A 56,835-nucleotide genomic window follows, 5' to 3' on the forward strand; every position below is an offset into this window, starting at 1 on the left:
ACCACCGTGCGCTCGGGCCAGCGCGCGGGCGATCGGCAGGCCCAGCCCGGCGCCGCCGTGATCGCGGGCGCGCCCCGCGTCCAGGCGCACCAACCGCTCGAAGATGCGGAAGCGCTCGTCGTCGGCAATACCCGGACCGGTGTCGGTGACCGTCACCTTCGCCGCCGCGGAGTCGCTGCTCACATCGATCGTCACCGTCCCGTCGGCCGGTGTGTGCCGGCGGGCGTTGTCCAGCAGATTGGACAGAATCTGCGCAACCCGCGTCGGATCCGCCTGGACCGTCAGCTGGTCCAGTCCGGTGCGCACGATCGACAACTGCGGCGCCAGCATGGCGGCCCGGTGTGCCTCCGCGTCAACGATGGCGGCCAGGTCGGTGTCTTGGACGTCCAGCGCCAGCCCCGCGTCAATGCGGCTCAGATCCAGCATGTCGGTCACCAGCCGGCCCGCGCGGCGGGCATCGGATTGCAACAGGCTGGCCCGACGGTACTGGGCGCTCGACTCCGAATCGCTCTCGTGGGCGGCGAGCTGTTCAGCGGCCGCTTGCATCCCCGCAATCGGCGTGCGTAATTCGTGAGCGGCGTCCACCAGGAACTGCCGGGTCGCGGCCTCCGCGCGCTGCGCGGCAGCCGCCGCCTGTTGTGCCCGTAGTTCGGAGTCCTCCAGCGCGTCCAGCATAGAGTCGAAAGCGCTTGCCGCGCGCCCTAATTCGGTGTCTGTGCGGGATGGGCGCAGGCGCCGGCCCCGGTCACCCGTGGCGATGTCCCTGGCCAGAGTGGTCAACCGGTCCAGCGGCCGCAGCGCCGTCTTGCTCACGGCGATCAGCAACAGCGCTGCCACCACGAGCGTCACCAGACCCGCACCGATCATCAGTTGCCGGAGTTGCCGAGTCACTTGGGTGGTTTGGGTCGTGTCCGCAACCAGAATCAGCCGGGCACCGTCGGGCAGCGGGTGCACCACTACGGTCGCGCTGCCGTCGGGGGGCGGACCGGGCGGGGGCGGAGGCAACGGTGGGGGCCCAGTCGGTGGACCAGAAGGCGGGATCGGCATCGGCCCGGGCGGGTGACCGGGCGGCGGCGGAAAACCGGGAGGCGGAACCACGGACCCCGCTTTGATGTCGGGGCTGATGCCGGGATCGCCGTAAGTGGCGCCATCGGCCAGCACCACCAACGCGCGCACGGTGCCGCCGTTCAGCTCAGCGGCCAGCAGATCGGGCGGGGTGTTGGCTGCGACCAGAGCGTCGGCCCGGGACGTGGCGGCCAATAGCCGGTCGTGCAGACTGCGGCGCGCCTGCATTCCCAGGCTCACGTCGATCGTCACCCCGAGCACCGCCAGCAGGACCGCCAGCAATGCCAGCACCAGCAGCAACACCCGGCGCTGCAGGGACGGGGTGGGGGTGCCCGGTTCGCTCGTCATGAGCGGTGCGGCTGCAATCGGTACCCGATTCCGCGCACCGTCTGCACGATGCGCGGGCCGTGCGCCTCGAGTTTGCGCCGCAGGCTGCTGACGTGCACCTGTACTAAATTGGCGTCGTACGCGTCGTAACCCCACACGGCCCTGAGGATCTGGTTGGCGCTGACAATCCGGCCGCGCTGTTCGAGCAGGAACTCCAGCAACCGCAGTTCGGTGGCGGTCAGGTCCAACTGGTGGCCGTCGCGCGCCGCGACCCCGGCGTCTACGTCCAGGATCACGTCGCCGAACTGAACTACCGTGGGCAGCCGTCCCCGCCGCCGCAGCACAGCGCCCACTCGTGACACGAGTTCGGCGAGTTCGAACGGCTTGACGACGTAGTCGTCGGCGCCGCCGTCGAGGCCGCGCAACCGGTCCGGCAATGCGTCTCGCGCGGTGATTAACACGATCCCGACATCGCCGTACTCCCGGACCACGTCGATGAGCTCGAATCCGTCCCGGCCCGGCAACATGACGTCGAGCACCACCAGGTCAGGCCGCAAGCCGGCCAACGCCTGCTCCAATCCCTCACCATCGCAACGGGTGTCGGTGTGGTAGCCGACATCAGCCAACGCCTCGCTGACCATCTCGCGGATGGTTTCGGAGTCTTCGACCACCAGCACACGCGGCGTGCCAACACTGAACTGGTCCGTCGCCGAACGACTGTCCGTCATGCCCCCATTCTTAATCTCGACCGCGACCGCCCCGCACATTTGCCGCCGCATTTCGCTGCGGCGGCGCACAATCCCCGTATGGCTTCCGATGGCACCAGCCTCCCAGCGCCAGCGCGGCGCTATCCCTTCGGCGCGCTGATCGGCGCGGGACTGGCGGGCGTGGCACTCGGCGCGGCAGCCGCATTCGCGGTGACCGGCCTGGTCTTCACCGTCCGCGTCGAACTGCCGCCGCCGCCGTATCCGCAGTTCTCGACGACGCCGCCGACACCTCCTCCGGCGCTATCCAGTGTCGGTCCGACCTCTACGCCGGCGAGTCTGCTCCCGAGCCGGCCGCCGCTGCCTCCCGGTCTGCCCTGAATTTCTTCAGGTCCACTTCAATTTCGGCTCCTACCGTCGCGACTGCAACAGTTCACACGACGTGAGGAGTCGCATGACCTCCGACGACACCGCTACCACTGATCCCTCGATTGCCACACCCCCGACCCCACCCACCGCGACGCCGCCCGTCGCACCGGTGATAGCGCCGCAACCCCGCCATTCCACGCGCGTGGTGGTAGGCGCCGGCATCCTCGGCGGACTTGTCGGCGCCGTCTTCACAGCTGGCGCGGCGTTTCTGATCATGGCGTTCGGGTTCGGGCCCACACCACCACCGCCCGCTCCGGGATTCGGCCCGCCTGGCGTATCGCACTTCGGGTTCCCGCCGCCGGGCGGACCCGGCGGCCCGATGGCTGGTCCGAAAGGCCCCTTGGGCATCGCACCGCCGCCGATGGGTCCAGGAGGCCCCGGATTGCGGGCGCCATTCCCGGGTGGTCCGCTGCCCATGGGACCAGGCGGTGTCCCGGGACAGCAGCCGCCGCAGCCGGGCCAGCCACCGACGCCACCGTCGGGGAACCCGAGCGCGTCGCCCACTCCCCCGCGGTAGTCAGTTGTCGCGAGGGTGGCATGACACCACCCTCGCGACATCGGCATGTCATGGGTGGCACTCTCAAATCAGGGAGGACACACATGACATCTGACACGTTCGCTCGCGCCGGCGCCCGCTTGCTGCGCTCGCGCCATGTGGTGCGGGCCCCGATCTGGATCTACAGGATCCGGGCCGGCGCCCTCTTCGGGTCTCGCACGTTGATGCTCGAGCACATCGGCCGCAAGTCGGGCCGGCTCCGATACGTGGTGCTGGAGATTGTCGACCGTCCCATGCCCGGCAGCTACGTCGTCCCGTCCGGATTCGGCCGAAAAGCCCAGTGGTTTCGCAACATTGAAGCCCACCCGCGGGTGCGGGTTTACGTCGGCAGCCGCGCGCCCGCCGCGGCGACCGCACGCATCCTGGGCCAGGAAGAGGTCGACCGGGTGCTGGCCACATACCGGACCGGCCACCCCCGGGCGTGGGCGACGTTCAGGAAGATCCTCGAAGAGACCCTCGTCGCGCCGATCACCGACACCGGCGCCCCAATTCCGATGGTCGAGCTGTCGTTGGACTAACGGTCCTCCGGCCCCTTGGCCGTCATCGCCGCGAACAGCGCCAGAAACAGCGCCGCCGGAGCCGCATTGGCCACCTTGTCACGTACCCGGATGTGGGCACCAACGGCCAGCACGAAGTACACCGTCAACATCGCGGTGGTCAGCCTGGCCAGTCCCGGGAACCGATTTACCGACGCCAGCCCCACCGCCGCCGCGGCCTTGACCACCGGCAGGACCGGTCGCACATTGTCGGGAACTTCGACGGTATCCAACACCTTTCGGATGGGGGGTACCTGGACGGCGCATGCGACCGCGTCGACGGCATGGAATGTCGCCAGCGCCGCGTAGGTCTTCGGTGAAGTCAAAGTGCTCATCCGGCAATCCTTCTCATCCGGCAATCCTATTGATGCAATTCCGGCGGCGCGCCCAGGCGCTCCACCGGCTTGTTCGCTATCGCCTCGGCCTTGGCCACGGCCTGCGCGACCGTGGGGTCGGTTTCGGTGGAGAACCAGTCCGCGACATCGGCGTCGTCAGTGTCGGCAGCGTGTCGGGGCGGTTCGTCGACCGGGGACGGTTCGAAGCGGAACACCCCGTCCTCGCCGGGCTTGCCGAGCATGCGGGTGAATCCCTGCAGCGCGGCGTTGAAATCGCTGGGCACCACCCACACCTTGTTGGCGTCACCGCGTGCCATCTCCGGCAGCGTCTGCAGGTACTGATAGGCCAGCATCTCCGGGGTCGGCCGCCCCGCCTTGATCGCGGCGAACGTCTTCTCGATGGCCTTGGCCTGACCCTGTGCCCGCAGATACGCGGCGGCACGCTCACCCTGGGCGCGCAGCACCCGCGACTGGCGATCCGCCTCGGCGGACAGGATCGCGGCCTGCTTGGCACCCTCGGCGGCCAGGATCTGCGAAGCCTTCTGACCCTCCGCCTGCATGATCGCTGCTTGGCGGGTGCCCTCGGCGGTCAGGATCATCGCGCGCTTCTCGCGGTCGGCCTTCATCTGCTTTTCCATTGACGCCTGGATCGAGGGCGGCGGGTCGATGCTGCGCAACTCGACCCGGGCCACCCGCAGGCCCCACCGGCCGGTCGCCTCGTCAAGCACGCCACGTAGCTGGGCGTTGATCTGGTCACGCGATGTCAGGGTCTGTTCGAGGGTCATGCCACCCACCACATTGCGCAGCGTGGTGGTGGTCAGCTGCTCCACCCCCACGATGTAGTTGCTGATCTCGTAGACCGCTGCCTGCGGCACGGTGACCTGGAAGTAGACGACGGTGTCGATGTTCAGCGTCAGGTTGTCCTCGGTGATGACTGGTTGCGGCGGGAACGACACCACCCGTTCGCGCAGATCCACCCGCGCCCGGATGCGGTCGATGAACGGCACCAGCAACGTCAGCTGACCGCTGACCGTGCGGCTGTAGCGGCCCAGGCGCTCGATCACCGCGGCCTCGGCCTGCGGTATCAACGCGACCGACTTGGCCACGACGATGATCGCGAATATCACCAGAACGGCCAGGAAGACCAGGCCGGCAACGGCACCTTCCACCGGGATTCCTTTCTCGAAACCAGCTACGCGTTCTTGAAGACCACCGCGGTGGCCCCGTCGATGTGCACGACGGTGACCGACTGGCCGGGCTCATATACGTCGCACTCGTTGAGTGGGCGCGCGGTCCAGACCTGCCCGTCCAGCTTCACCTGGCCGGCATCGTGGGCTACCCGGTCGAGCACCAGGGCGCTCTTGCCCTCCAAGGCCTTGACGCCCAACACCGGTCCCTTCGACGGGGTGAGCCGGCGCCGCAAGGCCGGGCGAACCAGCGCCAGCAACAGCACTGAGACGATCAGAAACACCAGTCCGTCCGCCCAGACCGGCCAATCGACCAGCCAGCTGACACCCGATGCCGCCAGTGCGCCGCCGCCGAGCATCAGCAGAAACATGTCCCCGGTCAGGGCCTCCGCACCGACGAGCACCAACGCGGCGATGAGCCAGATCAGCGCGACGGGCATGGGCTCAGAATACGCGCGTGATCCACCTGGACGGCGGCGAACAACTACACTGCGAGATCATGTGGTGCCCGAGTGTTTCGCTGTCGATGTGGGCCAACGCCTGGCTCGCAGGCAAGGCCGCGCCCGACGATGTCTTGGACGCGTTATCACTATGGGCGCCAAAGCAATCGGTGGCCGCGTATGATGCAGTCGCGGCCGGCCACACGGGGCTGCCGTGGCCGGACGTGAATGACGCCGGAACGGTATCTCTGCTGCAGACATTACGGGGGGCGATCGGCCGTTCCCCGTCGTCCCTGCGCGGCACCATCAACGTGGTGCTACCGGTACCTGGAGACGTACGCGGACTCTTTGCCGGCACCCAGTTCGCACAGGACGCGCTGGCCGCCGGAGAAGCGGTGATCATCAGCAATCCGACCGCGCCGCAGACCGCGATCGGGCTCGTCCCCGATTTCACCTATAGCGATACCGACGACAGCGATTACGGCCAGCCTGAACTGTGCGCGCTCACCTGGATGGTGTACTCGTTGCCCGGCGCTCCGGCATTCGATTACCACGATCTGGGCGGCGCCGAATACGAGCTGCGGTCGGCGGTTCGCTCAGCCGCGGATGCTCTGGGTGCAATGGGACTGGGATCGGCGGGTGGCGTGGACAATCCGCGCGAACTCGTCGAGCAGTTGCTGGAATCGCTGCGGCAACATCGAGTTCCCGATCATGCCCCGACGCGCGCACTGCGGGTACTGGAGAACGCGGCCCACGTCGATGCGATCATCGCTGTCAGTGCAGGCCTGAGCCGGCTGCCTGACTCGATGACCGGCGCGCCGGAACTCATTGGTACGCAGTCGTCTTCGGAAGGCCAGATCGCGACCGACGCACTACGGCCGTTGACCGCTGTGGTGCGCTCGGCGCGCATGGCCGCCGTCGACGCCATCCTGCATTCTGCGTGGGCGGACTAGCCGGCCGCGCAGTGCGGCGGACGGCACGGAGTGCCGTCGACACTGGCCAGACATCCCGGCACTGGGCCCGGGCCGGCGACCCGCGCGGGCTTGCGACCCTGGCGCAGCTCGTCGATCAAATCGATTGCCAGCCCGGCGAATCGAGGGTCGGCGTTGGGTGTGCCGACCCTCGCGAATGCGATGCCCAGTTCGTCGGCCTGCAGCCGCAACTCGTGATCGAGATCCCACACCACCTCGATATGGTCGGCGACAAAGCCGATGGGACAGACGATCACGGCCGTGTTACCCGCTTCGGCCAGCGACGTGAGGTGGTCGCCCACATCAGGCTCCAGCCAGGGCACCTGCGGCGGGCCGGAGCGCGACTGCCACACCAGGTCATGATCGGCGTACCCGGCAGCTGAAGCGACAAGCCTTGCGGCATAGCCGACCTGGCGGCTGTACAGGTTAGGTCCGCACCGCTGGTCAGCGGCGGTGGGGATGGAATGCGCGGTGAAGACCAGTCGAGCGTCCTTCGGCACGGTCTGCGCGGCCGTCGCGACCGCCTCGGCGAACATGTCGATGAACAGCGGGTGGTCGAAGTACGTCCTGAGCTTCACCAGCTCCGGTGCACCCGGGCCGGCCGCCAGCCTGGCCCGGGCGATGTCCTCGACGTACTGGGTACAGCTGGAATAGCCACTCCACGCCGAGGTGGTGAAAGTCGCTGCGCGACGGACACCGTTGTCGCGCATGTCTGCAACGGTGTCCTCGAGGTAGGGCGCCCAATTGCGGTTGCCGAAGTACACCGGCAGGTCTTGCTGCTTGCGCAGTTCGGTGATCAACGCCCGATTGATGCCATTGATCGGCGACACACCGCCAAAGTGCAGGTAGTGCTGCGCGACGTCATCCAGGCGCTCGGCAGGCACGTTCCTTCCACGGGTGACATTCTCCAGAAATGGACGAACCTGCTCGGGCCCTTCCGGCCCGCCGAACGACAGCAGCAGAATCGCGTCGAATTGCATTGCCACCTAGAGTAATTGGGTGTGTGCGCCACCGTCGGCGTAGATGATGTCGCCCGTTGTGGCCGGCAGCCACTCAGACAACAGCGCGCACACTGTCTTGGCGACGGGGGTGGGGTCCTTCATGTTCCAGCCGATCGGAGCACGCTGGTCCCAGCCTTCCTCGAGCAGCTGGATCTGGGCGCCCGCCTCGTCGCCGAGCGCACCACCGACGATCGCCGCCATGGCCAGTGTCCGGATCGGGCCCGCAGCAACCAGATTCGAGCGCACACCGTATTTTCCGGCCTCGCGCGCGACGAACCGGTTGACCGACTCCAGCGCGCTCTTGGCGACCGTCATCCAGTTGTAGGCCGGCATCGCGCGGCTGGGGTCGAAGTCCATGCCGACGATGCCACCGCCGGGGTTCATGATCGGCAGCAACGCCTTTGCCAGCGAGGCGTATGAGTATGCCGAGATGTGGATGCCCTTGGCGACGTCCTCGTAGGGCGCGTCGAAGAACGGGTTGATACCCATTCCGCTCTGGGGCATGAACCCGATCGAGTGCACCACGCCGTCGAGCTTGTTGCCCTCCCCGATGACCTCGGTCACCCGGGTGGCCAGGCTGTCCAGATGCTCCTCGTTCTGCACGTCCAGCTCGATCAACGGAGCCTTCTCCGGCAGCCGGTCCACGATGCGCTGGATCAGCCGAAGCCGGTCGAACCCGGTCAGCACCAGCGAAGCACCCTGCTCCTGAGCGACTTTGGCGATGTGGAACGCGATCGACGAATCGGTGATGATCCCGGAGACCAGGATCCGTTTGCCTTCGAGCAGTCCTGTCATACCCTGTCCGTCCTTGTGTTGATGTAGATCAGTGGCCCATACCCATGCCGCCGTCGACCGGAATGACCGCGCCGGAGATGTAACTCGCGTCCTCGGACGCCAGGAAGCTGACCACCCCGGCAACCTCGGCGGCGGTGCCGACCCGCTTGGCCGGGATGAATTGTAAAGCCCCCTCCTGGATCCTTTCGTCCAGCGCGCGGGTCATATCGGTGTCGATGTAGCCCGGGGCCACCACGTTGGCCGTCACGTTGACCTTCGACAACTCGCGGGCGATGGATCGCGCCATGCCGATCACGCCGGCCTTGGACGCGGCGTAGTTGGCCTGGTTGCCGATGCCCCAGCTGCCGGACACCGATCCGATAAAGATCATCCGGCCGAACTTCTTGCGCTGCATGCTGCGTGCCGCCCGCTGCGCCACCCGGAACGCGCCGGTCAGGTTGGCGTCGATGACCTTCTCGAACCTCTCCTCGGTCATTCTGATCAGGAAAGCGTCGGCAGACACCCCGGCGTTGGACACCAGCACCTCGACCGGACCCTGGTGCTCTTCGACCTCTTTGAAGGCGCGATCGACGGCGTCGCTGTCGGTGACGTCACACTCGACGGAGAACAGCCCTTCGGGCGCGCCGGATCCGCGATGCGTCACGGCCACCTTGTGGCCGTCGGCGGCCAGTCGTTGGGCGATCGCCAGGCCGATCCCCCGGTTTCCACCGGTGACCAGGACTGAACGGGACACGAAAGAGGGTTTGCCGCCGTCGGTGGCAGCCTCGCCGGAGGTATCGGTGGCTGTCTCAGTCACCCCGTCAACCTAGCGCCTTGCCGCGATCGCGCCGAAATTGGGCCGTCAGCTCGCGTTGCGCACGACCATGTCCACCGCCGCCTCGATGACCTCGTCTTCGGGCACGGCGCCGAACATCACCGAGGGGCACGCCACCACGCCCGAGAGCATGGATATGGCCGCTTCCAGTTCCGCCCCCTCGAAGGCCGCCTGCAGAATGGTGCGGATGGTGCGTTGGCCCTCGGTGTTGATCTGGTGCCGTAGCTGTCTCATCATGTCGTCGGTCGCCCACTGGGCCATCGCGGACAGGACGTGGTCGAGTCGGTGGTCAAGCACGGCCTGGCGGAACGCCGTGAGTTCGCCGATCAGGTCGGCGCGCAGGTCGCCGGTGGGCTGGTGGTGTCTGACTTCACCCAGAGCCTGCAGCGCTGTGGCGGCAAGGTCGAACCTGGTCGGCCAATGCTTGTACAGGGTGGTCTTGGAATAACCTGACCTCTCGGCGACGTGGGCATGGGTCAGAGCGTCAGAGCCCTCGCTGACCAGCACGTCGAAGGCCGTTCGCGCGACATCGGCCCGAGTCCGGAGGATCCGGGCATCTTCGTTGGTCTGCTCCGCTTGGCGGCCGCGACCAGCAGGCATCGACACATCCTTCCCCGCTGCGTCCGTCGACGGCAAGTCACAGGTGTCCCGAATCTACTGTGCGAAACGCCCGACCTAAAGTTTTCCACTCGCACACTAGTGTATAGATTGTTCACTATTGTACGATCCGACTGTTAACAGCCCACCAAGTTCGAAGGTTCAACGATGATCCCGAAAGAACTGACCCACTCTCAATTCGACACCGTTTACAACTTCCTCTCCTTCTCGATCGCGGCCCAGCTGTTCACTGCGATCTTCCTGCTCGCCACCCAGGGACGGGTCCTGGCGCGCTACCGGCAGGCGGTAGTGATCTCTGCGATCGTGTGCGGAATCGCGGCCTACCACTACTTTCGCATCTTCGACTCGTTCAAGGCGGCCTTCGTCACCACCGCGCAGGGCGGACATGGCACCTACGTGCAAGCCACCGGGGTGTCGTTCAACGAGGCCTACCGATACGTCGACTGGTTCCTGACCGTGCCGCTGCTGTTGACGGAACTCGTCGTGGTACTGGCACTGGCCCGCAAGCTGCAGAATTCGCTCTTATACCGGCTCATCCCGTCGTCAGCTCTGATGATCGGGCTGGGTTATCCCGGAGAGATTAGCGACAGCAACGCCGTGCGCAATGCGTTCGGCCTGCTGTCCACAATCCCCTTCCTCTACATCCTCTACGTGTTGTTCGTCGAGCTGACCCGCTCGCTGGACCGTCAGCCTGCCGCCGTGCGGAGCACGGTCAGCGGCATTCGCTTTCTGCTGCTGGCCACGTGGGGCGTCTACCCCATCGCCTACATCATTCCGCTCTACGCCGCCGGGTCCGGAGCGTCCGCGTGGGTGATCAAGCAGGGGGGCTACTCCGTCGCCGACATCTTGGCGAAGTGCCTCTACGGTCTGTTGGTCTACAAGATCGCACGCCTGAAGTCCCAAGCCGACGATCCCGGCTTCGCACTTGAAGAGGGTGCCCACGGTGACGGGTCTGCAGTCGCGCAGGTCAACGGCAGCCGGTCGACCACGGCGGGCGCCTCTCACGGTCGGAGCGGCTCCTCCGCCGCGACGGGCTGACGCGACCGCGGCCGCGATAACCGCTCAGTAGGCGGTTCGCGTGTTTCCCCATCGGGAGCGCACTCCCCGGGTCTCCACTCCCGGGGAGTGCGCTCCGATACCGTCGCGGCTGGTCCCCGTCGATCCGCGCCAGATCGCCGCGACGTGGTCCAGGCGTTTGCTTCTGGGCGTCGCACTCCTATCGAGCGGGTGGATCATCGGACTGCCCGCCATCCCCGATTCGCTCACCGTGCAGATTGCCGCGATCGGCTTCGCGCTCGGAGTCCCGCATGGCGCGGCCGACCACGTGATCGCCACGCGGCTGGCCGGCAATTCACCAATGGTGCTCGTGGCGGCCGTCTACGCATGCGTAGTAGCCGCTGCGTTTGCGTTGCTGACGTGGGTCGACCCGATCGCGCTAATCGCGGCGATTACCCTCAGCGTCCTGCATTTCGGCCTTGGCGAGCTCGACGCGGTCCACCACCTTGCCGGCTGGCGACCGTCGGCGCCCACCGCCGTCGCCATCCTCGTTGCCGGCTGCGGTGCAATGATTCTGCCGATGGCCCGTTGCGGCGATCAGCTCGCAGCGGTGGCGACGAGTGTGTCACCAGCCCTTGCATCCGTCATCGGCTGCGAGCCGCTCCGAGCAGGCTTACTGGCCGCGTGGGCAGTGGCAGCGGTGGTCGCGATTATCGGCTCGCTGAGAGCACGTCACTACGCGGTAGCCAGGGACATTCTCCTCGTGGGCGCCGTGGGACTGCTGGTGCCGCCGGTGATGGCGTTCGCAGTCTGGTTCGGCGGCTGGCACGCGCTGCGCCACTGCGCTCGCCTCCTGACCGAAGAGCCTAGGTGCGCCGAGCTGGTGACGGCGGGCCGTCCTGGGACGGCGGCCCTTCGGTTGATCCGCCTCGCAGCCCTACCCAGCATCGCGGCATGGATCGCTCTGGCCGCGCTCGTCTGGTTCGCCACGGCCACCCCCGATTCGACCGTGGTGGCTGCCGACACACTGCGTTTCCTGTTGGCCCTCACCGTCCCACACGCGCTGGTGGTACTGGCGTTAGATCGAGCCGCAGCCCGCACCAGGTAGCAGGCACCCAGCTGTGATCATGGACGCGCTGACCACAAATGTATTGCTGATCCACTATTGGACAATTAGTCTAGTAACTATCCGTAGTTCTTAATTCGCGACCGCACGGACTCGGATCTTCCCCACCCAGGCTCGACCACCGCGACGGATTGGCACATCACATGAGTCCCCGAATCGACGCAGCGGCAAAATTGGCCCGCCAGGCCGACGAGATCGACACCCGCTACCACCCGTCGGCCGCGCTGCGGCGTCAGCTGAACAAAGTCTTTCCGACTCACTGGTCGTTCCTGCTCGGCGAGATCGCGCTCTACAGCTTCGTCGTGCTGCTGCTGACCGGCGTGTACCTCACGTTGTTCTTCGACCCGTCGATGTCGGAAGTCACCTACAACGGGGCCTATCAGCCGCTGCGCGGCGTCGAAATGTCCCGGGCCTACGAGACTGCGTTGAACATCTCGTTCGAAGTGCGGGGCGGGTTGTTCGTGCGCCAGATCCACCACTGGGCCGCTTTGATGTTCGCCGCCTCGATCATGGTGCACATGGCCCGGGTCTTTTTCACCGGTGCATTCCGACGCCCGCGTGAAGCCAACTGGGTGATCGGGTCGCTGCTATTGATCCTGGCCATGTTCGAGGGTTTCTTCGGCTACTCGCTGCCCGACGACCTGCTCTCGGGTACCGGCCTGCGGGCGGCACTGTCGTCAATCACGTTGGGAATACCTGTGATCGGCACCTGGCTGCACTGGGGACTGTTCGGCGGGGACTTCCCCGGCAATATCCTCATTCCACGCCTGTACGCCATCCACATCCTGGTGTTTCCCGGGATCATGCTGGCACTGATCGGCGTGCACCTGGCGTTGGTGTGGTTCCAGAAGCACACCCAGTTCCCCGGACCCCGCCGCACCGAGCACAATGTGGTCGGCGTGCGGGTGATGCCGGTGTTCGCGATCAAATCCGGCGCGTTCTTCGCCGCGATCGTCGGCGTGCTGGGCTTGATGGGTGGCCTGCTGCAGATCAATCCCATCTGGAACCTGGGTCCCTACAAGCCTTCTCAGGTTGCCGCGGGGTCGCAGCCGGACTTCTACATGATGTGGACCGACGGCCTGGTTCGGCTGTGGCCGGCTTGGGAGATCTACATCGGGCACTACACGATCCCTGCCGCGGTCGCAGTGGCAGTGCTGATGGGTGTCATGCTGGGCGCGCTGGTGGCCTACCCGTTCCTAGAGAAGCGGTTCACCGGCGATAGGGCGCACCACAATCTACTGCAGCGCCCCCGCGATGTACCGGTAAGAACGTCGATCGGAGCGATGGCGATCGCGTTCTACATCGTGCTGACTTTCTCGTCGTTCAACGACATCATCGCCTACAAGTTCCACATCTCGCTGAACGCGATGACGTGGATCGGGCGCATCGGGATGGTGGTCCTACCACCGATCGTCTACTTCATCACCTACCGCTGGTGCATCAGCCTGCAGCGCAGCGACCGCGCGGTGCTCGAACACGGCATCGAGACCGGCATCATCAAGCGGCTGCCCCACGGTGCCTACATCGAGGTGCACCAACCCCTCGGTGCGGTCGACGATCACGGCCACCCGCTCCCGCTGGAATACCAGGGCGCGCCAGTTCCCAAGCGGCTGAACAAACTCGGTATGGGCGGACGACCTGGCCAGGGCAGCTTCCTGTTCGCCGATCCGCCGGCCGAGGCGGCGGCACTGCGCGTGGCCGGCCACGCCACCGAACAGCGGGCGCTAACCGCGCTACGCGAACGGCACAACGGCGCTGGAACCAACGGCGCCGGAACCAACGGCGAACATCCCAACGGCCAAAAGGAGATCGGGTCGGCAAGCGACCGTTGACCCGTCGCTCGCCGGTTCCTCTGGCGACATCGGGTGCCACTCCCAAGCCCGGAGCTGCGCCACCCACGGCCGGCGTGTGAATCTGGTGTCCTTCCTCAGTGAGGGTCTACGTCGCACGCTGTTCATCTTCTCGTTGTGCGGACCCTGTAATTCGTGAGGTTCGCCAACCTCCGTGCTGAGGAGTCGCCATGTGTGCAGCCACATCGAACGGAGACACCGGTCGCGTATCCAGCCCGCCCGGGGTGATTCATTTGTCCGAGCTGCTCGGCCGGCCCGTGATCTCGAAATCGGGTGACACGGTGGGTCGCGTCGATGATGTCGTAGTGCGCTTGCGGGGCACCGACGTGTACCCGCCGGTCAGCGGACTGGTCATCGGTATCGGTGGGCGCCGCGTCTACGTACCGTGGGAACAGATCACCGAGTGGGCCGTCGATCGCATCGCGCTGTCGAAGAACAAAGTGGACCTGCGGGCCTTCGAGCGCCGCCCCGGCGAGGTGTTGCTTCGCGCCGATCTGCTCGATCACCGGCTCATCGATGTGCCGGCTGCGGAGTTGGTCCATGCCTACGACGTGGAACTGGAAAAGACCAGGGCGGGTTGGGTGCTGGCCCGGGTCGACACCCGCCGTCCCGCCCGCCTGTTCGGGCTGATCAAAGCCGGCAGCGGACACGCCAGCCGGGATTGGAAGGCGTTCGAACCACTGATCGGACACCCCTACGGCAGCCAGGAGCCACTCAGCGAAGGCCGGGTCGGCAAGCTCAGACCGGCACAGATCGCCGACCTTTTGGAAGACGCCGACAGGCATGAAGGTGGGGAGATCCTCGATCGCATCCACAGCGATCCCGAGCTGGAAGCCGACGTCTTCGAGGAACTCGAACCGGAGATGGCCAACAAATTCCTCAACGACATGAGCGACGCTGACGTCGCCGGAGTTCTCGCCCGGATGCGCGCCGATGACGCGGCCGACGCCATCGCCGACTTGCGGCAGCCACGGCGGCGCCGGGTGCTCGATCTGTTGCCAACCGGCCAACGCACCAAAGTGATCACGCTGATGGGGTTCAACCCGGCCACCGCCGGCGGGTTGATGAGCGTCGACGTGGCCTCCTGCACAACGGATTGCACTGCAGGCCAAGCACTGTCGGTCCTTGCCGGCGCCCGCACGATGCAACCTGAGGCGTTGCTGAAGCTGCATGCCGTCACCGAGACCGGCGAACTGGTCGGGGTGGTGTCGGTGATCCGGCTACTGCAGTCAGAACCGGACGCACCAGTCACGGAATTGCTCGACCTCGACCCGGTACGGGTCACGCCGGACGCGGACGTGACGGACATCGCGCTGCTGATGGCCGACTACAACCTGGTCGCCATCCCCGTCGTCGACGAACACGACCGGGTTCTCGGCGTGGTCACCTACGACGACATCTTGGAGGCGATCATCCCGGAAGACTGGCGGCGGCGCGAACCGGATCCACGCCCGATCCGCGACGTCCTGCCCGACGACGCGGAGTTGAGCAACCGGAGAGGATCCGCACGTGACTGAGCGCGGCAGCGGTCACGGCACCGACATTCAACCGGCCGTCCCGGCGCGGGAGCGCGGTTCCGCGGCCGCGCCTATCGTTCCCAGCGGTTCGGCAGTTCTCGACAGTGCTCATCTGGGCGATATCGAGGGCGCCTTCGGCCGCATCCGGCTCGGTGACACCGATCATGGGCGCACGCTCAAGACCCGGTTGCTCACGCTGTTGGCGATCGTTGGTCCCGGAATAATCGTGATGGTCGGCGATAACGACGCCGGGGGCGTCGCCACCTACACACAGGCCGGTCAGAACTACGGCTACAGCATGCTATGGGTGCTGCTGCTGCTCATTCCGGTGCTCATCGTCAACCAGGAGATGGTGGTCCGACTCGGCGCCGTCACCGGAGTGGGACACGCGCGGTTGATCAATGAACGCTTCGGCCGCGGCTGGGGCTGGTTTTCGGTCGGTGATCTTTTCCTGCTGAACTTTCTCACCATCGTGACCGAGTTCATCGGAGTTACCCTGGCCGCGAACTACTTCGGCATCTCGAAGTACGTCGTGGTGCCGACGGCAGCGGCCGCGCTGGTGGTGATCATGGCCTCGGGAAGTTTCCGCCGCTGGGAGCGTGCGATGTTCGTGTTCATCGCGATCACCCTTTTGCAAATCCCCATGCTGCTGATGTCACATCCGCAGTGGGAAGCGGCGGTTCGAGGTTTCGTGATCCCCGGCATCAAGGGCGGGCTCAGCTCCGATTCGGTGCTGCTGATCATCGCGATCGTCGGAACGACCGTCGCACCGTGGCAATTGTTCTTCCAACAATCCAACGTCGTCGACAAACGCATCACCCCGCGCTTCATCAGCTATGAACGTGTCGACACCACGCTGGGAGCGTTCGTGGTCGTGGTCGGTGCAGCCGCATTGGTGATGACGGCGGACTGGGCGGCACGCTCGACCGATGAGCCGGGAAGTTTCCTCGACGCGGGTGCGGTCGCAGATCTACTCGGCCGGCACGGCAGCATACTCGGGCCGATCTTTGCGATCGTGCTGCTCGACGCATCGATCGTCGGCGCGGCCGCGGTCACGTTGTCCACCAGTTACGCCTTCGGTGACGTGTTCGGTCTCAAACACTCGCTGCACCGCGGATTCCGGGAGGCCAAAGCGTTCTACCTGTCATACACCGTTATGGTCGCCGCAGCTGCGGCAATCGTGCTGATCCCGGGCGCGCCCCTTGGTTTGATCACCACCGCCGTGCAAGCGCTGGCGGGCCTGCTGCTACCCAGCGCCAGCGTCTTCCTGTTGTTGCTGTGCAACGACCGCGAAGTACTCGGCCCGTGGGTAAACCAACGCTGGCTGAACATCGTGGCGGGCTTCATCGTCTCGGTATTACTGCTGTTGTCGGGAATCCTGATGGCTACCACCCTGTTCCCGCATCTGGACGTGGTGACGGTTTCCGAATATCTGGCGGGTGCGATCGTATTCGGCATCGTCGCCGCAGTGAGTGCCCTCAAATGGCTCGATCGGCGCCACCGCGCGCCGGCGCTCCTGCCCGCCGCCGGGGCAAACGTGGACAAGATGCACTGGCGCATGCCCCCGCTGACGCTACTGGAACCGGTGACGTGGTCGTCGGGCACCAAGCTCGGCATGCTGGCCCTACGCGGCTATCTCGTTGTCGGGGCCGTCTTGCTGGTGGTCAAAGCTATCCAACTCAGCAGCAGATGACTGCGGTCCGCTCAGGTTGGCAGGCGACGATTGATCAGTAGCGCGGCTCCGGCGGCGACCGCCAACACCAGCGCCCCGAGACGCAGCCAGCCCGTGCTCGCGTCGCCCTTGATGGTTTCGTAGCCGATCTGCTGCTGCAGCGACGAGTACACCGCTTTGAGCTCAGCCAAAGTGGCAGCGTTGTAGGAGTTTCCACCCGAGAGTTGAGCGACCTTCTTCATCGTCTCGTCGTCCACGGGCACCGGCTGACGCTGATCGTTGATCTCGACGAAGCCGTACGGGGTGCCGAAGGAGATGGTCGAGATCGGAACGCCCTGGTCCTTGGCAGTACGAGCGGCCGTATAAGCACCCTTGGGGTTGTCCGGGTTGGTCGGCATGGTCTCTTTGCCGTCGGAGAACAACACGATGCGCGCCGGCGGAGGTGTGTCGCCGCCGCCGATGACCGCGCCGACGGTGGCGATGGCCTGCAGAGCGGTGAATATGGCCTCACCGGTGGCGGTGCGGTCGGCGAACTGCAGCTTGTCCAGCGCGGCCTTGGTCGCCTCCCGGTTGGTGGTCGGCTGAACCAGTACCGTCGCGGTACCCGCGTAGGCGATCAGGCCCAGGTTGATCCCAGGAGTCAGTTCGCCGGCGAACTGTTTGGCCGCCTCCTGCGCGGCGGCCATCCGGTTGGGCTCGACGTCCGTGGCACGCATGGACTGTGAGACGTCGATCACCAGCATCACCACCGCGCGGTTGCGCGGAATTCGGACGTCGTTGGTCGGCCCCGCCATCGCGATGGTGAACAGCACCAGCGACACCGTCAGCAAAATTGCCGGAACGTGCCGCCACTTCGAAGGCCGTTTGGGGGCAACGCTTTCCAGCAACTCCATATTCGCGAATCGCAGCATGCGCCGCTGCCGCGCCAGCTGCAGCACGACGTAAAGGGCTATCAGCCCGGCCACCACCAACAGGAACAGGAAGAACCAGGAGTGTTCGAAGCCGGACAGCGACATCGGCCCCAGCAACGGCAACGTCATAGCAGACCCGTCATGTTGTAGAAATCCGTCACCGGCGTCCCGCCATCGCACCGCGCCGACGGGAAGAGATGAAGCGGACGATGTCGGCGATCCAGTCGCGGTCGGTGCGCAGCGTCATCAGCGGCGCACCGCAGCCGCGAATCGTTCGGGCCACGTCCTCACGATGTTTCGCCGCAGCCCGGGCGAAATCGGACTGCAACTGCGCGTCAATGGTGAATTCGCGGACCGCTCCGGATTCGGCGTCCTGCAGCACTACGTCGCCGATGTCGGGTAGCTCGACATCACGGGGATCGAGAACCTCGACGGCGAGCACCTCATGACGCGCCGCGATCGCCCGCAGCGGACGCATCCAGTTGATAGGTCCGAGAAAGTCGCTGATGATCACCGCCATCCCGCGACGCCGTTCGGGCCGGCGCAGCGCGTCGATGGCGGCGGACAGGTCGCCGCGTACGCCAACCGGCGCCTTGGGCGTGGTCGCCACGGCGCGCAGCAAGGTGTGCACGTGCTCTCGGCCCGAGCGGGCCGGAACGCGAATCATGTTCTCTCCGTTGGAAATCAGCGCGCCCAGCCGGTTACCGCCGCCGACGTTGAGGTAGGCGATGGCCGCTGCGGCCGCCACCGCCAGGTCTCGCTTCTCGCAGACTGAGGTGCCGAAGTCCAGGCTGGCCGACATATCGACCACCAGCCAGGTTTCCAGCTCTCGGTCCGCGATCATCTGCCGGACGTGCGGGTGTGTGGTACGCGCCGTCACCGCCCAGTCCATCCGGCGCACGTCATCACCGGGCTGGTAGATCCGCGACTCCCCCGGTTCACTGCCCGGGCCCGGGATCAGACCGAGGTGATCCCCGTGCAGGATGCCGTCGAGCTTGCGGCTGATAGTCAGCTCGAGGGTGCGCAACGCCGCCGACAATTTCGGGTCGTCGATGGTGCCGCGCATCATCGAGGGCGGATGACGCACCCCTTTTTTATCGGTCACCGACCGCCCGCCGCGGCGCCCTGCATCACCGGTGCGACCGAATGTCCTTGCTGCGGAACAGCATTCACTTGCGGCAGTGCGACGGTCTGCAGCACGCGGTTGATCACGGTCTCGGCGGTGATCTCGTCGGCCAGCGCGTCGTAGGTGAGCACCAGCCGGTGGCGCAGCACATCAGGAATGACGTCGATGATGTCCTGCGGGATCACGTAGTCGCGCCCGCGTACCAGGCCCAGCGCGCGCGCCGCGGCGATGATGCCCAGCGAGGCCCGTGGCGACGCGCCGAACGCGATCCACGTCTTGACGTCGTTCATGCCCAGTTGCTCGGGGTGCCGGGTGGCCGTCACGATGCGGACGACATAGTCGACCAGCGCGTGGTGGACGAAGCTGTTGGCCGCGACCCCCTGCAGACGCAGCAGATCACCGGTGTTGAGGATCTGTTTGGGCTGAGGAGGCGTGACACCCATCCGGTAAATGATCTCCCGCTCCTCCTCGGGCGACGGGTAGCCGACGTTGATCTTGAACAGGAAGCGGTCACGCTGCGCTTCGGGCAGCGGGTAGACACCTTCTTGTTCGATCGGGTTCTGGGTCGCCATCACCAGGAACGGATTGGGCAGCGGGAAGGTCTTGCCGCCGATCGAGACGTGGCGTTCGGCCATCACTTCGAGCAACGCCGACTGGACCTTGGCCGGTGCCCGGTTGATCTCGTCGGCGAGCAGGAAGTTGACTACTACCGGGCCGAGTTCGGTATCGAACTCCTCCTTGCCCTGACGGTAGATGCGGGTACCGACGATGTCGGTGGGCACCAGGTCGGGCGTGAATTGGATGCGGGCGAATGTCCCGCCCACCACGCGCGCGAAGGTCTCGACCGCCAGGGTCTTGGCGACACCGGGAACACCCTCCAGCAGCACGTGGCCCTTGGCGAGCAGGCCGACCAGCATCCGCTCCACCAGCTGGTCCTGGCCCACGATGATTCGCTTGACCTCGAAGATGGCCCGCTCCAGGGTGTGGACCTCAGCGGCCAGACCGTCAGCACCGACACTGCCGCCGCCGTGCGCCTCCTGGGTAGGTGGGCCCGCATGCGCACCCTGGCCCGGGTAAACGCCACCTGCCGTTGTCATCAATAACCCTCCAGAGCTCATTTGGACACGACTGCCGTCACGACCACTGCCGCGGGGCAGCCACGTGCCCGCGTTCAACTATTCCAGGCGTCTGGAATTCCGTCGACGTCACCGGTTCGCTATTAGGCGACTCTCAGGGTCGCCCAACCGGCTCAGTACTCGATGATCCTAGTCAGGTACGGCGTCATGCCCGGCTTGCGGACCGGACTGATGGTGACTTTGCCCGCGAGGCTGGAGGCTTCCAGCATCTGACCGTTACCGAGGTACATGGTGACGTGCTGGCCGCCGTTCGGGCCGTAGAAGATCAGGTCGCCACGCCTGGCCTCGTTCTGCGGAATGTGCCGACCGGCGTTGTACTGGTCGCCGGAGAACCTCGGGATCAACACGCCAACGCCGGCGAAGGCATACCGCATCAAGCCTGAGCAGTCGAAGCCGACGGTGCCCGCACCCGAGTCCACGCCCTTGCTCGGGCCGTCCAGCGAGCCACCTCCCCAGGAGTAGGGCACTCCCATCTGCGACCCGGCCCGCCGGATCACGTGTTCGATGGCCTCCCTGCCGTTGGCGCGGGGGATCCGGCTGCCGCTGGTGTTGTTGGCGGCCGGAGCGGTGGAACCGCCGAGGTTGATGCCCAGACCGCTGAGAAACTGCTGGCCCAGATTGAGGGTGGTTTGCGTGGCTTGGGCCGTGGCCTGCAGGGAGGCGTTGGCGACGGCCAGCGGGTCACCGGGGGCGCCCGCGCTGACCGCGGCCGGCAGCGTGGGATCCCACTCCCCCGGATCGGCCGAGGCCGGCGCCGGGGCGGCCACCGCGATCAACAGCCCGGTCACCAGCGCGGTGATCCAGGCTATGGAGAATCGAAATCGCTTGTGGCGCATGAAACCTCGTTAATACTCGATGTAGCGGACCACGAAGGGCGTCATACCGCTGGTACGGACGGGAGCGGTTCGCACCTTCAAACCGATGTCGGGCGCCTCGAGCATCTGGCCGTCGCCGAGGTAGATAGTCACGTGCTGACTTCCGCCCGGGCCGTAGAAAATGACGTCGCCGCGACGCATCTGCGAGGTCGGGATCTTGCGGCCCAGGTTGTACTGCGACCCCGAATAGTGCGGCAATTTGATGCCGACGCCGGCAAACGAATACAGGACCAGTCCGGAACAGTCGAAACCGGTGATGCCCGCACCGGAGTCGATCCCTTTGCTGGGACCCGCGGCGTTGCCACCGCCCCAGGAGTAGGGCACCCCGATCTGGGACATGCCGCGACGGATGACGTACTCAGAGGCCTGGCGCCCGTACACCCGGGGAATCCGGCCCGACGACGACGCCGTGGGCGCGTTGGTGATTCCGGTGTCATTCGGCTTGAGAATGCCCAGCTGCTGCAGGAAGTTTCGGCCCATCTGTGCGGTGACCTGGGCCGAAGTAGCCGAATACCCCAGCACCTGATTCACCACCGCGATCGGGTCACCGGGGATGTTCGCGCTGGGGACCTGCGGCAGCGTGGGGTCCCAGCCGTCCCAGCGACGCCCGCCACCCGGCCCGTTGGCCGTGTCCCACATACCGGTGGGAGGTGCGCCCTGGCCGCCGGCCTGGGTCCACGCGACGAGTTGGGCAGCCTGGAGTTTCGCTTCAGCCTGTTCCCGTTCGGCGGCCACGCGATTGACTTCCTCGCGCTGTTGGTCGAACTTGCGCTGCGTGTCGCTCAGCGCCGCTACCGCGGCGTCCTGGCTGGCCTTGGCGTCTGCTGCCGCCTTATCGGCCTTTTGCTTGGCTTGGCGGGCGACGGATTCCTTGTTGATCTGTTCGGTGCGGGCTCGCTGCAGCCGGGCCATCACCGCCTCGGAGCTGGTGGTCATGGTCCGGGCAGCCGACGCCGCGGCGATCATGTCCTCGGGGCTGCGCGCGGTCAACAAACCATCAGACGGCCCGTTCATGTAGGTCGCCGCCGCGAAGGTGTTGAACCGCTGTTGCGCGGCGGCGATAGCCGCGGTGGCGTCCTTTACCGACTGCTGGCTGGCCTCGAGTTCCCGGCCGGCGACCTCGGCCTGCTCACGCGCGTCCTCGACCGCGACCAACGCCTTGTTGACGCCCTCCTGCTCCATTTCGACGGCGTTGGACAGGTCTTCGAGCCGTTGGCTGGCCTTGGCGACGTTGGCGATCAATATCGCCATCGAGTCAGCCGCCGGATCCGCCCTGGCCATTCCGAGCTCGGGCAGGCCGAACAGCAGCGCGAAGCTGAGCACGGTCGGCACGGCGGGCCGTACCAGCCTGGCGGCAGTTCGCGAAGCAGAGCCCGGGGGTGTCCGTCTCATGCGACTTCGGTCTCCTATGGGCTAAATCGGATGTACGACGCGGGTTTTCGAAGAAAGTGCGATAGGTATCACAAGCATCAATCGCACCGTACGTCACACTTGTCGCTAAAGAAACGCAAGTCACAAATTGCACTCTGGAAGTGCGTTTACTGTGACCGAACAGTGACCTGTCAGGTTTGCCGCACGTGGCGGCCCGTCACGCCGATCGATACCAGTCCGCGACTGGGAGCTGGTTAGATGGTCTAGCTGCCCTCGGCAGAAGCTGCCTCAACGGTTGCCTGCGAGGTTGCTGGATCACGACTGCCGAGCTGCAGCAAACGAGTGCCGACAGCGGCTGCCAGCACCCCGATCAGCAAAACAATCGTCAACGCCGTCCAGGGAAACTCCGGGGTGTTGAGTTCGTTCAGAAAATTCTGTGCCGACTGCACCGGATTGCCGGTCTTGGAATGGTCCTCACCGGCTTCGAGCGTGACCCGCGGGTAATGGCCGCTGTAGCTGCCGACGTAGTTCGGGCTCAGCACCAGCACCGTGGAATTGGGGTAATCGGCACCGACGACGGTAGCAATATCGCGCAGTGGGGTGTCGTTGGGCGGGTTGTGATCGAGTAAGACGATCTTCAGGTTGATACCGTCGCCGCGGGCCTGACTGACCACTTCCTGCAGCCCGGGTTCGACGTTCGGGGGTGCGGCCACGCCGTCCGCTGCGACCTGCGCCTTGATCGAGTTGATGTCGACATCCTGCGGGATGTATTCGGGCAGGAAGGGGATGGTCTGCGGCAAATAAGTCATCGTCGTCGCTCCTCGGTGCTAGGAGCACCGTACCGGCTCCGCCTCGGACGGGTCGCGCACCCCGCAGCTCGACACTGCAACCACGCACACGACTCGCCCCGGCGCTGGTGTGTGTGTTCAGTTTCGACAAACAGGGCGGCCGCTCTTTCCCCGCACAGCCCACTGGGCAAGACTGAGGGTCACGGGCAGCCCCCCGGTTTTGCAGGACAAGCGTACTGTTAAAGTTGCACCGCACCGCCGTCACGGCCCGTCGGCGGCCAGAATTTAATCTTCGGGAGTTGATGTGAGCAGCAAGAATTCGTTCGGAGCCCGCGACACACTCAAGGTCGGCGACAACAGCTACGAGATCTATCGCCTGGACGCCGTGGAGGGCACCAAGAAACTCCCCTACAGCCTCAAGGTCCTGGCCGAGAACCTGCTGCGCACCGAGGATGGCGCCAACATCACCAAGGAGCACATCGAGGCGATAGCCAACTGGGACCCCGACGCCGACCCGAGCATCGAGATCCAGTTCACCCCCGCCCGAGTGGTCATGCAGGACTTCACCGGCGTCCCCTGCATCGTCGACCTGGCCACTATGCGCGAGGCCATCGAAGATCTGGGCGGCGACCCGGAGAAGGTCAATCCGCTGGCTCCGGCCGAGCTGGTGATCGACCACTCGGTGATCCTCGACGTTTTCGGCCGCGCCGACGCCTTCGAGCGCAACGTGGAGCTCGAGTACGAGCGCAATGGTGAGCGATACCAGTTCCTTCGTTGGGGCCAAGGCGCTTTCGACGACTTCAAGGTGGTGCCGCCGGGCACCGGCATTGTGCACCAGGTGAACATCGAGTACCTGGCCCGCACCGTGATGGTCCGCGACGGCGTGGCTTATCCGGACACCTGTGTGGGCACCGACAGCCACACCACCATGGTCAACGGACTGGGCGTGCTGGGCTGGGGCGTCGGCGGCATCGAGGCCGAGGCGGCCATGCTCGGCCAGCCCGTATCGATGCTGATTCCGCGTGTGGTGGGCTTCAAGCTCACCGGTGAGATCAAGCCCGGCGTCACCGCCACCGACGTCGTGCTCACCGTCACCGACATGCTGCGCAAGCACGGTGTGGTCGGCAAGTTCGTCGAGTTCTACGGCAACGGGGTGGCCGAGGTGCCGCTGGCCAACCGCGCCACCCTGGGCAACATGAGCCCCGAATTCGGTTCCACCGCAGCGATTTTCCCGATCGACGACGAGACCATCAACTACCTGACCCTGACCGGCCGCTCCGAGGAGCAGCTGGCGCTGGTCGAGGCCTATGCCAAGGCGCAGGGTATGTGGCACGATCCCAAGCACGAGCCCAAGTACTCCGAGTACCTCGAACTCGACCTGTCCACGGTGGTGCCCTCGATCGCCGGACCCAAGCGTCCGCAGGACCGGATCCCGTTGTCAGAGGCCAAGGTTGCGTTCCGGAAGGACATCCACAACTACGTCGAGGAAAACCACCCGGCACCGGAAACCAAGCTCGACGAGGCGGTCGAGGAGTCATTCCCGGCCAGCGACTCGGTGACGCTGTCCTTCGCCGACGACGGCGAGGAAGACCGGGTCCCCTCCGCCGCCAACGGCCACTCCGGCCGGCCGTCCAAGCCCATCGACGTCAAATCCGAGGAACGCGGCGAATTCGTGCTCGACCACGGCGCCGTCGTCGTCGCGGGCATCACGTCCTGCACCAACACTTCCAACCCGTCGGTGATGCTGGGCGCCGCCCTGTTGGCCCGCAATGCCGTCGAGAAGGGCCTGACCTCCAAGCCGTGGGTCAAGACCAACATGGCGCCCGGTTCGCAGGTGGTGACCGACTACTACAACAAGGCCGGTCTGTGGCCCTACCTGGAGAAGCTGGGCTTCTATCTCGGTGGCTACGGGTGCACCACGTGCATCGGCAACACCGGTCCCCTGCCCGACGAGATCTCGCAGGCGATCAACGACAACGACCTGTCGGTGACCGCGGTGCTCTCGGGTAACCGCAACTTCGAAGGCCGCATCTCCCCTGACGTCAAGATGAACTACCTGGCCTCGCCGCCGCTGGTCATCGCCTACGCCATCGCCGGCACCATGGACTTCGACTTCGAAAACGACCCGCTCGGTCAGGACACCGACGGCAACGACGTCTTCCTCAAAGACATCTGGCCCACCACCCAGGAGATCGAGGAGACCATCGCATCCTCGATCAACCGGGACATGTTCGCCGAGTCCTACGCCGACGTGTTCAAAGGCGACGATCGCTGGCGGTCACTGCCCACCCCGGAGGGCAACACCTTCGAGTGGGCCGAGGACTCGACCTATGTCCGCAAGGCGCCGTACTTCGACGGCATGCCCGCCGACCCGGAGCCGGTCAAAGACATCAAGGGCGCCAGAGTCCTTGCGCTGCTGGGTGATTCGGTGACCACCGACCACATCTCCCCCGCCGGTTCGATCAAGAAGGGCACCCCGGCGGCGCAATACCTCGAAGAGCACGGCGTGCAGCCCAAGGACTTCAACTCTCTCGGCTCGCGCCGTGGCAACCACGAGGTGATGATCCGCGGCACGTTCGCCAACATCCGGCTGAAGAACCAGCTGCTCGACGATGTGTCCGGCGGTTACACTCGCGACTTCACCCAGGACGGCGGCCCGCAGGCGTTCATCTTCGACGCGGCGCAAAACTATGCGGCACAGAAGATTCCGCTGGTGGTGCTGGGCGGTAAGGAATACGGATCTGGGTCCTCGCGGGACTGGGCGGCCAAAGGCACCCTGCTGCTGGGCGTGCGTGCGGTGATCACCGAGTCGTTCGAGCGCATCCACCGGTCCAACCTGATCGGCATGGGCGTCATCCCGCTCCAGTTCCCTGAGGGCGAGTCGGCCAAGTCGCTGAAACTGGACGGCACCGAGACCTACGACATCACCGGCATCGAGGCGCTCAACGACGGGAAGACGCCGAAGACGGTGAAGGTGACCGCCACCAAAGAGGATGGCAGCAAGGTGGAGTTCAACGCGGTGGTCCGTATCGACACACCCGGCGAAGCCGACTACTACCGCAACGGCGGCATCCTGCAGTACGTGCTGCGCAACATGCTCAAGTCCGGCAAGTCCGGCTAACCGAGCGCCAGCGCCCGCCAGTGCCGAAGGTCAGCGAGGACCATCTGGAGGCTCGGCGCCGTCAGATCCTCGACGGTGCACGCCGCTGTTTCGCCGAATACGGCTACGACCAAGCCACGGTGCGACGGCTGGAACACGAGATCGGGATGTCGCGCGGCGCGATCTTCCATCACTACCGAGACAAGGACGCCCTGTTCTTCGCGTTGGCGCGCGAGGACACCCAGCGGATGGCTGAGGTCGCGTCGCGCTCCGGTCTCATCCAGGTGATGCGCGACATGCTCGCCGCGCCAGAGCAGTTCGACTGGCTGGCCACCCGGCTGGAGATCGCACGCAAGCTGCGCCACGACCCGGAGTTCAGCCGGGGCTGGGCGGAGCGCTCAGCGCAGTTAGCCGCGGCGACCACCGAACGGCTGCATCGGCAGAAAGACGCCGGCCGGGTGCGCGATGACGTACCCGCCGACGTGCTGCAGTGCTACCTGGATCTGGTGCTGGATGGCCTGATAGCCAGGTTGGCCTCTGGCGAGGATCCGCAGCGTCTGGTTGCGGTGCTGGATCTGGTGGAGAATTCTGTCCGCAGTTCCCGTACCTGACCCTTACGCCGGAGGTTTGGCGGCGCGATGGTTTGGTCCGCCACGGCCGCGCAGTGTGGTTCCGGATTCGCGCAGCATGCTGTGCACTGAGCCGTACGACCGCCCGGTCGAAGCAGCCAGGTCGCGGATGCTGGCGCCCTTTTCGTAGGCGCTGCGCAACTCGTGCAACAGCTGATCGCGGGTCTTCGTCGACTTCCGCATGGCGACAGGGTAGGAATCCGGGTCGCGTGGTGTGCCACTTTGACGGCAATCGGTTGAGCGAACCCTCACGCCAGCTCGATGAGGTCCCGGTACTCCTCGGACCAGTAATCCTCGGTCCCGTCGGGCAGCAGCACCACCCGTTGGGGGTCCAGCGCCTCGGCCGCGCCCGGGTCGTGGGTCACCAGCACCACAGCGCCCTGATAGCTGCGCAACGCGTCGAGCACTTGCTCCCGCGAGGCCGGGTCGAGGTTGTTCGTCGGTTCGTCGAGCAACAGCACGTTGGCCGTCGAGGCGACCAGGCCGGCCAGCGCGAGTCGGGTCTTCTCGCCGCCGGACAGCGTGCCGGCCGGCTGGTCGAGCTGTGGACCGGTGAACATGAACGCGCCGAGCAGTCCGCGAAGGTCCTGTTCGCCCGATTCAGGCGCGGCGTGCCGGATGTTCTGCCAGACCGTCGCGTCGTTGTCCAGAGTGTCGTGCTCCTGGGCGAAATAGCCGATCCGCAAGCCGTGTCCCGGTTCCAGGCCGCCGGTATCGGGCGTCTCCACACCCGCCAACAAGCGCAGCAGCGTGGTCTTGCCGGCACCGTTGAGTCCCAGCACCACCACCCGCGAGCCACGGTCGATCGCCAGATCGAGCCCGGTGAACACCTCAAGTGACCCGTAGGTTCTACTCAGCCCTTTGGCCACCAACGGAGTTCGTCCACACGGAGCCGGGGTCGGGAACTTGATCCGGGCCACCTTGTCGGCGACCCGTTCTTCGTCGAGTGCCGCCATCATGCGGTCGGCACGGCGCAACATGTTTTGTGCCGCAACGGCTTTGGTGGCCTTGGCACCGAGCTTGGCGGCCTGGTTGCGCAGGGCGGTGGCCTTGCGTTCGGCATTGGCCCGTTCCCGCCGCCGGCGCTGTTCGTCGGTGGCGCGGGCATCGAGATACTTCTGCCAGGTCATGTTGTAGACATCGACTTCGCCGCGGACCGCGTCGAGGAACCACACCCGGTTGACGACGTCGGCGAGTAGTTCGACGTTGTGGCTGATGATCACCAGCCCGCCGGTGTGGGAGCGCAGGAAATCCCGGAGCCAGCCGACCGAGTCCGCATCGAGGTGGTTGGTCGGCTCGTCGAGCAGCAACGTCGTGGACGATCCGGAGCCGCTATCTGAAGCCGCGAACAGGATGCGCGCGAGTTCGACCCGACGGCGCTGGCCACCGGACAGCGTCCGAAGTTGCTGGGTCAGCACCCGGTCCGGCAGGCCGAGACTGGCGCAGATGCGTCCCGCCTCACTTTCGGCGCCGTAACCGCCGAGGGCGACGAACCGCTCCTCGAGCTGGCCGTAGCGGCGGATGGCACGGTCACGCGCGTCATCATCGGCCACTTCGGCCATCAGGGCCTGCTGCTTCTCCAGGTCGGTGAGCAGCACGTCGAGCCCGCGCGCCGAGAGCACCCGGTCACGGGCCAGGACGTCCAGGTCACCCTCTTTGGGATCCTGCGGCAGATAACCGATTTCGCCTTTGCGAGTGACCGAACCGGCATACGGCTGGCCCTCACCCGCCAGGATGCGCATCGTCGTCGTCTTACCTGCGCCGTTGCGCCCGACCAATCCGATCCGATCGCCCGGCTGCACGCGCAGATCCGGACCGTCAGGCGAGAGCAGGATGCGCGCACCAGCGCGGACCTCGAGGTCCGTAGCCGTGATCACATTCGCTCCTCAGTCATTCGACGCTACTTGTCGTCGGTGAATACCGCCGGGCGCTTCTCTGCGCGTGCCGCAACCGCTTCTTCGAAGTTGGAGGTGAGCAGACGGACGAAAAGCTGTCCGAGGCCTTCGGCCTGCATGTGCCCCTCAAGGCTGCCGGCATCCAGTCCACTCCATAGCGTCCGTTTGGTCAACTCGATACCCGGGCGGGAGAAAGCGGCCATCCGCGCCGCGATCGCGTAACAGGTGTCCAGCAGCTGGGCTCCCGGCACCTGACAAGACACCAGTCCGATCCGCTCGGCCTCTTCGGCGGAGACGTCGCGGCCGGTCAGCATGATGTCGAATGCCCGCGACGACCCGATGGCCCTGGGCAGCAGGTAGCTCAGGCCCAGTTCGCTGGCGGTCAGGCCGTTGTTGATGCCGGCCGCCCGGAAATAGGCACTGGTGGACGCCACTCGGACGTCCGCGGCCAGCGCCAGGCACAGGCCCCCGCCGATCGCGGCGCCGTTGACCGCGGCAATCACCGGTTGATGCAGTCGCCGCAACTTGAGGATGATTTCGTCGAGTAGTTCCATCGACCGCAACGCATAGGTCGGCCGGGTGAGTCCGTCGACGTGCGGGACGGTGCCCGCCGACTTGTGGTCGGCGCCCGAGGAGAAACCACGTCCCGCTCCGGTCAGCACCACCACCCGCACCGCATTGTCGACGTTGACCTCGTCAAGCGCCTCCTTGAGCGGCACCATGACGTCGAACGCCATGGAGTTCATCCGCTCGGGACGGTTCAGCGTGATCAGAGCAATCTCGGGCCGCGGGTGCTCCAGGAGGACCAAACTCACCCGGAAACGGTAGCGCAGACTCGAGCCTGGCCCGGGTACGTCGCCCGGACGCGAGTCAGACCTCGGTTACCTCGTCGGCCTCATAAGCCTTGAGTTGCTGCACCAGATCCTCCAACGCCGCCGGAGGCAACGCGCCGGCCTGGTTGAACAACAACTTGCCCTTCTTGAAGGCCATCAGTGTGGGGATGGACCGGATCTGCGCCGCCGCAGCCAGCTCCTGCTCTGCCTCGGTGTCCACCTTCGCGAACACCACGTCAGGGTGGTTTTCCGACGCCGCCTTGAACGTCGGCGCAAACGCGCGACACGGGCCGCACCAGGAAGCCCAGAAGTCGACGAGCACCATGTCGTTACCGTTAACGGTTTCGTTGAACTGCGCGGCAGTGAGGTCTTGGGTAGTCACGTCTGCCCTAACGCCGCTGCCCCGGCGCTTGTTCCCAGAGCCGTTCACAGCAAGCTGGGTTTGCCCGCCGAGTCGCGGTATGCGCGCAGTTGCCTGACCAATTCGGCCATGTTCGCGGAGTTGGCGATGCCCGCCTGTTTGAACACCAGTTTTCCCCTCTTGAAGGCCATCAGGGTCGGCAACAACGTGACGTTGGCCGTCTCGACCACGTCCTTCTCCGTTTCGAAGTTCACCTTGCCGTGCACGATGTCCGGGCAGTTGCGGGCCGACGTCTCGTAGGTGGGCGCGAAGACTTCACACGGCGCACAGAACGGCGACCAGAAGTAGACGAGAACGTGGTCATTGCCCAGAACCGCCTGCCGGAAGTCGGCAACCGTCAGATCCCTGGTCGTGACGTCTCCCATCAGCAAAGAGCGTACGTCAACGCGCAGCGGCGGCCCGCCAGGTTCGGTTGCTGAGCAGGCGTATGCCGTTGAGCGCCACCAACAGCGTCGACCCTTCATGACCGGCCACCCCCAGAGGCAGCGGCAATTGCCCCACGAGGTCCCACATGACCAGCAACGCGATGAAACCGCTCGCGAGAGCGAGGTTGACGGTCACCACGCGTCGGGCCTGCCGGGCCAGACCGATGATGGTCGGGATGGTGTGCAGTTCGTCACGGACCGTCACGGCGTCGGCTGTCTGCAATGCCAGATCAGAGCCGGCGCCCATGGCCATCGACGTGCACGCGGCGGCCATTGCCGGGGCGTCGTTGACGCCATCGCCCACCACAAGCACCCGGTGACCCGCGGCCTGCAGCTGCCGCACTGCCTCGACCTTCTGTTCGGGCAGCAGCGCAGCTCGCACGTCGACGATTCCGGTGTCGCTGGCGGCGAGCCGCGCCGCGCGGCCGTGGTCGCCGGTCAGCAGGACCGGCGGAGCCGATGTCAAAGCCGTCAGTGCCGCAACGGACTCCACTGCATCGGGACGGATCTGATCGGTCAATCCGAGCACACCCACGGCCACCCCGTTGACCACGACGACGGCCGCCGTCGCACCGGCATCGACGATCGGCTCCAGTTCGGCCGGCGAGACCCCGCGAAAACTGTGCGGACTGCAGACCTCGACGAAATGGCGGCCCACCGAGGCGCGCACGCCGCGGCCCGGCACCGCGCGAAAATCCTCCGCAGACGGGATAGCGACGCCGCGCCGCCGCGCTTCGGCTACGATCGCCCGACCCAGTGGATGTTCACTGAATTGTTCTGCAGCAGAAGCTAATTCGAGCAATCGCGGCACGTCAACCAGATCCGGCCGCAGCACCTCGACCACCGTCAGCCGCGGCAGCCCGCACGTCAGCGTCCCCGTCTTGTCCAGCGCGACGACGCTGGTGTCGGCCAGGTGTTCGACGACGACCGCGGATTTCAGCAGGATGCCGTGACGGCCCGCGTTGGCGATCACCGAGAGCAGTGGCGGCATGGTGGCGAGCACCACCGCGCACGGCGAGGCCACGATCATGAAGGTCATGGCGCGCAACAGCGTTGGTTGCACAGCGGCCCCGAGCATCAGGGGGATACCGATCAGCGCGAGCGTGGCGGCCACCATCGCCACCGAGTAGCGCTGTTCGATCCTTTCGATGAACAGTTGGGTTCGGGCCTTGGTGGCCGATGCTTCGGATACCAACTCGATGATCCTGGCGACCACGGTGTGCGAGGGGTCACGGGTGACAACGACGTGCAGCACGCCCGACCCGTTGAGGGTGCCGGCGAACACCTCGTCGCCGGCGGACCGCGCGACCGGCATCGACTCACCGGTGATGGAACGCTGATCCACGTCGGACTCGCCGGAAAGCACGACACCGTCGGCAGGTATCCGTTCTCCGGGCCGCACCAGCACGGGGTCGCTGATTTTCAGTTCAGCTGCGGGCACCACCCGTTGCGAACCGTCCGTATCGACGGTGACGGCCTGCTCCGGCGCCAGGTTCATCAGTCCCTTGACCGAATCCTCGGTGTGCTTGGTTGCCACTTCGTCGAGTGCACCCGACGTCGCGAAGATCACGATGAGCAAGGCTCCGTCGAAGACCTGCCCGATCGCCACCGCGCCGATCGCGGCGACGATCATCAGCAGGTCCACGTCGAGCGCTTTATTCCACAGCGCGTTCAGGCCGGCCCAGGCCGAACCCCAGCCGCCGGCCAGGTAGCACAGGAGATACAGCGCCCACCAGACAGTCTGCGATGCGCCGTTGAGCTGGGCAGCCAAACCGGCCAGGAACAGCACCAGCGCTGCGGCTGCCCAGCGCACCGACGTCACCGACCACAGCACCGCGCTCCAACTCGGTCGGCGGGCAGCGCCGGCGGGTACGCGGTCGAAGGACGCCTCGGGAACGATCACTTCGAAAGCGGTCAAGGTCATTCCGGCGGCCTCACAGGGGGTCAGAGTGCGTCACGATGCCCCGAGTCTATTGAGGCAGACACCGGCAGAGGTCTCGGTTTGGTTCCGTTCTGTCATTGAATTGGCTTATGGCACTTTGATATACGGCGCACAACCATGGTCCGGGTACCTCCGTTGCCAGGGTGTGCGGGTACGCCGCGGACGACGGGTGAATTCTTTTGGTGGACCATTCCATTTCGGTTGAAAACTGGATTGAAAAAGGCGACGGAAAACGATTCACCTTCGCCGAATCGCGATACGATTCGGAGGTCGCCGGCTCTTGGCTGTGGAGGTGCGAGATGTCCTACGTGGTCGCCAATACCGATTTCGTATCGCAAGCCGCGGGGAGTCTGGCCCGCGTCGGCTCGGCGATCAGCGACGCCAATAAGGCGGCCGCCGCACAGACGACGGCCGTCGCGGCCGCTGGTGCCGACGAGGTGTCCGCCGCAGTGGCCGCGGTCTTTGGCGCACACGCGCAGGCTTACCAGGCGCTGAGCGCAGGAGCGACAGCGTTTCACCAGCAATTCGTGCAACTCATGGCCGGCGGGGCGCAGCAATACGCTCTCGCTGAGGCGACCAACATCGGTCCGCTGCAGCCGATACTCGACCTGATCAATGCGCCCACCAACGCCTTGTTGGGCCGACCGCTGATCGGCAATGGAAACGACGGAACCGCGGCCAACCCCAACGGACAGGCCGGCGGCATCCTGTTCGGCAACGGCGGCAACGGATTCTCGACCGGCGTCGCTGGCGTGGCCGGCGGCAACGGCGGGTCCGCGGGCCTGCTCGGCAACGGCGGCGCAGGCGGTAGCGGCGGCGCGGGCGGGGCGGGCGGCGCCGGTGGCGCAGGCGGATGGCTGTTCGGCAACGCCGGTGGCGGTGGCAACAGCGGCGGTAATGCCCCCGGCGGCGCCGGCGGCACCGCCTTCCTGTTGGGCAACGGCGGCAGCGGCGGCAACAGCGCCAACGGTGGCGGTATTGGTGGCGCCGGCGGCAACGGCGGGATCTTCTTCGGCAACGCCGGCAACGGTGGCAGCAGCTTCCTCGGCGGTGGCGGGGCCGGTGGCCGGGCCTTCCTGTTCGGCGCCGGCGGCAATGGCGGGGACGCCCTCTCCGCGGCGACCGCTGGTAACGGCGGCCAGGCCGGACTCCTGTTCGGCAGCGCCGGCTTCGGCGGTGCCGGATTCACCAACGCCAACGGCGGCAACGGCGGCGACGGCGGCCTCTTCTTCGGCGGTGGGGACGGCGGTCACGCGGGCGGACTGGCGGGCAGCCACGGCGGTAACGGAGGCAATGCGCTGCTAATCGGCAACGGCGGAGCGGGCGGCGGCGGCGGTGGCGCCGGCACACCGGGCATCGGCGGTCGAGGTGGCTTGTTGTTCGGCCAGCGCGGCCCCAACGGCACCTAACACACCAGGTCAGGCCCTCCTCCCGCTGGTTACGGTTGCGTACGTTTTCCCCCAGCAGCGAGACTGTGCCCGATCATCGGGCCGATCAGTCTGAGTGGAAGGAAACACATTGGGGCACTACATCGCCAACGTGCGCGACCTCGAGTTCAATTTGTTCGAGGTTCTTGATGTGGGCGCCGTTCTGGGCACCGGGAAGTACGCCGACCTCGACGAGGACACCGTGCGCACGATCCTGTCCGAGGCAGCCCGGCTGGCCGAAGGCCCGGTGGCCGAGTCCTTCGCGTTCGCCGACCGCAACCCGCCCGTTTTCGACCCGGCCACCCACTCCATCAGCGTCGCGCCGGAATTGCTCAAGTCCGTGCAGGCGATCAAGGATGCCGAATGGTGGCGGCTGGGGCTGGCCGAGGAGATCGGCGGCATGGCAGCCCCCCCGCCGCTCACCTGGGCGGTCAACGAGCTGATCTTCTGCGCTAACCCGTCGGTGTGCTTCTTCAATCTCGGCCCGGTGATGTCACAATCCCTGTTCGTCGAGGGCAACGACGAGCAAAAACGTTGGGCTGCAATGGGAATTGAGCGCGGCTGGCAGGCCACCATGGTGCTCACCGAGCCTGACGCCGGCTCCGATGTGGGCGCGGGGCGCGCCAAGGCAATCGAACAACCCGACGGCACTTGGCACATCGAGGGGGTCAAGCGGTTCATCTCCGGCGGCGACGTCGGCGACACGACGGAGAACATCTTTCATCTGGTGCTGGCCCGGCCTGAGGGTGCTGGTCCCGGCACCAAGGGCCTGAGCCTGTTCTATGTACCGAACTTTCTATTCGACCCGGACACGGGAGAACTCGGTGCACGCAACGGGGTGTACGTCACCGGCCTGGAACACAAGATGGGCCTGAAGTCCTCCCCCACGTGCGAATTGACGTTCGGCGCCACCGACGTTCCGGCGGTCGGGTATCTGGTGGGCGGTGTGCACAACGGGATCGCGCAGATGTTCAACGTGATCGAGAACGCCCGCATGACCATCGGTGTCAAGTCGGCAGGCACCTTGTCCACGGGTTATCTCAATGCACTCGCCTACGCCAAGGAACGGGTACAGGGCGCGGATCTGACCCAGATGACGGACAAGACCGCACCGCGAGTGACAATCATGCACCACCCCGACGTGCGTCGCAGCTTGATGACGCAGAAGGCGTACGCCGAGGGGCTGCGGGCGGTGTATCTCTATGCCGCCGCGCATCAAGATGATGCGATGGCACAACACGTTTCGGGGGCAGACCACGACTTAGCACACCGCGTGGACGATCTGCTGCTGCCCATCGTCAAAGGCGTGGGCTCGGAGCGGGCCTACGAGATCCTCACCGAATCGCTGCAGACGCTGGGCGGATCGGGCTTCCTCACCGACTACCCGCTCGAGCAGTACATCCGCGACTCCAAGATCGACTCGCTCTACGAAGGCACTACGGCTATCCAGGCGATGGACTTCTTTTTCCGCAAGATCGTGCGGGACCACGGACAGTCCTTGCAGCACGTGACGGCCCAGATCAGCAAGACCATCGACGCCACCGCCGACTCGTTGAAGGACCAGGCCGAGCTGCTGCAGGCCGCGGTCGAAGACGTCACCGGCATGACGACTGCGCTGATGGGATACCTGATGTCGGCCGCCCAACACCCCAATGACATTTACAAAGTGGGACTCGGGTCGGTGCGCTACCTGCTGGCCGTCGGCGACCTACTGATCGGGTGGCGACTGCTGGCGCAGGCGAACGTCGCCGCAGCATCACTCTCGGGTGAACCATCTGCAAACGACAAGGCCTTCTACGAGGGCAAGGTCGCGGTCTCGGCCTTCTTCGCCAAGAACATGCTGCCGAAGCTGTCCGGGGTTCGCACCGTCCTGGAAAACATCGACGACGACATCATGCGCGTCGCCGAAGACGTCTTCTGAACGCTCCCCACGAAAAGACACGGAGGTAGCGATGTCGTTTGTGTCGGCGTTGCCGGATGCGCTGACCGGGACGGCGACGACGCTGACCGGAATCGGTTCGGCGATAACGGAAGCCAATGCCTCGGCGGCAGCTTCCACCACCGGCGTGCTGGCAGCCGGTGCCGACGAGGTATCGGCGACGATCGCGGCCGTTTTCTCCGGCCATGCGCTGGACTACCAGGCCCTCAGTGCCCAAGCAGCAGCCTTCCACCAGCGGTTCGAGCAGCTACTGCGCACCGCCGGCGGACGGTACGCAGCCGCAGAGGCGGCCAACGCCTCACCGCTGCAGATCGCCGAGCAGCAACTGCTCGATGCCATCAACGCGCCCACTCAGGTGCTGTTGGGGCGTCCGCTGATCGGCAACGGTGCAAACGCTCCGGCGGGCAGCGGGCTGTCCGGCGGTCCCGGTGGGCTGCTGTTGGGCAACGGCGGAAATGGGGGGTCCGGCGGGACAGGTCAGCCGGGCGGGGCCGGCGGGGCCGCCGGCCTGATCGGAAACGGTGGCAGAGGCGGCGACGGCGGAACCGCCTCGGCCAGAGGAACCGGCGCATCCGGAGGGGCGGGCGGCGACGGTGGCTTGCTGTACGGCCTCGGCGGCGCTGGCGGTAACGGCAGCGTCGGAAGTGTCGGGGCCGGCGGGGCCGGCGGGGCCGGCGGGAGCGCGGGGTTGATCGGGGGCGGCGGGGCCGGAGGGGCCGGTGGTGACGGGGGCCGCGGCGGCCCCGGAGGGGCAGGAGGAGCCGGCGGCCATGCCGGATTGGTGGGTAACGGCGGAGCCGGCGGGAGCGGCGGCACTGGCCAAAATAACGGGGCCGGCGGTGCTGGCGGGGCGGGCGGTAACGGCGGCTGGGTTTATGGGAGTGGCGGTGGCGGCGGGGCAGGCGGCACCGGCGGATCGAGCGCAGGCGACGTAGTGGCCGGCGCCGGCGGTGCCGGGGGGGCCGGCGGCCACGCGGGCCTGATCGGCAACGGTGCCGCCGGTGGGATCGGAGGGGCGGGTGGCGCCGCAGACGGCATCGCCGACAACACGAGTGCTTCCGGCGGGGCGGGTGGCAATGGCGGTAGCGGCGGAAACGGCGGATGGCTGGCCGGAGCAGCTGCCGCCGGCGGTACTGGTGGTCGCGGCGGCGCGGGTGTCGGCGCCGGCACTGGGGTCGGTGGGGCAGGTGGGGCAGGCGGGGCGGGCGGCAACGCTGGACTGTTCGGCCAGGGCGGCGGCGCTGGGGACGGCGGCAGGGGTGGCGTCGGCAAGGGAGTCGGCGGCAGCCTCGCGATTGGCTTTGGGGGTGCAGGCGGGGTCGGGGGCGTCGGCGGATCGGGCGGGTGGCTGAGCGGTTCTGGCGCGGCCGGCGGCGACGGCGGTATCGGTGGGAACGGTATCGCCACCGGTGGTGCGTCCAACGGAAGCCAGGGCGGCAGCGGCGGCAACGGCGGTGCCGGAGGCACCAGCCGGTTCTACGGCAATGGCGGCGAGGGAGGACGAGGGGCCAGTGGCGGCGATGGAGCTACCGCCGGGAACAGCGGTACCGGAGGCGCCGGTGGCGACGCGGGGGTGATCGGCAACGGGGGCGTCGGCGGACGTGCCGGCGCCAACCATCAAATCGGTCCGCTCGGTTCGCTGGGGGGCAACGGTGGCGCCGGCGGTAATGGCGGCTGGTTGTACGGCGACGGTGGCGCCGGTGGGGCGGGCGGGACGGGCGGTGACGGCTTCGATGTGGGCGGCAACGGCGGTATCGGGGGTAACGGCGGAAACAGCCGGCTGATCGGCAACGGCGGGCATGGTGGCGCGGGCGGCGCCGCTGGCGAAGCCGGCGGCATCGACGGAGCCGGCGGCGCCGGTGGCACTGCCGGGCAGCTGTTCGGCGTGCCCGGCGCCAACGGCACTCCCTAGTCAGATCACAGCGTGCCAGTTGACCGACGTAGGTGACACATCAATCGAAAATGATGAGGCCGCAACGGTATTGACCGCTCTTCTTCAGCTCTGGATTGGTGAGCTGAGGCACCTGGCCAGACGGCCTTAAGCACCGAGTGCGCACAGCATGAACGGGTAGACCGGATCGTCGGGAATCACCGACGAATTGGGAGGAACTTTGTCATCTACTCGTAGCGCGATCCTTGCCGTTGCCGCGGGCCTGTCCCTGGTGGCGTGCAGCTCGTCGCACAGCTCTAGTCCTACAACGTCGCCGAGTACTACCGTGGCTTCCCCGAACACCGGCGCCACAGCTCCGCCCCACGGCGAAACGCAAGTGCGCGGATTGATCGCGTCCGTCGTCGGCAATGCGGTACGGGTGTCGCAACAAAACGGAACTGCCACTGTGGATTTCACCGGTTCGACGAAAATCACCCAGGTAACGGCCGCGGCTCTGATCGACGTCACCGCGGGAGGTTGTGTCAACGTAAGGTCCAAGGACACAGGTCATCCAGCGGCATCGGTGCGCGTCAGCCAGGCCGCCGACGGCAAATGCCCGCAAGGCAAGCAACCCACCACGCCGGGCCACCCCGCACCGATCCAGGGCACGGTGGCGTCGGTGAGCGGGGACACTCTGACCGTCAACACGGCCGGCGCACCGCAAACGGTGACAGTCTCGGACAAAACCCGATACACCAGAGAAGCCTCTGCGACTTCACAGAACATTGCACAAGGCAAATGCATCACTGCTCGGGGCAGCGAACACAATGGCGCGCTACACGCAACGTCGATCAGCCTGCGGTCGGCGGCCAATGGGAAGTGCCCGGACGACGTCGGTCCGCACGGACATGAGGCCGCGTCGGCTCCGCCGAACGCGACGGTGGCGTCACGCACGGTGAGCGGCAAGCCGGCAGCTACACGGTGAAGCCGAGGGCGCGCAGCTGCTCGCGGCCGTCCTCGGTGATCTTGTCTGGCCCCCACGGTGGGTTCCAGACCCAGTTGATCTTGATCTCGTCGACCAGGCCACTTCCCACCAACGCCGAACGCGACTGGTCCTCAATGACATCGGTCAGCGGGCATGCCGCGGACGTCAACGTCATGTCGACCAGGGCGACCGTTCCTTCGTCACCCTGCTCGAGATTCAGGCCGTACACCAGGCCGAGGTCGACGACGTTGATCCCCAGTTCCGGGTCGACGACGTCGCGCATCGCCTCTTCGACATCAGCGAGCAGTTCCTCGTCGGGTGCCGTGGTCTCGCTCATTGTGCAACCTCCTCGAAGGACGCGTGGGCCTGCGCCAGTGCATCTTTGAACGCCATCCAGCCCAGCAATGCGCATTTCACGCGCGCCGGATACTTGGCCACTCCTGCGAACGCCACTCCGTCGCCCAACACCTCCTCGTCGCCTTGCACGTTGCCGCGCGAGGAGACCATCTCGGTGAAAGCGTCGAGTGTCTTGAGTGCCTGCGGCACGCTCTGTCCGATCACCTGTTCAGTCAGCACCGATGTCGATGCCTGGCTGATCGAACAACCCTGGCCGTCGTAGGAGATGTCGGCGACAGTCTGGCCGTCCGCGGACAGCGCGACGCGCAGCGTCACCTCGTCGCCGCACACGGGGTTGACGTGAAACACCTGAGCGCCGAACGGTTCCCGAAGCCCGCGGTGGTGCGGGTGCTTGTAGTGGTCCAGGATCACATCCTGGTACATCTGTTCGAGGCGCAACGTCAGTCTCTCCCAAAGAATTCCAGAGACCGTCGCACGCCGGCAATCAGGCGCTCGACCTCTTCTTCGGTGTTGTACAGCGCGAATGATGCCCGCGCGGTAGCCGCCAGGCCGAACCGGCGGTGTAGCGGCAGGGCGCAGTGGTGTCCTACGCGCACGGCCACGCCCTCGTCGTCGAGCACCTGGCCGACGTCGTGCGCGTGTACGCCGTCGACGATGAACGAGACCGGCGAGCCACGGTTCTCCATCGTTGCGGGACCGACGATGCGCACACCCTCGATGGCGGACAGGCCCTCGATGGCTTTGGCAACCAGCTCACGTTCGTGCGCCTCCACAGCCGGCATGCCGACGGCATCCAGATACCTTGCGGCTGCCGCCAATCCGACCACCTGCGAGGTCATCGGGGTGCCGGCTTCGAAGCGCTGCGGGGCGGGCGCGTAGGTAGAGGCCTCCATGGTGACGGTCTCGATCATCGAGCCGCCGGTAAGAAAAGGAGGCAGGGCGGCCAAGATGTCGCGGCGAGCATAGAGAACGCCGATACCGTTGGGCCCCAGCATCTTGTGCCCGGAGAAAGCGGCGAAGTCGACACCGAGTGCGTGAAAGTCGACCGGCTGGTGCGGCACCGACTGGCAGGCGTCGAGCACGGTGACGGCGCCGGCGGCGCGGGCCCGCCGGACCAACTCGTCGACTGGCGCCAGTGCGCCGGTGACATTCGAATGATGGCTGAAGGTAACGACTTTGACCTTCTCGTCGAGCGGCAACGAGTCGAGGTCGATGCGGCCGTCTTCGGTCACCCCGAACCATTTCAGGGTGGCACCGGTGCGGCGGGCCAATTCCTGCCAGGGCACCAGGTTGGCGTGGTGCTCCAGTTCAGTGGTGACGACCACGTCGCCCGGTCCGACCGCAGCCTCGAAACGGCTGTCCCCCAACACGTGCGACACCAGATTCAGCGACTCGGTCGCGTTCTTGGTGAAGACCAGCTCACCGGGATCGGCCCCGACGAAACGCGCGATGTCCGCGCGGCCCTGCTCGTAGGCGTCGGTGGCTTCTTCCATCAGCTGGTGCGCGCCGCGATGCACACCGCCGTTGGAAGTCACGAGGAACTCACGCTCGGCATCGAGCACCTGCAGCGGACGCTGCGAAGTCGCCCCAGAGTCGAGATACGCCAACTGATTTCCGCTGCGCATGACGCGCTTGAGGATCGGGAAATCGGCGCGGATCGCCGTGACGTCCAACATGCTCAGGCCCCGGCGGTTGCCGCTTGGGTGAAGCGCACGTAGCCGTTCTGCTCAAGTTCATCGGCCAGTTCCGAGCCGCCCGATTCGGCGATGCGACCGCCGACGAAGACGTGCACGTACTCCGGCTTGATGTAACGCAGGATACGGGTGTAGTGCGTAATCAGCAGGATGCCGCCGTTCTCTGCCTCGGCATAGCGGTTCACTCCCTCGCTGACCACCCGTAGCGCGTCGACATCCAGACCGGAGTCGGTCTCGTCCAGGATGGCGATCTTCGGTTTGAGCAGCTCAAGCTGAAGGATCTCGTGGCGCTTCTTCTCACCGCCGGAGAAGCCTTCATTGACGTTGCGCTCGGCGAAAGCCGGATCGATTTCGAGGGCGGACATTGCTGCCTTGACCTCTTTGACCCAGTGCCGCAGCTTGGGCGCCTCGCCGCGAATGGCCGTGGCGGCCGAGCGCAGGAAATTCGACACCGAGACGCCGGGCACCTCGACGGGGTACTGCATGGCCAGGAACAGTCCGGCCCGCGCCCGCTCGTCGACGCTCATCGCCAGCACGTCCTCGCCGTCGAGTGTGATCGACCCTGAGGTGACGACATACTTCGGATGTCCGGCGATGGCATAGGACAACGTTGACTTGCCCGAGCCGTTAGGCCCCATCAGGGCATGCTTCTCACCGGATGTCACGGTGAGATCCACGCCCTTGAGGATGGGAATTTCGCGTTCGCCCTCGGCAGCATTCGGGTTCTCGACGCTGACGTGCAGGTCTCTGATTTCCAGGGTTGTCATGCGGTGGTTGCCTTCTCCGTCTTTTCCAGTTCTCGCTCGATGGCCGCCGTCAGTCGCTCCCGTACCTCGGGCACCGCGATCTTCGAGATGATCTCGCCGAAGAAGCCACGGATCACCAGGCGCCGGGCCTGTTCTTCGGGAATGCCGCGGGAGCGTAGATAGAACAACTGCTCGTCGTCGAAACGTCCCGTCGCACTGGCATGTCCGGCCCCTGCGATCTCACCGGTCTCGATCTCGAGATTGGGCACCGAGTCGGCGCGCGCACCGTCGGTCAGCACCAGGTTGCGGTTCATCTCGAAGGTGTCGGTGCCGGTGGCTTCGGCGCGGATCAGCACATCACCGATCCACACCGTATGCGCGTCGGGCAGCTTCGAGGACGGATCTCCTTGCAGCGCACCCTTGTACAACACGTTGGACCGGCAGTCCGGCCGGGCGTGATCGACCAGCAGCCGCGACTCCAGATGCTGGCCGTCGTCGGCGAAGTACAGGCCCAGCAATTCGGCGTCTCCCCCGGGTCCGCCGAAACGCACGTTCGCGGCCATTCGGACCAGCTCGCCACCCAGGGTGACGGTGACATGGCGCAGTACCGCGTCCCGGCCGAGCCGGGCATGGTGGGAGCTGACGTGCACCGCATCGTCGGCCCAATCGGTGATCCAGATGACGGTGAGCCGGGCAGCATCGTCGACGACGAATTCGACGTTGTCGGCGTACGTTCCGCTGCCGCGGTGATCGATGACGGCCACGGCCTCACCGAGTTCCTCGACGCGCAGTTGCAGGTGCCCGTAGGCGGTGGCACCCCGGCCGGGTCCGGCGACGGTGATGCCGATCGGCTCGCCGACCTGGGTGTCGCGGCCGACCGTCACCAGAGTCGCGGCATTGAACGACGAAAATGCTTGAGCGGCAACGCGGTCGGCGGGAACTCCGCCTTGCCCGAGGCGCTCGTCACCGCGGCGCACCGTCTCCACGGTGACGCCGTTCTGCTCGCCGACCGTGATGCTCGCGGCGCCGGTGGCCACCGCAGAGCCGTCGTGCAGACCGCGCAGCCGCTTCAGGGGGGTGAAGCGCCAGAGTTCATCCCGCCCGTGCGGCACTTCGAACGCGTCGACATCGAAGGATGAGAACAATTCGCCCTTGTTCAGTGCGGCTGTCATTTGCGCCACTCTCCCCCGCAAGCGAGAGGTGCCCCCACCTCATCGCTACGTCCCCCTCGCCGCTGCGCGGCTGTGGGTTCCCCCACTGCATCGTCGCCAACGGACGTCATCCGACCGCACCCTCCATCTGCAACTCGATCAGCCGGTTGAGCTCCAGCGCATACTCCATCGGCAGTTCCTTGGCGATCGGCTCGACGAATCCGCGCACCACCATCGCCATGGCCTCGTCCTCGGTCATCCCACGGCTCATCAGATAGAACAGCTGGTTCTCGCTGACCTTGGACACGGTGGCCTCGTGGCCCATCGTGACATCGTCCTCGCGGATGTCGACGTACGGGTAGGTGTCGCTGCGGCTGATCGTATCGACCAGCAGCGCATCACATTTCACGCTCGACTTAGAGCCGTGCGCGCCCTTGTTCACCTGCACCAGGCCGCGGTAGGACGTGCGGCCGCCGCCGCGCGCAACCGACTTGGACACGATGTTGCTCGACGTGTTCGGCGCCAGGTGCAGCATCTTGGCACCGGTGTCCTGGTGCTGGTCCTCACCTGCGAAAGCGATCGACAGCACCTCGCCCTTGGCGTGCTCGCCGGTCATCCACACCGCCGGGTACTTCATGGTCACCTTGGATCCGATGTTGCCGTCGACCCATTCCATGGTGGCACCGGCCTCGGCCCGGGCCCGCTTGGTGACCAGGTTGTAGACGTTGTTCGACCAGTTCTGAATGGTCGTGTAGCGGCAACGGCCACCGGGCTTGACGATGATTTCCACCACCGCGGAGTGCAACGAATCCGATTTGTAAATCGGCGCCGTGCAGCCCTCGATGTAGTGCACATAGGCGTTTTCGTCGACGATGATCAGCGTCCGCTCGAACTGGCCCATGTTCTCGGTGTTGATCCGGAAGTACGCCTGCAGCGGGATGTCTACGTGCACACCCGGAGGCACGTAGATGAAGCTGCCACCCGACCAGACCGCGGTGTTCAGAGCGGAGAACTTGTTGTCCCCCGCCGGAATCACGGTGCCGAAGTACTTCTTGAAGATGTCGGGGTGTTCGCGCAGCGCTGTGTCGGTGTCCAGGAAGATGACGCCCTGCTTCTCGAGATCCTCACGAATCGAGTGATAGACGACCTCGGACTCGTACTGGGCGGCGACACCGGAGACCAGCCGCTGCTTCTCGGCTTCCGGGATGCCCAGCTTGTCATAGGTGTTCTTGATGTCCGCGGGCAGGTCATCCCAGGTCGCAGCCTGCTTCTCGCTGGAACGCACGAAGTACTTGATGTTGTCGAAGTCGATGCCCTCGAGGTTGGAACCCCAGTTAGGCATGGGCTTCTTCTCAAAGATTCCCAGGGCCTTGAGCCGAATATTGAGCATCCATTCCGGCTCGTTCTTCTTCGCGGAGATGTCACGCACGACCGCCTGTGAAAGACCCCGGCGAGCCGAGGCGCCTGCGATGTCCGAGTCGGCCCAGCCATAGCCGTATCTGCCCAGCGACTCGATGGTCTGCTCCTGGGTGAGCGGCTCGACGGTCCGTGCGGCTTCGAGTGTCATGATGACGCTCCCTTAGTGCTCGTTGGGGTGGGGCGCGGGCTGGGCGCCGGGGCTAGGGGTACGTGAGTGGTGCAGGCGCAGTCACCGTTGACGATCGTCGCCAACAGCTGCACGTGAGAGCCGAGCACTTCCGACATGGCCTGCTGCTCGGCTTCGCACAGCTCCGGGAATTCCTCGGCGACGTGCGAGACCGGGCAGTGGTGCTGGCAGATCTGCACGCCGTGGATCGGGCCACCCACCCGAGTGGTGGTGGCCACGTAACCAGCTTTGGTCAGCGCCTGCGCGATCCGGTCGGCGGTCTCTTCGACGGCATCCTCATCGGGTCCTTCAGCCGCCTCGACCCCGGAAAGAATCGCGTCGATGCGCCGCCGCGCGAACGTCTTTACTGCGTCCTCGCCGCCGATTTCGCGCAGCTGGCGCATCGCGGCAGACGCCAGATCGTCGTAAGCGTGGTCCAGCTTGGCCCGCCCGGCCGAGGTCAACCGGTAACGTTTGGCGGGCCGTCCGCGCCCCACCTGCTGCCAGGACGCCGCCGCTACCGATTCGGCATCACCGGCGTCGATCAGCGCATCCAGGTGCCGTCGCACACCGGCGGGAGCCAGGCTGAGCCGGTCTCCGATCTCGGTAGCGGTGATTGACCCGGATTCCAGCAGCAGGCGCACGATGGCGCGCCGCGTGTGGCCATCCGAGCCGACGGCGCCGGCTGCGGGGATGGCAGCAGGCGACTCGGTTTGGATTTTCACAACACCAGTGTGTCGCAATTCCGGTGATCGGTCCAGCAAGGGTGCCCTTACGTGACGAGAAGAACATCGCTGGTTCCCGAGGCGGCTAGTCTGCTCTGATGGCAGCCCGCCACCACACCTTGAGCTCCTCGATCGCCAGTCTGCACGGCGACGAGCAAACGGTGGGCAAACCACTCAACGCCGCCGAGCGCACCGCGATGCAGCGGACCCGGTTGTTCGGCGCCACGGGCACGGTCCTGATGGCGATCGGCGCGCTGGGCGATGGAGCCAGGCCAGTGGTGCAAGACCCGACCTTCGGAGTGCGGCTACTCAATCTGCCGTCGCGCATCCAGACCGTGTCGCTGACCATGACCACCACCGGCGCGGTGATGATGGCGCTGGCCTGGCTGATGCTCGGCCGGTTCGCGTCCGGCAAGCGGCGGATGTCGCGCGGCGAACTTGACCGCACGCTGGTGCTGTGGATGCTGCCGCTGTTGATCGCACCGCCGATGTACAGCAAAGACGTCTATTCCTACCTGGCGCAGAGCCAGATCTCGCTGGAGGGACTCGACCCATATCGGGTGGGACCGGCCTCCGGCCTGGGCCTGGGCCACGTGTTCACGCTGTCGGTGCCCAGTTTGTGGCGGGAGACCCCGGCGCCCTACGGGCCGCTTTTCCTGTGGATCGGACGCGGCATCTCGGCCCTCACCGGTGAGAACATCGTCGCCGCGGTTTTGTGCCACCGGCTGGTGGTGCTGTTCGGCGTTGCGCTGATCGTGTGGGCCACGCCTCGGCTGGCACGCCGGTGCGGGGTGGCCGAGGTCAGCGCACTGTGGCTCGGCGCAGCTAATCCCCTGCTGTTCATGCACTTGGTCGCGGGCATCCACAATGAGGCGCTGATGCTCGGGCTGATGCTGACCGGTGCCGAATTCGCCTTGCGCGGCATCGATTCCGGCCGCCCGCTCAAACCCCCATCGTGGCGGATCGGACCTGACTGGCAACCGCTGGGCCTGCTGCTGGGGGGCGCGATCCTCATCGCGCTGTCGTCGCAGGTGAAGCTGCCGTCACTGCTCGCGCTGGGCTTTGTCACGATGGCGCTGGCCTACCGCTGCGGCGGCACAGTCAAGGCATTCCTGCTGTCCGGGACGGCGATGGCGGCGCTGTCGCTGGTGGTGATGGGCGTGGTGGGCTGGGCCAGTGGGCTCGGGTTTGGCTGGATCTTCACGCTGGGCACCGCCAATGTGGTGCGCAGTTGGATGTCGCCGCCGACCCTGCTGGCACTCGGCACCGGGCAAGTGGGCATTCTCCTCGGTCTCGGCGACCACACCACGGCCGTGTTGGCCCTGACCCGTGCGATCGGCGTGCTGATCATCATGGTGATGGTTTGCTGGCTGCTCATCGCCGTATTCCGTGGCCGGCTGCACCCGATCGGCGGCCTCGGAGTAGCGCTGGGCCTCACCGTGCTGCTGTTTCCCGTCGTGCAGCCCTGGTACCTGCTGTGGGCCATCATTCCGCTGGCCGCCTGGGCGACGCGGACCAAATTCCGGGTGGCGGCGATCATCGTCACCCTCATCGTCGGCATCTTCGGCCCGACCGCCAACGGTGACCGGTTTGCGCTGTTCCAGATCGTCGACGCGACTTTGGCCAGCGCCTTCATCGTGGTTGTGCTCATCGCGCTGACCTATCACCGGCTGCCGTGGCAGCCCCTGCCGGAACAGGCTCCGCCGCCCGAGCCGGCGGTGACACCGGTCACTGCTACCGCTCCCCCGTCCCATGAAGCGGTGCCCGACGCCTACGCTGATTCCACGTGAGCTCCGTCCCCCAGCACCGCGACATCGCGGTACGACTACGCGGGGTATGCAAGCAATACGGGTCCGTGAAGGCCGTGTCGAGTCTCGATCTCGAGGTGCATGCCGCCGAGGTGTTCGCGTTGTTGGGTCCCAACGGCGCCGGAAAGACCACCACCGTCGAGATGTGCGAGGGCTTCATCCGCCCGGACGCCGGCAGCGTCGAGGTGCTGGGACTGGACCCGGTCGCCGAGAACGCCCGCCTGCGACCCCGCATCGGCGTGATGTTGCAGGGCGGCGGCGGCTACCCGGCGGCCCGCGCGGGCGAGATGCTCACCCTGGTGGCGTCTTACGCCGCCGACCCCCTGGACCCGCGATGGCTGCTGGAAACGCTCGGCTTGACCGAGGCCGCTCGCACCACGTATCGGCGGCTCTCCGGCGGTCAGCAGCAACGGCTTGCCCTGGCCTGTGCACTGGTGGGGCGCCCCGAACTGGTTTTTCTCGACGAGCCGACCGCTGGTATGGACGCCCACGCACGGTTGCTGGTGTGGGAGCTGATCGATGCGCTGCGCCGCGATGGCGTCACGGTGGTGCTGACCACCCATCAGCTCAAGGAGGCCGAGGAGCTGGCCGACCGGCTGGTGATCATCGACCAGGGAACGATCGTCGCGGCGGGCACACCGGCCGAGTTGATGCGCAGCGGGGCGAAAGACCAGCTGCGATTCAGTGCCCCGCCGCGACTTGACCTGTCGCTGCTGACCGCGGCGCTGCCTGAGGGTCACCGGGCCAGCGAGCTATCGCCCGGAGAGTACTTGGTCGAAGGTGCTGTCGGTCCGCAGGTGTTGGCGACGGTCACGGCGTGGTGTGCCCAGATTGACGTGCTGGCCACCGATCTGCGCGTGGAGCAACGCAGCCTGGAAGATGTCTTCCTCGACCTGACCGGCAGGAGGTTGCGACCGTGAGTGACGCTTTCCCCGCGGGCACTTTCACACCGGACCCGCGTCCAAGCGCGGTTCCGCGGATGCTGGCAGCGCAGTTCAGCCTGGAGGCCAAGCTGCTGCTGCGCAACGGGGAGCAGTTGCTGTTGACGATGTTCATTCCGATCACGCTGCTGGTCGGACTCACCCTGCTGCCCCTCGGTTCCTTCGGCGAGCACCGCGCCGCGGTGTTCACGCCCGCCATCATGGCGCTGGCCGTGATCTCCACGGCCTTCACCGGCCAGGCGATCGCGGTGGCATTTGATCGCCGGTACGGGGCGTTGAAGAGGCTTGGAGCCACCCCGCTGCCGGTGTGGGGGATCATCGCCGGCAAGGCACTGGCCGTTATATTCACTGTTTTTCTCCAATCAATTGTGTTGGGCGCCATAGGTTTTGCACTGGGTTGGCGACCCCCGCCGGCCGCGCTGGCGCTGGGCGGCGCAGTGATCGCGTTGGGGACGGCGGGATTCGCGGCGCTCGGCCTGTTGCTGGGGGGCACCCTACGGGCCGAGATCGTGCTGGCGCTGGCAAACCTGCTGTGGTTCGCCTTCGCCGGTTTCGGCGCTTTGACCTTGGAAACGGGCATGATCCCGTCCGGGGTCAAATGGGCGGCGCGGCTGACGCCGTCGGGCGCGCTGACGGAGTCGCTGTCGCAGGCCATGAGTTTGTCGGTGGACTGGTTCGGCCTGGGTGTGCTCGCGATCTGGGGTGGAGTGGGCGCGCTGGCGGCTCGGCGGTTTTTTCGCTTCACCTGACTTCTTGCCTTCTTGCCCGCGACACTGCCACCACGCACACGGCAAGCCGCTGCAGCTGTGCGTGGCTTCAGTGTCGGCGGACATGTCGGCTTACAGTGTCGGCGGACATGTCGGCGGACAGTGTCAGCGGACATGTCGGCGGAACCGCCGGACTGGTCAAACTCATCCAAGCCCGCGTGTACAAAATATGCATCGGCAGCGAGGCACTGCGGCAGGAGAAGGTCAGCCGGTACCAGCTGAGAACGCAGTACCGGGCGATCTACCCCGACGTCTACGTGCTGCACGACACGGAACTTTCGTTACGCACTCGGTCAGCGGCTGCCTGGTTGTGGTCGGGTCGCCGCGGGATACTGGCCGGGTTGGCCGCTGCGGCGTTGCACGGCTCGCGCTGGATCGATGAGGACGAGCCCGTCGAGCTGTTGTGGCGCAATCCCCGGCCGCCCACCGGAATAATCACCCGCAACTACCGGGTGGACAATGACGAAGTGACCCAGGTTGCCGGCCTGCCTGTGACCACGCCTGCACGTACGGCCTTCGAACTGGGGCGGCAGCTCAGTGCGGCCGATGCGATCGCACACCTCGATGCGTTGATGCGGGCAACGCCCTTTTCCACCGAGGCGACTTTCATGCTGACCGCCCGATACGGCGGAGCCCGAGGCGTGCGGCAACTCAGAACACTGCTCCCGAAGATCGACCCGGGTGCCGCATCACCGAAGGAGACATGGCTGCGGATGCTGCTGATCGAGGCCGGACTGCCGAGACCGGAGACCCAGATTCCTGTCGTGGTCGATCACCGGACAGTGGCCCTGCTGGATATTGGGTTGGGAACGCTTCAAGGTCGCTGTGGAATACGACGGCGACCAGCACCGCACGAACCGGCGCCAGTACGTGCGCGATCTGCGCAGATTGAAGGAGCTCAGCGATCTCGGCTGGACCGTGATCCGGGTGATTGCCGAGGATCGACCCGACCAGGTTGTGCGGCAGGTATCCGCAGCGCTGCGGCGCCGCGGCTTTCGCGACACTGACACTACGTACACGACGCGCCGCCGCGGCTGTGCGTAGCGTCAATCTCGCAGCAGACAAGCGGCCAAGCCCGCTTCTACTACGCGACGTAGTCGTAGTTACGATCGAGCGGTGGGCGTTGGACGAGTGCTGATGCGGCTGGTGGACTTGCTCCCCAACCCCAGCCTGCGCGTCCAGCGGATCATCGCAGCTCTGGTCATCCTCACCCAGGGCGGCATCGCAGTCACCGGAGCCATCGTCCGGGTCACCGCCTCCGGATTGGGTTGCCCAACCTGGCCACAGTGCTTTCCAGGTAGCTTCACCCCGGTCGCGGTCTCGGAAGTACCTCGGATCCATCAGGCCGTCGAGTTCGGCAACCGGATGATCACCTTCGCGGTGATCATCACCGCGGCGCTGGCCGTGCTGGCGGTAACCCGAGCACGCCGGCGCACCGAGGTGCTGGCCTACGCCTGGCTGATGCCGGCCTCGACCGTCGTGCAGGCCATCATCGGCGGCATCACGGTGCGGACAGGGTTGCTGTGGTGGACGGTGGCGATTCACCTACTGGCCTCCATGACGATGGTCTGGTTGTCGGTGCTGCTGTTCGTCAAAGTCGGCGAGCCCGACGACGGCGAAGTACGGCAGCGGGTCGCGCGGCCGTTGCGGACGCTGACCGTGCTGAGCGCGCTGAACCTGGCGGTGGTGTTGGTCACGGGAACGTTGGTCACCGCCGCCGGGCCGCACGCCGGAGACAAGAGTCCCAGCCGGACAGTGCCGCGGCTGAAGGTTGAGATCAACACGCTGGTGCATATGCACTCGTCGCTGCTGGTGTCGTACCTGTCGCTGTTGATCGGTCTGGGCTTCGGGTTGTGGGCGGTGCACGCCGGCCGCGCGGTGATACAGCGGCTGGGCGTGCTCATCACACTCGTCGTAGCTCAAGCCGGCGTCGGCACCGCCCAGTACTACACCGGAGTCCCGGCAGCGCTGGTCGCTGTGCACGTCGCCGGTGCCGCGGCGTGCACCGCCGCCACGGCGGCGCTATGGGCGTCGATGCGAGAACGGGCCGAGCCCGAGGCGCTCCAACGCTGATTCGACGGCCAGAGCGAACTGACGCTGGGCCAGGCCGCGCGTTTCGGCGCTCAGGCGCAGCCACCCCAGCGACGGGTCCACCAGCTGCAGCTCCAGCAGCCGCGACCCGGCCAGGCGCGCTCGCGCGTACAGCGATTCACCCGGAGCGGCTGCCAACGCGGCTGCTCCCACGTCCCAGAGTTCGAAATCTGCCTCGCCTTGGTGAAGGCCGCCGTCCTGCATGACGAACGCGTGCGACGGCTTGCCGCCGATGAACACGAGCACGGTTTCCGGTGCCGGATCGGACTGCACGAAGACGCCGTGCGCGGCCTCGGCGATGTAGCGCTGTGCGTCCAGCCGGTCGGAGAAACGCCGCATTCCCGATCCGACGACAGGTCCGACGTAGAAATAGCCGTCAGACGTTGAGCGCAGGGGTTGCCCCGGTTGCCGACGCTCCCTCGGCACCGTCGGCACGCCCTGCTCGGCCAGTTCGTCCAGATAGGCCCGGTCGGCGTTCCAAGCGATGACGCGTGGGGGGTTAAGCAGTTGCGGCACGCTGGTGGTCCATGCCAGAAACTCGTCGCGCCGTTCGGCCCAGGACCCGGCATCGCGCAGTATCACCAGATGCGCGTCAGCGACGTCCGGGTCGTGCCACGCCAACCACCGGGCATGCAGACCTCGGGTCCGCAGCGCGGCCACCAATCCGGCGTCGTCGCCGGAAGCTCGCCGTGGACCGCCGGCCAGCACGATGCGCGGATGGAAGGTGTCCGGTCGGGCTAACTTCATGCCCGGGCATGATATCGGCATGCATGCGATCGAAGTCAGCGAAACCGGCGGCCCTGAAGTCCTCAGCTACAAAGTAATCCCGCAACCCGAACCCGGTGCGGGCGAGCTACTGATCCGCTCCGAGGCGATCGGCGTCAACTTCATCGACACCTACTTCCGTTCCGGCCAATACCCTCGCCCGCTCCCGTTCGTTCTGGGCACCGAGGTGTGCGGAACGGTCGCCGCCGTTGGTCCGGACGTCCAGGGTGAGATCAGTGTGGGCGACCGGGTGGTGAGCGCTTCGGTGAACGGTTCGTACGCCGAATTCTGCACTGCGCCAGCATTTTTGACTGCCAAAGTGCCCGAGGGTATCAGCTCTGAAGTGGCCGCGTCGGCCTTGCTGAAAGGACTGACAGCGCAGTACCTGCTGACGTCGGTGTATCCGGTACAGCGCGGGGATGCCGTGTTGGTGCACGCGGGCGCCGGTGGCGTGGGCCTGATCCTGACCCAGTGGGCCACCCACCTGGGTGCGCGGGTGATCACGACGGTATCGACGCCGGAGAAAGAGCGGCTGTCACGAGATGCGGGCGCCGTCGAGGTCCTTCCCTACCCCGCCGATACCGACCAGTTCGGGCGGCAGATTCGCGATCTCACCGCCGGCGCCGGTGTGGCCGCGGTCTACGACGGCGTCGGCGCCAGCACGTTCGACGCCAGCCTGGCCAGTCTGGCCGTGCGCGGCACCCTCGCCTTGTTCGGTGCCGCCAGCGGACCGGTCCCGCCGTTCGACCCGCAGCGGCTCAACTACGCCGGATCGGTGTATCTAACCCGACCCTCGCTGGCGCATTTCATCCGTAGCGGTGAAGAGTTCAGCCAAAGGGCGGCCGAACTGTTCGACGCTATCGGCAGCGGGGCCGTGCGGGTCGAGCTCGGCGGCAGCTATCCCCTGCGCGAGGCCGCGCGCGCCCATAGCGACCTCGAAGGCCGCCGGACCACCGGCTCGATCGTGCTGTTGCCCTGAACGTTCAGGCTTGAAGGGCTTGCGCCGCGCTTGAGAAAATGGCCAACGCATTGCGTCTGCCCGCGCGCAGGTCCTCGGACGCTCTACACTTCCCTCCTATCCGACGGGCGAAAGTGGGAGTTGGCATGCCGTACATGACCGCGGTGCCGAGCGTAATCGGTTCGACCGCAACCGATCTAGCAAATATTGGCGCGGCGCTCAGCACCGCAAATGGAGCCGCGGCCATCCCGACGACGAGGTTGCTGGCGGCCGGCGCCGATGACGTGTCCGCCGCCATCGCAAAGCTGTTCAGCGAATACGCCGATTCGTATCAAACGCTCAGTGCGCAAGCCGCGGTGTTCCAGGACCAGTTTGCGCAGGCCTTAACTGCGGGTGCCCATGCATACAGCAGTGCCGAAGCGGCAAGCGCTTCGCCGCTACAGATGGCGCTTGACGCAGTGAACGCCAGCACTGTCGGGTTGTTCGGACGTCCGCTGATCGGCAATGGTGTTAATGGCAGGCCCGGATCCGGCGCGGACGGCGGGCCCGGCGGGATCTTGATCGGTAACGGTGGTGCCGGCGGATCGGGAGCACCGGGACTGACCGGCGGCCGGGGCGGAGCGGCCGGCCTCTTCGGTACCGGAGGAGCCGGCGGCGCCGGCGGAGATTTGGCCGGCGGAGTCGGTGGCGCGGGTGGAGCCGGCGGGGCCGCTGGCGGGGTGTTTGGAGCGGGCGGCCACGGTGGCAACGGTGGATGGGGCTCGGCGGGCGGCGGGGCCGGGGGTGCCGGCGGCGCGGGAGGCCTCTTCGGTCCCGGTGGCGCCGGCGGCAACGGTGGGATGGGCCAGGACCGCGGCGGGGTCGGCGGCCGCGGCGGCAACGGCGGCATGCTGGTCGGCAACGGCGGGCACGGCGGCGTTGGCGGTTCCAGCGGGCCGTTCAGCACGGCGGGTGCGGGCGGCGCCGGAGGAGACGGCGGGCTGCTGGGATCCGGTGGCGACGGAGGAGCCGGCGGACTCAGCACCATCAGCAGTACGGGTGGGGCGGGCGGCGCCGGTGGCCGCGCAGGGTGGATCGGCGACGGCGGCGCTGGGGGCACCGCTGGGTTCGGTGACGCGGCTGGCGGGGACGGCGGGACCGGAGGCGCGGGCGGGATGCTTGTCGGTTCTGGCGGCGCCGGCGGCAGCGGCGGGAACAGCCCGGCCAGCGGCGGCGCCGGAGGGGCCGGCGGGGACGCGGGCATCTTTGCCGGCGACGGTGGAGCAGGCGGCTCCGGAGGAGTCGGGAGCAACGCCGGGCTACTCATCGGCGGTGGTGGAGCCGGTGGCGCCGGCGGGCGCGCGGCCCTGCTCTTTGGTCAGGGTGGGGCCGGCGGCACCGGCGGGTTCGGCGACCGGAGCAACGGAGGGGGCGGAGGAGCAGGTGGCAACGCCGGCCTCGTCTTCGGTAATGGCGGGGCCGGCGGTGCCGGTGGTGCGGGGTCGCTTGGCATAGACACAATTGGCGGGTCTGGCGGGGCCGGCGGCAAGGCTGGGCTCATCGGCAACGGTGGTGACGGCGGGGCCGGTGGGGGGACGTCGGCGACAGGGCCCGCGGCGACCGGCGGCAACGGCGGTGCCGGTGGCGACGCCTGGCTGATCGGCGATGGCGGCAACGGCGGCAATGCCGGTACCGGCCCGACCGTGGGCAGTATCGGTCGCGGTGGAACCGGTGGACGGTTGGTGGGAAAGGATGGTTCGCCCGGCTTGGCGTAGCACCGGATGTGATCGCGCACCGCCGTGCCACAGATTGTGAACCAGTTCCTTCGGCTCGCCCCTGTGCCTGCGTTACTCCTCGGAGGGTTCGGACTCCCATGTGGTGGGAAGCATCGGCAGCGTCGAACCGCTGTCGAACGGGTCGCCGGCCAGGGTGATCAGACCGGCCGGCTGGGCAGTATCGCGCGACACCGTTCCGGTGAACCCCAGAGCACCGGCGCCGCGTGCCGAATACGTCGGTTCTGAATCCGCATCGCTTGCAAGATCGGCGAATTCATCGGCGTAGCCGCGCTGCGGCTCCCCCTGTTGCCGACGCTTGCGCGCCTTTCTGCGGGCCGCGGTGGCTGCCGCGACGGCGGCGCTGTCCGGTTCCGGGGCCTTGGCGCGGACGCGAGCGCTCGTGTTGCCGCGATGAACAGGCCCGAAGCCGACCCCCGGCCCGCCGCCGATCGCATAGGGAACGAAGGCTTGGCCAGCCGGCGCGGGCGGCGGCGCCGAGGGCGAGGTTGCGCTGATCGTGCTGACCGTCGATACGGGAGCGGCCGGCGCGGCACCCGGCGCCACCGACCCGGCAAGAGCTGGGGCGAATTTCGCCGGGGCCGCGGCGGCGACTTCAGCCACAGGCGCCAGCTCCGGCACGACCGCCAGCTCGGCGGGCGGTATGGCGGCCAACGCCGCCACTGCGGCGACGCTAGCCGTCGCGGCGGGCAGCGTGGCAAGCGCCGACCACAATGGCGAGGACGCGATCACGCCGGCGAGCACGGGGTGGAGCGCCAGATAGGCGACGATCTGCACCGGGGTGATGCCGCTAAGCGATTGCAGGGCCGCCACCGGATTCGTCAGCAGCAGCTGAATCCAGTTCTGCAGCCCTTGGAAGTCCTGAGCGAAAAGGAAGAGCCGGGAGATCCAGTAACCCGGTTGCCCGGGCACGGTGTAGGAAGCGTACGGGATTCCGTTGAGGGTGCCGGCGGCGGGATCCCAGTTGATCCCGATGAGCCGCAGTGCGAATTGGAAGAGCTGCTGCGGGATCTGTTGGATCTGCTGCAACGGGTCCGACTCCGAGGCGGTGTGCACGATCTGTGGCGCCGGGCCGGTCGGCGGTGTTTCGGCGACCGCCGCAGCGGAAACGGCGTCGTAAGTAGCCATGGTGGTGGCGGCCTGGACCCACATCCGCACGTAGTCGGCCTCGTTCAGCGCAATGGGAATCGAGTTGACGCCGAAGAAGTTGGTGGCGACCAGCACAGCGTGCGCGGCGTGGTTGGCCGACAGTTCGAGCAATGTTGGCATAGCCGCCAATGCGACGGTGTAGGCCGCCGCCGCCTCCTCGTGCCGGGCAGCCGTCGCAGCACTTGCGGCCCCAGCCGACGTCAGCCATTGCAGATACGGCAGGTGGGCGGCCGCATAGGACTCGACGCTCGACCCCTGCCAGGCACCGCCGTGCACTGTAGCCAGAATCGCGCCGAGTTCGTCTGCGGCGGAGACATATTCGGCGCTCAACGCGGCCCACGCTTCGGCGGCGATCACCAGCGCAGCCGGGCCCGGACCACTGCTCAGCAACGCCGAATGCAGCTCCGGAGGCGAAGCCATCCAGACGGGAGCAGCCACGGTCAGCCGATGCGGAACGGATACCCGGTGGCCGAACAGGAGGTGCACGGCCCTGTGGGAAGGACGCAGTACGTCATGCCGGCACTCCTCTCGTGGTCGGGTCACCAGAATTCGATATCGCTACCGGGAGTAGCGCAAATCGAGAGTGCGCGCCATGCCGGCCTGCGTGTACCCAGGACTGGCCAGATTGACGCGAAAGACCTTGCACACGAGAGCATTTGCTCTGGGCGGCGGGCGGCGACCCTGGATAGGCGAGGTTTGGATCGCGATGGTTCTGGATGGCTCACCCAGCCGCCCGCGAGCGCGCGCAGAATCACGGCACCACCGGCGTGCCGCTGTATCGCAGTAAACGCTCGCCTCGGGGGGCTGAACCTAGAACAGCGTGGGCAGCGCGATCGCCGAGTCGACGGCCAGCGCGCAGAACACCAGCGCCAGGTAATTGTTCGACTGCAGAAAGAGGCGCAGCGGCTTCACCGGTTCACCCGCGCGCACCCCCGCGTACAACTGGTGGGCCATTGTCAGGAACCACACCCCGGCCACCACCGCCACCGCGGCGTACAGCCATCCGGCCGCCAGGGCCAGCACGAAAGTCGCCAGCACCGTTAACCAGGTGTAGATCACGATGTGCTTGGTGACCTGACGCTCGGTGGCCACGGCGGGCAGCATCGGCACACCGGCGACTTTGTAGTCCTCCTTGTACCGCATCGCCAGAGCCCAGGTGTGCGGCGGAGTCCAGAAGAAAATGATCGCGAACATCGCCAGCGCCGGCCAGCCGATGGTGCCGGTGACGGCCGACCATCCGATCATTACCGGCATGCAGCCGGCCGCGCCACCCCACACCACGTTCTGCGGAGTGCGCCGCTTGAGCAGCAGCGTGTAGACGAACACATAGAACGCGATGGTGGCGACCGCCAGCAGACCCGACAGAAGGTTGGTGGTCCACCACAGCCAGCAGAAGGACGCGACGCTCAAAGCCAGGCCGAAGATGAGCGCGTTGCGGGTCGGCACCGCGGCCCGCGCCAGCGGCCGCCGCGCAGTCCGCTTCATCACCTTGTCGATGTCCGCGTCGGCCACGCAGTTCAGCGTGTTCGCCCCGCCTGCGGCCATCATCCCGCCGACCAGCGTATTAAGGATCAGCAGTGGGTTAACCGACCCGCGGTGCGCGAGCAGCATCGCCGGTATCGCGGTGACCAGCAACAGCTCAATCACCCGTGGCTTGGTCAGCGCCAGATACGCCAGCAAGGTGCCGGTGATCCGGCCTGAAGTCCGGCCCGGC

At 66.4% G+C, this 56,835-nt stretch carries 53 protein-coding genes and 1 pseudogene (2 of these 54 running past the window's edge); 22 read left to right on the forward strand and 32 right to left on the reverse strand.

What is annotated here, in order from left to right:
• Together AC5Y7D_RS06515 and AC5Y7D_RS06520 are read right to left on the reverse strand one after the other, a co-directional pair.
• Positions 1 to 1,413 carry the 5' portion of a HAMP domain-containing sensor histidine kinase gene (locus AC5Y7D_RS06515; RefSeq protein WP_499922498.1) on the reverse strand. The gene continues 63 nt to the left of window position 1, outside the view, so only the first 1,413 of its 1,476 coding nucleotides appear in the window; it begins with the start codon at positions 1,411 to 1,413; the stop codon falls past the left edge of the window.
• Positions 1,410 to 2,120 carry a response regulator transcription factor gene (locus AC5Y7D_RS06520; RefSeq protein ID WP_499922499.1) on the reverse strand — a complete coding sequence of 237 codons (711 nt, stop codon included), beginning with the start codon at positions 2,118 to 2,120 and terminating at the stop codon, positions 1,410 to 1,412. Before AC5Y7D_RS06520 ends, AC5Y7D_RS06515 begins: the two co-directional genes overlap by 4 nt.
• A 78-nt stretch (positions 2,121 to 2,198) precedes the next feature.
• Between AC5Y7D_RS06520 and AC5Y7D_RS06525 the strand changes: the two genes are divergently transcribed.
• From AC5Y7D_RS06525 to AC5Y7D_RS06535, 3 genes are all read left to right on the forward strand, one after another.
• The gene (locus AC5Y7D_RS06525) at positions 2,199 to 2,477 is read left to right on the forward strand and encodes a hypothetical protein (RefSeq protein ID WP_499922500.1); all 279 of its coding nucleotides are present in this window, start codon (positions 2,199 to 2,201) and stop codon (positions 2,475 to 2,477) included.
• Positions 2,478 to 2,550: 73 nt separating this feature from the next.
• On the forward strand, positions 2,551 to 3,042 hold the full coding sequence (locus AC5Y7D_RS06530; protein ID WP_499922501.1) for a hypothetical protein: 492 nt from the start codon (positions 2,551 to 2,553) through the stop codon (positions 3,040 to 3,042).
• Between the two features lie 83 nt (positions 3,043 to 3,125).
• Positions 3,126 to 3,599, forward strand: coding sequence for a nitroreductase family deazaflavin-dependent oxidoreductase (locus AC5Y7D_RS06535; protein ID WP_499922502.1), 474 nt, complete (start codon positions 3,126 to 3,128; stop codon positions 3,597 to 3,599).
• On the opposite strand, the gene AC5Y7D_RS06540 is transcribed toward AC5Y7D_RS06535, so the two are convergent.
• The 3 genes from AC5Y7D_RS06540 to AC5Y7D_RS06550 are packed head-to-tail and all read right to left on the reverse strand — an operon-like array spanning position 3,596 to position 5,579.
• Positions 3,596 to 3,952, reverse strand: coding sequence for a DoxX family protein (locus tag AC5Y7D_RS06540; protein ID WP_499922503.1), 357 nt, complete (start codon positions 3,950 to 3,952; stop codon positions 3,596 to 3,598). The two genes, AC5Y7D_RS06535 and AC5Y7D_RS06540, sit on opposite strands and share 4 nt — an antisense overlap.
• Before the next feature lie 26 nt (positions 3,953 to 3,978).
• Positions 3,979 to 5,121 carry an SPFH domain-containing protein gene (locus tag AC5Y7D_RS06545; protein ID WP_499922504.1) on the reverse strand — a complete coding sequence of 381 codons (1,143 nt, stop codon included), beginning with the start codon at positions 5,119 to 5,121 and terminating at the stop codon, positions 3,979 to 3,981.
• A gap of 23 nt (positions 5,122 to 5,144) precedes the next feature.
• Positions 5,145 to 5,579 (reverse strand): NfeD family protein, encoded by a 435-nt coding sequence (locus tag AC5Y7D_RS06550; RefSeq protein WP_499922505.1) that lies wholly within the window; start codon positions 5,577 to 5,579, stop codon positions 5,145 to 5,147.
• Between the two features lie 59 nt (positions 5,580 to 5,638).
• Between AC5Y7D_RS06550 and AC5Y7D_RS06555 the strand changes: the two genes are divergently transcribed.
• Positions 5,639 to 6,532 carry an Rv1486c family protein gene (locus tag AC5Y7D_RS06555; RefSeq protein ID WP_499922680.1) on the forward strand — a complete coding sequence of 298 codons (894 nt, stop codon included), beginning with the start codon at positions 5,639 to 5,641 and terminating at the stop codon, positions 6,530 to 6,532.
• Here AC5Y7D_RS06555 and AC5Y7D_RS06560 read toward each other — a convergent pair.
• The 4 genes from AC5Y7D_RS06560 to AC5Y7D_RS06575 are packed head-to-tail and all read right to left on the reverse strand — an operon-like array spanning position 6,529 to position 9,760.
• The gene (locus tag AC5Y7D_RS06560) at positions 6,529 to 7,530 is read right to left on the reverse strand and encodes a ferrochelatase (protein ID WP_499922506.1); all 1,002 of its coding nucleotides are present in this window, start codon (positions 7,528 to 7,530) and stop codon (positions 6,529 to 6,531) included. The genes AC5Y7D_RS06555 and AC5Y7D_RS06560 overlap by 4 nt on opposite strands.
• Positions 7,531 to 7,536: 6 nt before the next feature.
• A complete protein-coding gene (gene inhA / locus AC5Y7D_RS06565; RefSeq protein WP_499922507.1) occupies positions 7,537 to 8,346 on the reverse strand; it encodes an NADH-dependent enoyl-ACP reductase InhA in 810 nt (269 codons plus the stop codon).
• 28 nt (positions 8,347 to 8,374) lie between these two features.
• Positions 8,375 to 9,142, reverse strand: a complete 768-nt coding sequence (gene fabG1, locus AC5Y7D_RS06570) for a 3-oxoacyl-ACP reductase FabG1 (RefSeq protein WP_499922508.1) — start codon at positions 9,140 to 9,142, stop codon at positions 8,375 to 8,377.
• 45 nt (positions 9,143 to 9,187) lie between these two features.
• Entirely contained in the window at positions 9,188 to 9,760 is a 573-nt protein-coding gene (locus AC5Y7D_RS06575; protein WP_499922509.1) for a TetR/AcrR family transcriptional regulator, read from the reverse strand.
• Between the two features lie 165 nt (positions 9,761 to 9,925).
• On the opposite strand from AC5Y7D_RS06575, the gene AC5Y7D_RS06580 reads away from it, so the two are divergent.
• From AC5Y7D_RS06580 to AC5Y7D_RS06600, 5 genes are all read left to right on the forward strand, one after another.
• Positions 9,926 to 10,816: a bacteriorhodopsin gene (locus AC5Y7D_RS06580; RefSeq protein ID WP_499922510.1), complete on the forward strand. Its 891-nt coding sequence runs from the start codon at positions 9,926 to 9,928 to the stop codon at positions 10,814 to 10,816.
• Positions 10,817 to 10,856: 40 nt separating this feature from the next.
• Positions 10,857 to 11,882 carry a beta-carotene 15,15'-dioxygenase, Brp/Blh family gene (locus AC5Y7D_RS06585; protein ID WP_499922511.1) on the forward strand — a complete coding sequence of 342 codons (1,026 nt, stop codon included), beginning with the start codon at positions 10,857 to 10,859 and terminating at the stop codon, positions 11,880 to 11,882.
• A 161-nt stretch (positions 11,883 to 12,043) separates the two neighbouring features.
• On the forward strand, positions 12,044 to 13,732 hold the full coding sequence (qcrB, locus tag AC5Y7D_RS06590; protein WP_499922512.1) for a cytochrome bc1 complex cytochrome b subunit: 1,689 nt from the start codon (positions 12,044 to 12,046) through the stop codon (positions 13,730 to 13,732).
• Positions 13,733 to 13,920: 188 nt separating this feature from the next.
• Positions 13,921 to 15,267 (forward strand): magnesium transporter MgtE N-terminal domain-containing protein, encoded by a 1,347-nt coding sequence (locus AC5Y7D_RS06595; protein ID WP_499922513.1) that lies wholly within the window; start codon positions 13,921 to 13,923, stop codon positions 15,265 to 15,267.
• A gap of 25 nt (positions 15,268 to 15,292) precedes the next feature.
• The gene (locus AC5Y7D_RS06600; protein WP_499922683.1) at positions 15,293 to 16,960 is read left to right on the forward strand and encodes an Nramp family divalent metal transporter; all 1,668 of its coding nucleotides are present in this window, start codon (positions 15,293 to 15,295) and stop codon (positions 16,958 to 16,960) included.
• An 11-nt stretch (positions 16,961 to 16,971) separates the two neighbouring features.
• Here the strand turns inward: AC5Y7D_RS06600 and AC5Y7D_RS06605 are convergent, their stop codons facing one another.
• From AC5Y7D_RS06605 to AC5Y7D_RS06630, 6 genes are all read right to left on the reverse strand, one after another.
• A complete protein-coding gene (locus AC5Y7D_RS06605) occupies positions 16,972 to 17,979 on the reverse strand; it encodes a VWA domain-containing protein (protein WP_499922514.1) in 1,008 nt (335 codons plus the stop codon).
• Positions 17,980 to 18,007: 28 nt separating this feature from the next.
• Complete coding sequence (locus tag AC5Y7D_RS06610; protein WP_499922684.1) at positions 18,008 to 18,919, reverse strand: DUF58 domain-containing protein; 912 nt, start codon at positions 18,917 to 18,919, stop codon at positions 18,008 to 18,010.
• A 32-nt stretch (positions 18,920 to 18,951) separates the two neighbouring features.
• Entirely contained in the window at positions 18,952 to 20,073 is a 1,122-nt protein-coding gene (gene moxR1, locus AC5Y7D_RS06615) for a chaperone MoxR1 (protein ID WP_499922515.1), read from the reverse strand.
• A gap of 152 nt (positions 20,074 to 20,225) precedes the next feature.
• Entirely contained in the window at positions 20,226 to 20,948 is a 723-nt protein-coding gene (gene ripB, locus AC5Y7D_RS06620) for an NlpC/P60 family peptidoglycan endopeptidase RipB (RefSeq protein ID WP_499922516.1), read from the reverse strand.
• Between the two features lie 9 nt (positions 20,949 to 20,957).
• The gene (gene ripA / locus AC5Y7D_RS06625) at positions 20,958 to 22,379 is read right to left on the reverse strand and encodes an NlpC/P60 family peptidoglycan endopeptidase RipA (protein ID WP_499922517.1); all 1,422 of its coding nucleotides are present in this window, start codon (positions 22,377 to 22,379) and stop codon (positions 20,958 to 20,960) included.
• Positions 22,380 to 22,621: 242 nt separating this feature from the next.
• Entirely contained in the window at positions 22,622 to 23,167 is a 546-nt protein-coding gene (locus AC5Y7D_RS06630; protein ID WP_499922518.1) for an Rv1476 family membrane protein, read from the reverse strand.
• A 283-nt stretch (positions 23,168 to 23,450) separates the two neighbouring features.
• Here AC5Y7D_RS06630 and AC5Y7D_RS06635 point away from each other — a divergent pair, with 283 nt between their 5' ends.
• Both AC5Y7D_RS06635 and AC5Y7D_RS06640 read left to right on the forward strand, forming a co-directional pair.
• Positions 23,451 to 26,267 (forward strand): aconitate hydratase, encoded by a 2,817-nt coding sequence (locus AC5Y7D_RS06635; RefSeq protein WP_499922519.1) that lies wholly within the window; start codon positions 23,451 to 23,453, stop codon positions 26,265 to 26,267.
• 20 nt (positions 26,268 to 26,287) lie between these two features.
• Positions 26,288 to 26,857 carry a TetR/AcrR family transcriptional regulator gene (locus tag AC5Y7D_RS06640; RefSeq protein ID WP_499922520.1) on the forward strand — a complete coding sequence of 190 codons (570 nt, stop codon included), beginning with the start codon at positions 26,288 to 26,290 and terminating at the stop codon, positions 26,855 to 26,857.
• A gap of 3 nt (positions 26,858 to 26,860) precedes the next feature.
• Here the strand turns inward: AC5Y7D_RS06640 and AC5Y7D_RS06645 are convergent, their stop codons facing one another.
• The 6 genes from AC5Y7D_RS06645 to AC5Y7D_RS06670 all read right to left on the reverse strand — a co-directional run bounded on the left by AC5Y7D_RS06645 (position 26,861) and on the right by AC5Y7D_RS06670 (position 32,373).
• A complete protein-coding gene (locus tag AC5Y7D_RS06645; protein ID WP_499922521.1) occupies positions 26,861 to 27,058 on the reverse strand; it encodes a helix-turn-helix domain-containing protein in 198 nt (65 codons plus the stop codon).
• 65 nt (positions 27,059 to 27,123) lie between these two features.
• Complete coding sequence (locus tag AC5Y7D_RS06650) at positions 27,124 to 28,752, reverse strand: ABC-F family ATP-binding cassette domain-containing protein (RefSeq protein ID WP_499922522.1); 1,629 nt, start codon at positions 28,750 to 28,752, stop codon at positions 27,124 to 27,126.
• A gap of 23 nt (positions 28,753 to 28,775) precedes the next feature.
• Positions 28,776 to 29,603: an enoyl-CoA hydratase gene (locus AC5Y7D_RS06655; RefSeq protein ID WP_499922685.1), complete on the reverse strand. Its 828-nt coding sequence runs from the start codon at positions 29,601 to 29,603 to the stop codon at positions 28,776 to 28,778.
• A gap of 37 nt (positions 29,604 to 29,640) precedes the next feature.
• On the reverse strand, positions 29,641 to 29,985 hold the full coding sequence (trxA, locus tag AC5Y7D_RS06660) for a thioredoxin (RefSeq protein ID WP_499922523.1): 345 nt from the start codon (positions 29,983 to 29,985) through the stop codon (positions 29,641 to 29,643).
• 44 nt (positions 29,986 to 30,029) lie between these two features.
• Positions 30,030 to 30,389: a thioredoxin family protein gene (locus tag AC5Y7D_RS06665; RefSeq protein WP_499922524.1), complete on the reverse strand. Its 360-nt coding sequence runs from the start codon at positions 30,387 to 30,389 to the stop codon at positions 30,030 to 30,032.
• 16 nt (positions 30,390 to 30,405) lie between these two features.
• Positions 30,406 to 32,373: a heavy metal translocating P-type ATPase gene (locus AC5Y7D_RS06670; protein WP_499922525.1), complete on the reverse strand. Its 1,968-nt coding sequence runs from the start codon at positions 32,371 to 32,373 to the stop codon at positions 30,406 to 30,408.
• Between the two features lie 317 nt (positions 32,374 to 32,690).
• On the opposite strand from AC5Y7D_RS06670, the gene AC5Y7D_RS06675 reads away from it, so the two are divergent.
• The 3 genes from AC5Y7D_RS06675 (at position 32,691) to AC5Y7D_RS06685 (ending at position 37,669) form a co-directional block, all read left to right on the forward strand.
• On the forward strand, positions 32,691 to 33,800 hold the full coding sequence (locus tag AC5Y7D_RS06675; RefSeq protein WP_499922526.1) for a PE family protein: 1,110 nt from the start codon (positions 32,691 to 32,693) through the stop codon (positions 33,798 to 33,800).
• A 109-nt stretch (positions 33,801 to 33,909) separates the two neighbouring features.
• A complete protein-coding gene (locus tag AC5Y7D_RS06680; RefSeq protein WP_499922527.1) occupies positions 33,910 to 35,739 on the forward strand; it encodes an acyl-CoA dehydrogenase in 1,830 nt (609 codons plus the stop codon).
• A 31-nt stretch (positions 35,740 to 35,770) separates the two neighbouring features.
• Positions 35,771 to 37,669 (forward strand): PE family protein, encoded by a 1,899-nt coding sequence (locus AC5Y7D_RS06685; protein ID WP_499922528.1) that lies wholly within the window; start codon positions 35,771 to 35,773, stop codon positions 37,667 to 37,669.
• A 126-nt stretch (positions 37,670 to 37,795) separates the two neighbouring features.
• Here AC5Y7D_RS06685 and AC5Y7D_RS06690 read toward each other — a convergent pair whose 3' ends face one another.
• On the reverse strand, positions 37,796 to 38,155 hold the full coding sequence (locus AC5Y7D_RS06690; protein WP_499922730.1) for a hypothetical protein: 360 nt from the start codon (positions 38,153 to 38,155) through the stop codon (positions 37,796 to 37,798).
• A 142-nt stretch (positions 38,156 to 38,297) separates the two neighbouring features.
• Here AC5Y7D_RS06690 and AC5Y7D_RS06695 point away from each other — a divergent pair, with 142 nt between their 5' ends.
• A complete protein-coding gene (locus tag AC5Y7D_RS06695) occupies positions 38,298 to 38,612 on the forward strand; it encodes a hypothetical protein (RefSeq protein ID WP_499922687.1) in 315 nt (104 codons plus the stop codon).
• Here AC5Y7D_RS06695 and AC5Y7D_RS06700 read toward each other — a convergent pair.
• The 7 genes from AC5Y7D_RS06700 to AC5Y7D_RS06730 form a co-directional block, all read right to left on the reverse strand.
• Positions 38,602 to 38,949 (reverse strand): metal-sulfur cluster assembly factor, encoded by a 348-nt coding sequence (locus AC5Y7D_RS06700; RefSeq protein ID WP_499922529.1) that lies wholly within the window; start codon positions 38,947 to 38,949, stop codon positions 38,602 to 38,604. The two genes, AC5Y7D_RS06695 and AC5Y7D_RS06700, sit on opposite strands and share 11 nt — an antisense overlap.
• A complete protein-coding gene (gene sufU, locus AC5Y7D_RS06705; protein WP_499922688.1) occupies positions 38,946 to 39,413 on the reverse strand; it encodes a Fe-S cluster assembly sulfur transfer protein SufU in 468 nt (155 codons plus the stop codon). The genes AC5Y7D_RS06700 and sufU overlap by 4 nt, the downstream gene beginning before the upstream one ends.
• On the reverse strand, positions 39,410 to 40,645 hold the full coding sequence (locus AC5Y7D_RS06710) for a cysteine desulfurase (protein WP_499922530.1): 1,236 nt from the start codon (positions 40,643 to 40,645) through the stop codon (positions 39,410 to 39,412). Before AC5Y7D_RS06710 ends, sufU begins: the two co-directional genes overlap by 4 nt.
• Positions 40,646 to 40,647: 2 nt before the next feature.
• Positions 40,648 to 41,430: a Fe-S cluster assembly ATPase SufC gene (gene sufC, locus AC5Y7D_RS06715; RefSeq protein WP_499922531.1), complete on the reverse strand. Its 783-nt coding sequence runs from the start codon at positions 41,428 to 41,430 to the stop codon at positions 40,648 to 40,650.
• Complete coding sequence (sufD, locus tag AC5Y7D_RS06720; RefSeq protein ID WP_499922532.1) at positions 41,427 to 42,581, reverse strand: Fe-S cluster assembly protein SufD; 1,155 nt, start codon at positions 42,579 to 42,581, stop codon at positions 41,427 to 41,429. The genes sufC and sufD overlap by 4 nt, the downstream gene beginning before the upstream one ends.
• A gap of 106 nt (positions 42,582 to 42,687) precedes the next feature.
• Complete coding sequence (gene sufB / locus AC5Y7D_RS06725) at positions 42,688 to 44,127, reverse strand: Fe-S cluster assembly protein SufB (RefSeq protein WP_499922533.1); 1,440 nt, start codon at positions 44,125 to 44,127, stop codon at positions 42,688 to 42,690.
• Entirely contained in the window at positions 44,124 to 44,975 is an 852-nt protein-coding gene (locus AC5Y7D_RS06730) for a helix-turn-helix transcriptional regulator (RefSeq protein WP_499922690.1), read from the reverse strand. The genes sufB and AC5Y7D_RS06730 overlap by 4 nt, the downstream gene beginning before the upstream one ends.
• Between AC5Y7D_RS06730 and mptB the strand changes: the two genes are divergently transcribed.
• From mptB to AC5Y7D_RS06755, 5 genes and pseudogenes are all read left to right on the forward strand, one after another.
• Entirely contained in the window at positions 44,969 to 46,660 is a 1,692-nt protein-coding gene (gene mptB, locus AC5Y7D_RS06735) for a polyprenol phosphomannose-dependent alpha 1,6 mannosyltransferase MptB (protein WP_499922534.1), read from the forward strand. The genes AC5Y7D_RS06730 and mptB overlap by 7 nt on opposite strands.
• Positions 46,657 to 47,598: an ABC transporter ATP-binding protein gene (locus AC5Y7D_RS06740; RefSeq protein WP_499922535.1), complete on the forward strand. Its 942-nt coding sequence runs from the start codon at positions 46,657 to 46,659 to the stop codon at positions 47,596 to 47,598. The genes mptB and AC5Y7D_RS06740 overlap by 4 nt, the downstream gene beginning before the upstream one ends.
• Before the next feature lie 59 nt (positions 47,599 to 47,657).
• Complete coding sequence (locus AC5Y7D_RS06745) at positions 47,658 to 48,368, forward strand: ABC transporter permease (RefSeq protein WP_499922691.1); 711 nt, start codon at positions 47,658 to 47,660, stop codon at positions 48,366 to 48,368.
• Positions 48,369 to 48,544: 176 nt separating this feature from the next.
• Positions 48,545 to 49,430: pseudogene (locus AC5Y7D_RS06750) on the forward strand (endonuclease domain-containing protein).
• A gap of 93 nt (positions 49,431 to 49,523) precedes the next feature.
• Complete coding sequence (locus AC5Y7D_RS06755; protein ID WP_499922693.1) at positions 49,524 to 50,459, forward strand: COX15/CtaA family protein; 936 nt, start codon at positions 49,524 to 49,526, stop codon at positions 50,457 to 50,459.
• Here the strand turns inward: AC5Y7D_RS06755 and AC5Y7D_RS06760 are convergent.
• The gene (locus AC5Y7D_RS06760; protein WP_499922536.1) at positions 50,409 to 51,224 is read right to left on the reverse strand and encodes a DcsG N-terminal domain-containing protein; all 816 of its coding nucleotides are present in this window, start codon (positions 51,222 to 51,224) and stop codon (positions 50,409 to 50,411) included. The genes AC5Y7D_RS06755 and AC5Y7D_RS06760 overlap by 51 nt on opposite strands.
• 19 nt (positions 51,225 to 51,243) lie before the next feature.
• Between AC5Y7D_RS06760 and AC5Y7D_RS06765 the strand changes: the two genes are divergently transcribed.
• The gene (locus AC5Y7D_RS06765) at positions 51,244 to 52,221 is read left to right on the forward strand and encodes a quinone oxidoreductase family protein (RefSeq protein ID WP_499922537.1); all 978 of its coding nucleotides are present in this window, start codon (positions 51,244 to 51,246) and stop codon (positions 52,219 to 52,221) included.
• A 125-nt stretch (positions 52,222 to 52,346) separates the two neighbouring features.
• Positions 52,347 to 53,954: a PE family protein gene (locus AC5Y7D_RS06770; protein WP_499922538.1), complete on the forward strand. Its 1,608-nt coding sequence runs from the start codon at positions 52,347 to 52,349 to the stop codon at positions 53,952 to 53,954.
• 72 nt (positions 53,955 to 54,026) lie between these two features.
• Here the strand turns inward: AC5Y7D_RS06770 and AC5Y7D_RS06775 are convergent, their stop codons facing one another.
• Positions 54,027 to 55,559, reverse strand: coding sequence for a PPE family protein (locus AC5Y7D_RS06775; protein WP_499922696.1), 1,533 nt, complete (start codon positions 55,557 to 55,559; stop codon positions 54,027 to 54,029).
• Between the two features lie 372 nt (positions 55,560 to 55,931).
• On the reverse strand, positions 55,932 to 56,835 hold the 3' portion of the coding sequence (locus tag AC5Y7D_RS06780; protein ID WP_499922539.1) for a heme o synthase. The gene runs 32 nt beyond the window's last position; only the last 904 of its 936 coding nucleotides appear in the window; its start codon lies beyond the right edge, outside the window; its stop codon occupies positions 55,932 to 55,934.

The organism is Mycobacterium sp. NGS49 (assembly GCF_059812565.1).

Bases quoted from the DNA above. Each gene is read 5' to 3' on its own strand.
- AC5Y7D_RS06540 (WP_499922503.1), bottom strand. From the start codon at position 3,952: ATGAGCACTTTGACTTCACCGAAGACCTACGCGGCGCTGGCGACATTC.
- ripA (WP_499922517.1), bottom strand. From the start codon at position 22,379: ATGAGACGGACACCCCCGGGCTCTGCTTCGCGAACTGCCGCCAGGCTG.
- AC5Y7D_RS06630 (WP_499922518.1), bottom strand. From the start codon at position 23,167: ATGACTTATTTGCCGCAGACCATCCCCTTCCTGCCCGAATACATCCCG.
- mptB (WP_499922534.1), top strand. From the start codon at position 44,969: ATGGCAGCCCGCCACCACACCTTGAGCTCCTCGATCGCCAGTCTGCAC.
- AC5Y7D_RS06525 (WP_499922500.1), top strand. From the start codon at position 2,199: ATGGCTTCCGATGGCACCAGCCTCCCAGCGCCAGCGCGGCGCTATCCC.
- AC5Y7D_RS06770 (WP_499922538.1), top strand. From the start codon at position 52,347: ATGCCGTACATGACCGCGGTGCCGAGCGTAATCGGTTCGACCGCAACC.
- moxR1 (WP_499922515.1), bottom strand. From the start codon at position 20,073: ATGACAACGGCAGGTGGCGTTTACCCGGGCCAGGGTGCGCATGCGGGC.
- AC5Y7D_RS06555 (WP_499922680.1), top strand. From the start codon at position 5,639: ATGTGGTGCCCGAGTGTTTCGCTGTCGATGTGGGCCAACGCCTGGCTC.
- AC5Y7D_RS06595 (WP_499922513.1), top strand. From the start codon at position 13,921: ATGTGTGCAGCCACATCGAACGGAGACACCGGTCGCGTATCCAGCCCG.
- AC5Y7D_RS06670 (WP_499922525.1), bottom strand. From the start codon at position 32,373: ATGACCTTGACCGCTTTCGAAGTGATCGTTCCCGAGGCGTCCTTCGAC.
- AC5Y7D_RS06560 (WP_499922506.1), bottom strand. From the start codon at position 7,530: ATGCAATTCGACGCGATTCTGCTGCTGTCGTTCGGCGGGCCGGAAGGG.
- AC5Y7D_RS06610 (WP_499922684.1), bottom strand. From the start codon at position 18,919: ATGATGCGCGGCACCATCGACGACCCGAAATTGTCGGCGGCGTTGCGC.
- AC5Y7D_RS06755 (WP_499922693.1), top strand. From the start codon at position 49,524: ATGCGGCTGGTGGACTTGCTCCCCAACCCCAGCCTGCGCGTCCAGCGG.
- AC5Y7D_RS06575 (WP_499922509.1), bottom strand. From the start codon at position 9,760: ATGCCTGCTGGTCGCGGCCGCCAAGCGGAGCAGACCAACGAAGATGCC.
- sufC (WP_499922531.1), bottom strand. From the start codon at position 41,430: ATGACAACCCTGGAAATCAGAGACCTGCACGTCAGCGTCGAGAACCCG.
- AC5Y7D_RS06710 (WP_499922530.1), bottom strand. From the start codon at position 40,645: ATGTTGGACGTCACGGCGATCCGCGCCGATTTCCCGATCCTCAAGCGC.
- AC5Y7D_RS06685 (WP_499922528.1), top strand. From the start codon at position 35,771: ATGTCGTTTGTGTCGGCGTTGCCGGATGCGCTGACCGGGACGGCGACG.
- sufD (WP_499922532.1), bottom strand. From the start codon at position 42,581: ATGACAGCCGCACTGAACAAGGGCGAATTGTTCTCATCCTTCGATGTC.
- AC5Y7D_RS06535 (WP_499922502.1), top strand. From the start codon at position 3,126: ATGACATCTGACACGTTCGCTCGCGCCGGCGCCCGCTTGCTGCGCTCG.
- AC5Y7D_RS06645 (WP_499922521.1), bottom strand. From the start codon at position 27,058: ATGCGGAAGTCGACGAAGACCCGCGATCAGCTGTTGCACGAGTTGCGC.
- AC5Y7D_RS06520 (WP_499922499.1), bottom strand. From the start codon at position 2,120: ATGACGGACAGTCGTTCGGCGACGGACCAGTTCAGTGTTGGCACGCCG.
- AC5Y7D_RS06675 (WP_499922526.1), top strand. From the start codon at position 32,691: ATGTCCTACGTGGTCGCCAATACCGATTTCGTATCGCAAGCCGCGGGG.
- ripB (WP_499922516.1), bottom strand. From the start codon at position 20,948: ATGCGCCACAAGCGATTTCGATTCTCCATAGCCTGGATCACCGCGCTG.
- AC5Y7D_RS06765 (WP_499922537.1), top strand. From the start codon at position 51,244: ATGCATGCGATCGAAGTCAGCGAAACCGGCGGCCCTGAAGTCCTCAGC.
- AC5Y7D_RS06760 (WP_499922536.1), bottom strand. From the start codon at position 51,224: ATGAAGTTAGCCCGACCGGACACCTTCCATCCGCGCATCGTGCTGGCC.
- AC5Y7D_RS06700 (WP_499922529.1), bottom strand. From the start codon at position 38,949: ATGAGCGAGACCACGGCACCCGACGAGGAACTGCTCGCTGATGTCGAA.
- AC5Y7D_RS06665 (WP_499922524.1), bottom strand. From the start codon at position 30,389: ATGGGAGACGTCACGACCAGGGATCTGACGGTTGCCGACTTCCGGCAG.
- AC5Y7D_RS06580 (WP_499922510.1), top strand. From the start codon at position 9,926: ATGATCCCGAAAGAACTGACCCACTCTCAATTCGACACCGTTTACAAC.
- inhA (WP_499922507.1), bottom strand. From the start codon at position 8,346: ATGACAGGACTGCTCGAAGGCAAACGGATCCTGGTCTCCGGGATCATC.
- AC5Y7D_RS06605 (WP_499922514.1), bottom strand. From the start codon at position 17,979: ATGACGTTGCCGTTGCTGGGGCCGATGTCGCTGTCCGGCTTCGAACAC.
- qcrB (WP_499922512.1), top strand. From the start codon at position 12,044: ATGAGTCCCCGAATCGACGCAGCGGCAAAATTGGCCCGCCAGGCCGAC.
- sufB (WP_499922533.1), bottom strand. From the start codon at position 44,127: ATGACACTCGAAGCCGCACGGACCGTCGAGCCGCTCACCCAGGAGCAG.
- AC5Y7D_RS06745 (WP_499922691.1), top strand. From the start codon at position 47,658: ATGCTGGCAGCGCAGTTCAGCCTGGAGGCCAAGCTGCTGCTGCGCAAC.
- AC5Y7D_RS06550 (WP_499922505.1), bottom strand. From the start codon at position 5,579: ATGCCCGTCGCGCTGATCTGGCTCATCGCCGCGTTGGTGCTCGTCGGT.
- AC5Y7D_RS06530 (WP_499922501.1), top strand. From the start codon at position 2,551: ATGACCTCCGACGACACCGCTACCACTGATCCCTCGATTGCCACACCC.